Source organism: Desulfobulbaceae bacterium (genome assembly GCA_015231515.1).
GTDB lineage: Bacteria > Desulfobacterota > Desulfobulbia > Desulfobulbales > VMSU01 > JADGBM01.
The window spans coordinates 1-53,611 of sequence record JADGBM010000010.1; the positions used below are offsets into that span (position 1 = coordinate 1).

At 44.1% G+C, this 53,611-nt stretch carries 45 protein-coding genes and 1 pseudogene; 20 read left to right on the forward strand and 26 right to left on the reverse strand.

Annotation, left to right across the window (positions count from 1 at the left end):
- Positions 1–107: 107 nt before the first annotated feature.
- Together HQK80_03085 and HQK80_03090 are read left to right on the forward strand one after the other, a co-directional pair.
- Entirely contained in the window at positions 108–1,667 is a 1,560-nt protein-coding gene (locus HQK80_03085; GenBank protein ID MBF0221206.1) for an NAD(P)H-hydrate dehydratase, read from the forward strand.
- Positions 1,668–1,757: 90 nt separating this feature from the next.
- Positions 1,758–2,213, forward strand: a complete 456-nt coding sequence (locus HQK80_03090) for a CBS domain-containing protein (GenBank protein ID MBF0221207.1) — start codon at positions 1,758–1,760, stop codon at positions 2,211–2,213.
- 98 nt (positions 2,214–2,311) lie between these two features.
- Here HQK80_03090 and HQK80_03095 read toward each other — a convergent pair.
- Positions 2,312–2,656, reverse strand: a pseudogene (locus tag HQK80_03095) (aminotransferase class IV).
- 6 nt (positions 2,657–2,662) lie between these two features.
- Complete coding sequence (gene pabB, locus HQK80_03100; protein ID MBF0221208.1) at positions 2,663–4,213, reverse strand: aminodeoxychorismate synthase component I; 1,551 nt, start codon at positions 4,211–4,213, stop codon at positions 2,663–2,665.
- Positions 4,214–4,418: 205 nt separating this feature from the next.
- On the opposite strand from pabB, the gene HQK80_03105 reads away from it, so the two are divergent.
- Positions 4,419–5,099: a CBS domain-containing protein gene (locus HQK80_03105; GenBank protein MBF0221209.1), complete on the forward strand. Its 681-nt coding sequence runs from the start codon at positions 4,419–4,421 to the stop codon at positions 5,097–5,099.
- 72 nt (positions 5,100–5,171) lie between these two features.
- Here the strand turns inward: HQK80_03105 and HQK80_03110 are convergent, their stop codons facing one another.
- The 14 genes from HQK80_03110 to HQK80_03175 all read right to left on the reverse strand — a co-directional run bounded on the left by HQK80_03110 (position 5,172) and on the right by HQK80_03175 (position 20,068).
- Entirely contained in the window at positions 5,172–7,193 is a 2,022-nt protein-coding gene (locus HQK80_03110) for a penicillin-binding protein 1A (protein ID MBF0221210.1), read from the reverse strand.
- 117 nt (positions 7,194–7,310) lie between these two features.
- Entirely contained in the window at positions 7,311–7,721 is a 411-nt protein-coding gene (locus tag HQK80_03115; protein MBF0221211.1) for a cytochrome c3 family protein, read from the reverse strand.
- Between the two features lie 138 nt (positions 7,722–7,859).
- A complete protein-coding gene (locus tag HQK80_03120) occupies positions 7,860–11,657 on the reverse strand; it encodes a hypothetical protein (protein ID MBF0221212.1) in 3,798 nt (1,265 codons plus the stop codon).
- Between the two features lie 252 nt (positions 11,658–11,909).
- On the reverse strand, positions 11,910–12,323 hold the full coding sequence (locus tag HQK80_03125) for a hypothetical protein (GenBank protein ID MBF0221213.1): 414 nt from the start codon (positions 12,321–12,323) through the stop codon (positions 11,910–11,912).
- Positions 12,320–12,874, reverse strand: a complete 555-nt coding sequence (locus HQK80_03130; GenBank protein ID MBF0221214.1) for a methyl-accepting chemotaxis protein — start codon at positions 12,872–12,874, stop codon at positions 12,320–12,322. Before HQK80_03130 ends, HQK80_03125 begins: the two co-directional genes overlap by 4 nt.
- Before the next feature lie 14 nt (positions 12,875–12,888).
- Positions 12,889–13,665 (reverse strand): hypothetical protein, encoded by a 777-nt coding sequence (locus tag HQK80_03135; GenBank protein MBF0221215.1) that lies wholly within the window; start codon positions 13,663–13,665, stop codon positions 12,889–12,891.
- 165 nt (positions 13,666–13,830) lie between these two features.
- A complete protein-coding gene (locus tag HQK80_03140) occupies positions 13,831–14,385 on the reverse strand; it encodes a HAMP domain-containing protein (GenBank protein ID MBF0221216.1) in 555 nt (184 codons plus the stop codon).
- A 56-nt stretch (positions 14,386–14,441) separates the two neighbouring features.
- Complete coding sequence (locus HQK80_03145) at positions 14,442–14,738, reverse strand: hypothetical protein (GenBank protein MBF0221217.1); 297 nt, start codon at positions 14,736–14,738, stop codon at positions 14,442–14,444.
- 29 nt (positions 14,739–14,767) lie between these two features.
- Positions 14,768–15,040 carry a PilZ domain-containing protein gene (locus HQK80_03150; GenBank protein ID MBF0221218.1) on the reverse strand — a complete coding sequence of 91 codons (273 nt, stop codon included), beginning with the start codon at positions 15,038–15,040 and terminating at the stop codon, positions 14,768–14,770.
- Between the two features lie 8 nt (positions 15,041–15,048).
- Positions 15,049–15,939, reverse strand: coding sequence for a hypothetical protein (locus HQK80_03155; GenBank protein ID MBF0221219.1), 891 nt, complete (start codon positions 15,937–15,939; stop codon positions 15,049–15,051).
- Between the two features lie 62 nt (positions 15,940–16,001).
- Positions 16,002–16,637, reverse strand: a complete 636-nt coding sequence (locus HQK80_03160) for a cytochrome C (protein ID MBF0221220.1) — start codon at positions 16,635–16,637, stop codon at positions 16,002–16,004.
- A gap of 89 nt (positions 16,638–16,726) precedes the next feature.
- The gene (locus HQK80_03165; GenBank protein ID MBF0221221.1) at positions 16,727–19,090 is read right to left on the reverse strand and encodes an SPOR domain-containing protein; all 2,364 of its coding nucleotides are present in this window, start codon (positions 19,088–19,090) and stop codon (positions 16,727–16,729) included.
- A gap of 320 nt (positions 19,091–19,410) precedes the next feature.
- Positions 19,411–19,827: a putative toxin-antitoxin system toxin component, PIN family gene (locus HQK80_03170; protein MBF0221222.1), complete on the reverse strand. Its 417-nt coding sequence runs from the start codon at positions 19,825–19,827 to the stop codon at positions 19,411–19,413.
- Positions 19,820–20,068 carry a ribbon-helix-helix protein, CopG family gene (locus HQK80_03175; GenBank protein ID MBF0221223.1) on the reverse strand — a complete coding sequence of 83 codons (249 nt, stop codon included), beginning with the start codon at positions 20,066–20,068 and terminating at the stop codon, positions 19,820–19,822. Before HQK80_03175 ends, HQK80_03170 begins: the two co-directional genes overlap by 8 nt.
- Positions 20,069–20,501: 433 nt before the next feature.
- Here HQK80_03175 and HQK80_03180 point away from each other — a divergent pair, with 433 nt between their 5' ends.
- Positions 20,502–22,700 carry a tetratricopeptide repeat protein gene (locus HQK80_03180; protein MBF0221224.1) on the forward strand — a complete coding sequence of 733 codons (2,199 nt, stop codon included), beginning with the start codon at positions 20,502–20,504 and terminating at the stop codon, positions 22,698–22,700.
- 3 nt (positions 22,701–22,703) lie between these two features.
- On the opposite strand, the gene HQK80_03185 is transcribed toward HQK80_03180, so the two are convergent.
- Both HQK80_03185 and HQK80_03190 read right to left on the reverse strand, forming a co-directional pair.
- On the reverse strand, positions 22,704–24,836 hold the full coding sequence (locus tag HQK80_03185; GenBank protein MBF0221225.1) for a tetratricopeptide repeat protein: 2,133 nt from the start codon (positions 24,834–24,836) through the stop codon (positions 22,704–22,706).
- 26 nt (positions 24,837–24,862) lie between these two features.
- Positions 24,863–25,720, reverse strand: coding sequence for a cytochrome C (locus tag HQK80_03190; protein ID MBF0221226.1), 858 nt, complete (start codon positions 25,718–25,720; stop codon positions 24,863–24,865).
- A 324-nt stretch (positions 25,721–26,044) separates the two neighbouring features.
- On the opposite strand from HQK80_03190, the gene HQK80_03195 reads away from it, so the two are divergent.
- On the forward strand, positions 26,045–27,019 hold the full coding sequence (locus HQK80_03195; protein MBF0221227.1) for a hypothetical protein: 975 nt from the start codon (positions 26,045–26,047) through the stop codon (positions 27,017–27,019).
- A 105-nt stretch (positions 27,020–27,124) separates the two neighbouring features.
- Here HQK80_03195 and HQK80_03200 read toward each other — a convergent pair whose 3' ends face one another.
- On the reverse strand, positions 27,125–27,943 hold the full coding sequence (locus tag HQK80_03200) for a hypothetical protein (GenBank protein ID MBF0221228.1): 819 nt from the start codon (positions 27,941–27,943) through the stop codon (positions 27,125–27,127).
- A gap of 209 nt (positions 27,944–28,152) precedes the next feature.
- Between HQK80_03200 and HQK80_03205 the strand changes: the two genes are divergently transcribed.
- The 6 genes from HQK80_03205 to HQK80_03230 all read left to right on the forward strand — a co-directional run bounded on the left by HQK80_03205 (position 28,153) and on the right by HQK80_03230 (position 36,271).
- On the forward strand, positions 28,153–28,359 hold the full coding sequence (locus tag HQK80_03205) for a hypothetical protein (protein ID MBF0221229.1): 207 nt from the start codon (positions 28,153–28,155) through the stop codon (positions 28,357–28,359).
- Between the two features lie 445 nt (positions 28,360–28,804).
- Positions 28,805–29,977, forward strand: a complete 1,173-nt coding sequence (locus tag HQK80_03210) for an SMP-30/gluconolactonase/LRE family protein (protein ID MBF0221230.1) — start codon at positions 28,805–28,807, stop codon at positions 29,975–29,977.
- A gap of 39 nt (positions 29,978–30,016) precedes the next feature.
- Positions 30,017–32,350, forward strand: a complete 2,334-nt coding sequence (locus HQK80_03215; GenBank protein ID MBF0221231.1) for a hypothetical protein — start codon at positions 30,017–30,019, stop codon at positions 32,348–32,350.
- Positions 32,351–32,387: 37 nt separating this feature from the next.
- Entirely contained in the window at positions 32,388–33,410 is a 1,023-nt protein-coding gene (locus HQK80_03220) for a SurA N-terminal domain-containing protein (protein ID MBF0221232.1), read from the forward strand.
- A 30-nt stretch (positions 33,411–33,440) separates the two neighbouring features.
- Positions 33,441–34,478: a 6-bladed beta-propeller gene (locus HQK80_03225; GenBank protein ID MBF0221233.1), complete on the forward strand. Its 1,038-nt coding sequence runs from the start codon at positions 33,441–33,443 to the stop codon at positions 34,476–34,478.
- Complete coding sequence (locus HQK80_03230) at positions 34,478–36,271, forward strand: hypothetical protein (GenBank protein MBF0221234.1); 1,794 nt, start codon at positions 34,478–34,480, stop codon at positions 36,269–36,271. Before HQK80_03225 ends, HQK80_03230 begins: the two co-directional genes overlap by 1 nt.
- Before the next feature lie 19 nt (positions 36,272–36,290).
- On the opposite strand, the gene HQK80_03235 is transcribed toward HQK80_03230, so the two are convergent.
- The 3 genes from HQK80_03235 to HQK80_03245 are packed head-to-tail and all read right to left on the reverse strand — an operon-like array spanning position 36,291 to position 39,715.
- Positions 36,291–38,702: a tetratricopeptide repeat protein gene (locus HQK80_03235; protein MBF0221235.1), complete on the reverse strand. Its 2,412-nt coding sequence runs from the start codon at positions 38,700–38,702 to the stop codon at positions 36,291–36,293.
- Entirely contained in the window at positions 38,699–39,085 is a 387-nt protein-coding gene (locus HQK80_03240) for a GtrA family protein (protein MBF0221236.1), read from the reverse strand. Before HQK80_03240 ends, HQK80_03235 begins: the two co-directional genes overlap by 4 nt.
- Before the next feature lie 3 nt (positions 39,086–39,088).
- Complete coding sequence (locus HQK80_03245) at positions 39,089–39,715, reverse strand: methyltransferase domain-containing protein (protein ID MBF0221237.1); 627 nt, start codon at positions 39,713–39,715, stop codon at positions 39,089–39,091.
- Positions 39,716–40,064: 349 nt separating this feature from the next.
- Here HQK80_03245 and HQK80_03250 point away from each other — a divergent pair, with 349 nt between their 5' ends.
- Both HQK80_03250 and HQK80_03255 read left to right on the forward strand, forming a co-directional pair.
- Entirely contained in the window at positions 40,065–41,003 is a 939-nt protein-coding gene (locus HQK80_03250; GenBank protein ID MBF0221238.1) for a glycosyltransferase, read from the forward strand.
- 83 nt (positions 41,004–41,086) lie between these two features.
- Positions 41,087–42,133, forward strand: coding sequence for a glycosyltransferase family 2 protein (locus tag HQK80_03255; GenBank protein MBF0221239.1), 1,047 nt, complete (start codon positions 41,087–41,089; stop codon positions 42,131–42,133).
- 22 nt (positions 42,134–42,155) lie between these two features.
- Here HQK80_03255 and HQK80_03260 read toward each other — a convergent pair whose 3' ends face one another.
- The 3 genes from HQK80_03260 to HQK80_03270 are packed head-to-tail and all read right to left on the reverse strand — an operon-like array spanning position 42,156 to position 45,149.
- Positions 42,156–42,941, reverse strand: a complete 786-nt coding sequence (locus HQK80_03260) for a glycosyltransferase (GenBank protein MBF0221240.1) — start codon at positions 42,939–42,941, stop codon at positions 42,156–42,158.
- Positions 42,923–43,675: a class I SAM-dependent methyltransferase gene (locus HQK80_03265; protein ID MBF0221241.1), complete on the reverse strand. Its 753-nt coding sequence runs from the start codon at positions 43,673–43,675 to the stop codon at positions 42,923–42,925. Before HQK80_03265 ends, HQK80_03260 begins: the two co-directional genes overlap by 19 nt.
- A gap of 40 nt (positions 43,676–43,715) precedes the next feature.
- Positions 43,716–45,149 carry a sigma-54-dependent Fis family transcriptional regulator gene (locus HQK80_03270; protein ID MBF0221242.1) on the reverse strand — a complete coding sequence of 478 codons (1,434 nt, stop codon included), beginning with the start codon at positions 45,147–45,149 and terminating at the stop codon, positions 43,716–43,718.
- 485 nt (positions 45,150–45,634) lie between these two features.
- Between HQK80_03270 and ispG the strand changes: the two genes are divergently transcribed.
- From ispG to HQK80_03295, 5 genes are all read left to right on the forward strand, one after another.
- Positions 45,635–46,705: a flavodoxin-dependent (E)-4-hydroxy-3-methylbut-2-enyl-diphosphate synthase gene (ispG, locus tag HQK80_03275; protein ID MBF0221243.1), complete on the forward strand. Its 1,071-nt coding sequence runs from the start codon at positions 45,635–45,637 to the stop codon at positions 46,703–46,705.
- A 61-nt stretch (positions 46,706–46,766) separates the two neighbouring features.
- A complete protein-coding gene (locus HQK80_03280) occupies positions 46,767–46,961 on the forward strand; it encodes a GxxExxY protein (protein ID MBF0221244.1) in 195 nt (64 codons plus the stop codon).
- Positions 46,962–47,105: 144 nt separating this feature from the next.
- Entirely contained in the window at positions 47,106–48,818 is a 1,713-nt protein-coding gene (locus HQK80_03285; GenBank protein ID MBF0221245.1) for a proline--tRNA ligase, read from the forward strand.
- Entirely contained in the window at positions 48,766–49,029 is a 264-nt protein-coding gene (locus tag HQK80_03290) for a GxxExxY protein (protein ID MBF0221246.1), read from the forward strand. The genes HQK80_03285 and HQK80_03290 overlap by 53 nt, the downstream gene beginning before the upstream one ends.
- Before the next feature lie 228 nt (positions 49,030–49,257).
- A complete protein-coding gene (locus HQK80_03295; GenBank protein ID MBF0221247.1) occupies positions 49,258–51,444 on the forward strand; it encodes a bifunctional (p)ppGpp synthetase/guanosine-3',5'-bis(diphosphate) 3'-pyrophosphohydrolase in 2,187 nt (728 codons plus the stop codon).
- A gap of 89 nt (positions 51,445–51,533) precedes the next feature.
- Here HQK80_03295 and HQK80_03300 read toward each other — a convergent pair whose 3' ends face one another.
- The gene (locus HQK80_03300; protein MBF0221248.1) at positions 51,534–51,740 is read right to left on the reverse strand and encodes a 50S ribosomal protein L28; all 207 of its coding nucleotides are present in this window, start codon (positions 51,738–51,740) and stop codon (positions 51,534–51,536) included.
- 474 nt (positions 51,741–52,214) lie between these two features.
- Between HQK80_03300 and HQK80_03305 the strand changes: the two genes are divergently transcribed.
- Together HQK80_03305 and HQK80_03310 are read left to right on the forward strand one after the other, a co-directional pair.
- Positions 52,215–52,760, forward strand: a complete 546-nt coding sequence (locus HQK80_03305) for a transposase (protein MBF0221249.1) — start codon at positions 52,215–52,217, stop codon at positions 52,758–52,760.
- 267 nt (positions 52,761–53,027) lie between these two features.
- Positions 53,028–53,611: hypothetical protein (locus HQK80_03310; protein MBF0221250.1), on the forward strand; the 584-nt coding region annotated here is incomplete at its 3' end.

The following is a 53,611-nucleotide window of genomic DNA, read 5'->3' on the forward strand; positions in this document are numbered from 1 at the left end:
ATCTTGCTAATCAAATTATATCTCTTTTCACTTGCTGTTCGAACGAATCCGGTTGATCCTGGTACTTTTCCTGAGATCAGATCCTAAATTCAGAGGACTTAACGATAATGAAACTTGCAGAAGCTTCAGTTATGCAGGGCCTTGACAGGCGCACAATGGAGTTGGGGGTGCCAGGTGTCGTTTTGATGGAAAATGCCGGCAAGGGTACAGTCGATCTCCTAACCGAACATTTTGGGGATTTGGCGGGGCAAACTGTTGCCATTGTAGCCGGCCCTGGCAATAATGGTGGTGACGGGTTTGTGATAGCCCGTCATCTTTTGCAATTAAGGGCAAAGCCTGCTGTTTACTGTCTGGTTGACCCTGCGAAAATAAAGGGCGATGCTCGAATCAATCATGATAGTGTCTTAAACCTTAAGATTTCGGTTTACTACATTACCAAGGAGAGTGGACTGACCGTGTGCCGGGCTGCGCTGGTTCACTCTACTATTATAATGGATGCACTCTTTGGCACAGGTTTAAAGCGAAGGGTTGAGGGGCTGTTTGCCATGGTGATTGAATGCCTGAATCAGGCTGGGCGTCCAATAGTGTCCGTCGATATTCCATCAGGACTTGACAGTGACACCGGAGAGCCTCTTGGGGCCTGTGTCTATGCGACATTAACTGCAACATATGGTCTTGCCAAGCCTGGTCATGTTACCTATCCAGGGGTCGAGTATACCGGGATTCTCAAAGTGGTTGATATTGGGATTCCCCCTCAGGTTGTTAATGAGGCTGCAATAAAAATCGATCTTTTGCAGAAAAAGGAGATGGTCGGCCTGATACCAAACCGCTCGTTGACAAGTCATAAGGGTAGTTTTGGACACGTGATGCTGCTGGCTGGATCACAGGGTAAAACTGGAGCCGCAATACTTGCTGCCCGGGCTGCATTGCGATCTGGTGTCGGATTGGTCAGTCTTGGGGTACCACAGAAATTAAATGATATATTCGAAAAAAGTCTGATTGAGGCGATGACAATACCATTGGCCTCGGAGTATTTTATTGGCATTGACGATATGCATGCTATTAAAAGTGCTTTGCATGGTATGGATTCTTTGGTAGTTGGGCCAGGAATTGGAACTGATCCTGAGACATCAGCACTTGTTGCAAAACTCTATGCTGATGTCGATTTGCCCATGGTTATTGATGCTGATGCTATAACTGCTTTGGCCCGGGAAGAGGTGGCCTTAAGTCATCATGCGCCGCGTATTTTTACACCGCATCCTGGAGAAATGGCACGATTGACGGGGAAAACCGTCAAGGAGATTCAAGGAAACAGACGTCTCATATCAAGTGATTTCGCGGTCCAAAACGGTGTTGTTGTGGTACTTAAAGGAGCGGCAACTGTGATCGCCGCCCCAGATGGCAGGGTGGCTATAAACCCAACAGGGAATGCAGCGATGGCGGTCGGAGGGATGGGTGATGTGCTTTCCGGTTTGATAGGGGCCTTGATTGCTCAGGGGCTAAATGCCTGGGATGCATCTTGTCTGGGCGTTTATGTGCACGGTCTTGCGGCTGACCAGATAGTTGCAGCCCATGATTTGCCATTTGGGATATTGGCTTCAGAAGTTGCTGACGAAATTCCTTTGGCATTTAGGGAAATTATTAAAGGAACGAAACTGATTAGGTAAGTAAACGGTAGAGGTGTTCGGGCTGTTAGAAAATGCCCAATAGCCCTACCTCTGAAGATTTTTTAGCCCCAACAAAACAAAGGAGAACAAATGCTCACTGCTAAAGATATAATGACAACTAAGGTAATTACAGCCCCTAGCGAACTTTCAGTTGAAAACCTGGCCCTACTGCTTTGGGAAAATAAAATAGGCGGGGCACCAGTGCTGGATTCGGATGGCAACTTGATAGGTGTAGTAACCGAGAGTGATTTGATTGATCAGGCTAAAAATCTTCATATCCCGACGGTGGTATCTATTCTTGACTCATTTGTCTTCCTGGAAAGCACTGAAAAGATGGACAAAGAGATTGAAAAAATGACCGGCAGGGTGGTCGGAGATATTTGTGCAAAAGAGTTGGTGACTGTTACTGAAGATACTACTTTTAACGAGATAGCTACTATCATGTCGGAGAAAAAGATACACACCTTACCAGTAACTGCTAACGGTAAAATGGTCGGAGTGATAGGTAAAAGCGACTTGATTCGGGCTATCAGCCAGGGGGAGTGATATAATTGAATAGTTACCTTTCGGTGGTTTCCGCTATTTTGGGGCACCACCTGAATAGTTACATTGAAAGCTTTATTTCAGCCACGGACCTACAGCTGTCAGCTGAGTTGGACCTGGGTTACGCCACGAACTGAGTTTGCTATGAAAATTGCGTCAGCACTCCGGAGATCTTCTTCCAATAGAGTTTTTTCGTGGATTTGATGCGGAAATTTTTCGAGCAGCGTTTCTCGCATGACACCAGGGAGAAGGCCACAGGCGATGGGGGGTGTGAAATAGGAGTTTTGCTTTGCAATAAAAAGTGTGCTGATACTTCCTTCAGTAAGCTCGCCACGTTCATTTTTGCAGAGTACCTCAAAAAATCCTTTCTCTAGAGCGTTGTGCCGTTCTGCGGTGTAGCACTGTCGATTTGTGGTCTTGTGATATTGAAAAACAGACTGTGAATCAACCGGTCAGGTACTGATACGTATCTTGGGCAGCTTTTTTTTGTCTGTGGCAGGTTGATCTTGGAATTTCAGCCTATCTGGGGGGGCGCAAGGGTTACTGCTGATTTCTAGTGTGCCATCGCGGTGCAGGAGTAGCCGGACTTTAGCGGGATTTTTATTATTGATGTTTTTGGTTGCCTTGTGGGCGGACAGGGTTTTTGTGATACGTTGCCCGTCAAAGGGGAAATCAAAGTACTCCGCTGACTTTTTTAGTCGGCTGAGATGTCTGTCTAAAAGGTAAAAGCCCGCCGCCTCTGTCCACAGAACTGTTTCAATGAGTTGAAAGTCCGGGCAGGGTGAGGTGAGGAATTTTGCCTTTAAGAGGCATTCTCGCCACTCATCTTCGTTGTTTGAATCGTGCACAATTCCAGAACCTATGCCCATTTCAGACTGACCCTGATTAAGAACGAGCGTTCGGATGGGGACGTTAAATGTTACGCTCTCTGGGCCGATAAAGCCGATTCCTCCAGTATAGATGCCCCGAGGCAATTTTTCGAGCTCATGGATAATTTCCATTGTCCGTATTTTAGGGGCGCCGGTAACAGAACCACAGGGGAAAAAAGCTTTAAAAATTTGAGTCAGGTTGATCTCTGGTTTTAACCTGCCGGTTACTGTGGAGGTCATCTGGTGCAAGGTTGCGTAAGTTTCCACATCAAACATAGATGACATGCTCACGCTGCCTTTTTCACTTAAACGGCCAAGGTCATTACGCAACAGGTCGACGATCATGATATTTTCGCTGCGATTTTTTATGTCGTTTTGCAGGGTGTGGATATTTTTTTGATCCTCAGCCCAGGTCAATCCTCTGGCGATCGTGCCTTTCATTGGTCTCACCAGACAAGTATCAGCAGTTTTGGTGAAAAAAAGTTCAGGTGAAAAGGAGAGGGTTGTCCGGCCAGCCAGTTTAAGGAAAGCTCCATAACTGACAGGTTGATTGAAGCGTAGCATTTTGTACAGTGCTGTAGGGCTGCCGGCAAAGTCAAAAAGCAGCTTCATGGTGTAGTTGACCTGATAGGTATCGCCAGCCTCGATATACTCTTTAATAACGTCAAGGTTCTTGAGGTATTCTTCCATGCTCATGCTGGGGCGCACATTGTTAATGGAAAATGAGCCTGGGGTGTCAGGGCAAGGAAGTGTATGCTTAAAAGGTTTTGAGAAGGAGGCGTTGCGGTGGTCGAATATGATTGGTTCTTTAAAGACACCAAGCTTTAACAAGGGTCGATTGTCAAGGTCGCCTAGGTGTTTTTGTAAAACTGGTTCCAAGGCGTAGCCAAACTCATAGGAAACCCAGCCAGCCAGGTATAAGCCTTGGTCAATGCAGTTTTGGACCTGTTTGAAGAACTCTTCCAGGGGCTGATCTTTATGAAAAGAGAGTATTTCGACGGGGTCGTAAAAAATGTAGGAACAAAAGTTCTCGTCATTTGTTTTACTCGTTTCTAAGAAAATACAATCGCTCTTGGAGTCAACAAAGGAAAGGATCTGATGGAGAGTTTGCTCGTTCAGGGCAGGGGGTTTCATGATGTGATCTTCATACCGTTACCCTTGACGAAATGCAATATTTTTCTAAGGAGTGCAATCCAGCCTTGCCAGAAATAGGTCAATATTCTAAAATAGGTGAGGAACAACGGTGAGACTGTTACTGATGGTGTATCTAATAACCTGACAGGGTATCATGCAAATTTACGGCACAGCCGGGTAGGGAACATACAATAGGGAGAAATCGATGCTAATTAAGGATTGGATGGCAAAAGAAGTACTGACCGTAGATGAGAATACATCACTTATGCGTGCAACACGAGTAATGAAGGAGAATAATATTCGAAAAATTCCTGTAGTTTCCCATGGCAAACTGCTGGGGATTATCACAGATAGGGACGTTAAAGATGCCTCACCTTCGAAGACAACTTCATTGGATATTCACGAACTGTATTATCTTTTATCAGAAATGAAGGTAAAGGATGTGATGACGAAGGATCCGATTACCATGACTGGAACCGATTCTTTAGAGAAAGCAGCGTTAATTATGCTGGAAAATAAGATTTCCGGTATCCCTGTTTTAGATGAGTCTGGCCGTATGCAGGGCTTGTTGAGTGAAACAGACGTTATGCTTGGCTTTATTCATGCGACAGGCATTAAAGACGGGGCTATTCAGTACGTGTTTGATCTGAGTGATTCGCCTGGATCTGTAACCGAAGTTGTGCAGGTGATACGTGACAATAATGCACGTGTTATCAGTATTCTGACCTCCTATGAAGATGCTGGCGAAGGGAAGAAGCAGGTGGCTATCCGCGTCACTCTTTCTCCATCAACAAGCCATGAAGCGCTAACAGAGGTTTTGTCAAAGAGGTTTAAGGTAGTCTTTCATGCCAAGGACGATCTGGAAAACCTTCCTCGAAAAAAATAAAAAAGTAAGGGAGAAGGGTGCAGGCTCCTTCTCCCTTAACGTGTCTATCCTACGTTCTACTCCCCGTTGCAGTTATTCTTGAGATCTTTCACTCCAGCGTTTCATGTTTCCTTTTGCAAAGGCCTCCCACAGCGAATCGTCGGTGTTTAGGTATTCAAAGTCGCCGGATTCCTTATTTATTGGGATAAAGGTTATGCTGTTCGGAATTTTGAAGTCGTGGCTTTGGTACGTTTTAATTGCCTCTGCCATGAACTTCCGCCAAATGGGCGCAGCGGCACGGCCGCCGGTTTCGTTGGGGCCTAAAGAGATATGCTGGTCATGGCCAACCCAGACGCCGGTGGCAATTGACGGGTTATAACCGATGAACCAGGCGTCCATATTCCGATCTGTGGTTCCCGTTTTTCCGGCAGAAAAAGGGATGCCTCTGGCATTTTTACCGGTTCCTTCTTCGATAGCAGATTTAAGTAAGTAAGTGGTTTGGAAAGCTGATTCTTCCGTCATCACTTGAGTATGATGAGCTGTGTTTTCCTCAAGTACTGTGCCGTTACGATCAATTATTTTTTTGATAAATAGAGGTGGTGAATACCTGCCGTTATTGGCAAAAACTGTATAGGCACTGGTCAGCTCAAGGAGTGAGAGTTCCGATGAGCCGAGCGCTAAGGAAAGATTGGGCTTTAAAGGGGAGTCTATCCCCATGGCCTTTGCCATGGTGACGGTTTCACTGACACCAATTTCCCGGAGAAGCTTAATTGCTGGGATATTGCGTGAATGCACCAGGGCATTACGAAGAGTAGTTGGCCCATAAAACGAACCGCTGAAATTTCGTGGTTCCCATGTTTGATTATTAGTGGTGAACGTAATGGGTTCATCGATGATGATTGAGTTTGGCAGAAAGCCTTTGTTGAATGCTGTGGCATACACTAAGGGCTTGAATGCTGAACCCGGTTGGCGCTTGGCTTGAGTTGCACGGTCAAACTGGCTGTTGGCAAAATTTACGCCGCCTACAAGTGCCAGTACATGACCAGTCTGCACATCAATGCAAACAAGCGATGCCTCCGGAGAACCTGTTTTGTTGTCAGGGTGTCTTGCACCCCAGAGGGTGACACCCTGTCTTACTTGGGATGTTGCCGCTCTTTGCAGTTGCAGGTCAACGGTGGTGAAAATTTTCAAGCCACCTTGCTGCAGTTTTTTATAACCATATTTAGTTGTTAAATAATTTTTAACATACTGGACAAAGTAACTCGCCTCTTCTGGCAGCCCCCCCTGGGGGGCAAGAAGCAGAGCCTCTTTATAGGCTCTGCGTGCAGCAGTCGGACTGATGTAGCCGTCCTCGGCCATTCGGTTAAGTACGTAAGCCTGGCGGCGTTTAGCCTTATTGTAATGCTTGAAGGGTGAGTATCTGCTTGGTGCCTGAGGGAGCCCGGCGAGAACGGCAATTTCAGCGAGATCAAGCTGATTGACATCTTTGCCGAAATAGGTTTTTGCTGCGGCGCCAATTCCATAAGCACCTTCACCTAAATAAATCTGATTCATATAGATATGAAGAATTTCATTTTTAGATAATTTTTTATCTATACGATAGGCAAGAATTGCTTCTTTGACCTTGCGGATATATGTTTTTTCAGGGCTAAGCAGTAGAGATCTCGCAACTTGCTGGGTTATTGTGCTGCCGCCCTGTCCACGACTTCCGGATGTTATATTTCTGATCAGCGCGCGCAAAATCGACCAACCGTCTACGCCAGGATGTTCAAAAAAACGTGCGTCTTCTGCTGCCACAAAGGCTTTAGCAACTAATTTGGGAACCTGTTTAAGATCCACCAGCTGGCGATTTTCGGAGTATGAGCGGCCGATAAGTATGTCTGCATTGGAATAAATGAGTGTTGTAGCCGGGGGTTGGTAGCTGGCAATTGATTTGATGCTGGGAATGTTGAGACTGATTAAAGCATAGAGGATGATACTGATAAGTAAAGTTAGTAGTGAACAGACTGATAAAAAAAAGAAAATAAGATGGATGTGTGACCAGCGCCACAATGGTTTGTTATCCCGCGCTTTAAGGGGTTTGCTTTTTGGTAATGATTTTTTTTGAAAAAGCATAGTTGCTGTAAAAAAAAAGGCTGCTCATGGTGAGCAGCCTTTCGGTACTATTGTTTAGATTCCTGCGCTACGTGCAAGAATTTAACACGTTCGTAGGAGGGGGGCGAAATGATACTGCTATTCTAATCCTTTAATATGACACCCAGTACATTTAGTTGGGGCCGCCTTGCCATCTTTCTCGGCGACTTTATGGCACTCTTTACATAAAACATGAGCTGCTTTTTTAAAGTCGTTTAATTTTTCATTAGCCATATCGCTATTGTGGCAAGTTGCGCATTTTTTCTCTTCACCGGCAACGTATGGTCCTTTTTTTCCTGTAGCGTCTGATGTGTGGTGGCAGGTTTCACACTTGTTGGCCTCTTGGTGTGTTGTGTGATTAAATGCCGAAGGCTTTTTACCACTGGCTGTTTTTAGAACCATCTCACCAGGGCCTTTGTGACTGTCAGCGGCAACAGTATTGGCAGTTACCATGGCAAAACAAAGAGTGATTGCAGCAGCAACAGCAAGAGTCATCAGATTTTTAAACATTGTTCTCTCTCCTTCGTAATTTAGTGGTGTCGTTTTTGGCGACGATTGAATGGTTATTAATTAACTAAAGTTAGATTTTTATTCCTTCAAAATGCTTTTGTCAAGAGTAAGATCTGTCATAGCTAAAGATAATTTTTCCTAAGGGCATAATATGTCTGGAGTATTGTCCGGGTCTCCCTGGTAAAGATCCATCGCTCCAAAATATACAATGCCATGACCGTGACAGGTTAGGCACGAGCTAAACCCACTGTTGATATCATGTGCGCCTGATGACGTAGCTGTCAGCCACTTTGAGTGGCATTTGCTGCAGAAGCCAGTCCAGCCGTTAAATGTAGCAGAGTCTAAGCTTCCATCATCGTTTTTCTTGAAATTAGGCTTGTCAATAATGACCTCCCCACTGGTTCCAAATTGGCAGTCTGGTGATGGAAGAGCAGCGTCAGTGCAAGAAAGTTGGTCGCCCACGCCGTGGATATTTCCATCATCGACATACCCACTGCCATCGATAAAATCTCTGATCATGTATGGATTGCCAAATGTATTGTTAGCTGAGTATGACCCATGATATTCATGGCAATCTAAACAATCTAACTCATATGTGGGTATTTGCGGGTTTTGCTCGTAACCTGCCCATCGGCGTTTTGTTCCTTGGCCATGGGCAGACAGACTCCAAGGAGACCTGTCCCCAATTGGGGTCCATGGCTGGTTGGAGTAGCCATCACACTGTTCAAGGCCTTTTAGGAGTGAAACCCCGTTTTCAAGTGGAGAAGATCCGCAATCGCCATCATCGTAGTTGAAAGTGCTGCAGGTCAGATCAAGACCATAAAACCCGGCGTCACAATAGGTATCTCCACGCCATGCGGTAATAGTTGATGATAGATCACAGGTGTCGCTGCAGTCCCAGACTTCAACGGTAAGAGGGTTCGAATCAGTATCGCAAGGAGACCCTGGGGTATTGAGGGGAGTTGTTGGGTTGAAGAGAGGTCCGTTAACGCCAGTTGGGAATTTCGGGTCGCCAGGACTCATGCCACCATCGTGACATTTCAGACAGAATGGATTGGTTTTGCCATCCGGGCCAGGGCTCCAAGGATTACTTCTATTGTCAGGATCCACAAGTTTGTTAGCTTTTGAGGCTGAATGGACACCATGGCAGTTAGTACACTCTATTTTTGTGCCGCCAGTAGCGTCTTGGTCAGCCTTACTTAATGGGTGATGACTTAACACAGCTCTGCCGGTACCGAAGGATACTCCTAGGATGGTGTTCTGATAATCGCCGGAAGCATTTCGAGATCCTTTGAAAGCTGTAGCCGCATCCGGTGGTGCGTTGCCATTGCCAAACGGATCAAATGGGTACGGGGAGCTGTTCATGCCGTCAGCGTCGTGGCAACTCATACAGAAATCTGAGATATCTTCATACTTTTGAGCCTCAATGTTTTTTATGTTGTCGACGTTGTCACCAATATAGACTATTGAGGTGTTTTCCAATTCACCTTGCAGATTTATCTGTACTTCTTTATCTCCGCCCCAGAGTCGTATCTTGCCATCCACCCTGTGGTATATCTGGTAATGACATACTCTGCAGTCATCGGAGTCCAAATCTCCTCCGAAATGGGCATGGGCACTCCCGGCAGTCTCTGTGGTTTGAGGGAACTCAATATCAATTTGTCGCCGAAATGTCCCTGGCGCACTGGCAATCTCTTGAGGTTGGTTATGACAGTCAAGGCATTCGCCCACACTAAAAGCTGTATCTACATGACCTCCGGTGTGATTATGGCAATTTGTACATACCTGCCCAGCGTCATGTGCAATGTTGCCGGAGCTGCTGGTGTAGTATTGGGTGTTTAAGTGGCAGACATTGCAGATTCCGTTAAAGGGCGCTGTTGATTTTGCATAGTCAGCACCCGTGCTGTTATCCGAGAACTCTACAAGCTGTGACTGTAAAGTAGGCACTCCGGTAATTTTGTCAGAACGCAGCGAAACGTTGTCATGAATCATAAATATGTTGGAATCACCATGGGGATCATGACAATCCCAACAAAATTTTCCACCTAAACCTTCGTTGTAACCGTGGTAACTATCAACTTTCAAGATACTGGTTATAGCGGGCATAGTGGGGTAAGGCGGGTTGTAACCGGAAGAAGTGCTCTTGTGGCAGGCCCAGCAGACACCGTTCATGCCATTGGTGGAATCGTCAATATTAACCAGTCGGTAGGGTGTTACCGCTGAACCATGTGCAATGGTAGTATCATGGCAGTAATAACAGGTGAGTCCTGCTCCGTTGAAACCTGATCCGACATATGTTGTGTTGCTAGGACGACCATGCCCACTAGAGAACCACTGAGACATATTGATTTGTGCAACCGCATTGGGATCAATTACACCTTCAATATCAATATCGTTTGCCGGATTCTGGTGGCAATTGAGGCAGGTGAACTCTTGGCCCCAATCAGCACCGTTACCAAGATGACATGATATGTTGGAGCATGATCCTTCTGAGTATGTCAATGAAACCCCAGGGGCGGCAACTACATCATAAAAATTGTTAGTATGTGTTCCTTCACCTAGTAGTGAGAGACCATCCTCTGTGGTTGAGTAGTGGCAATTTTCACAAGTGATTCCGTCGTTGGCGTGTGCGATATGGCTATTGGCTTTAGGGGTGCCGGTGTAAGACGGCGGCAGTCCGTGGCAGCCAGCACATGTGAAGCTGTACCCGGGCGTTAGCCAACCAGTTTTGTAATCTAACGTGTTTGGTGGGTTGTTGCCGTTGATTGGGTCAAGGTCGGTGCCGTCATGGTGGCAGTTACTGCAAACAGTCGTTGTGGCAAGATCAAGAATAATATCCCCGGACGCATTGCTCATGTTGGCAAGATCGTGACATTTAGAGCAGACTATTTCGATGTTAAGATGCGCTTCGTGTTTAGAGATCGTAAAGATGCTGTCGTTATCAAAGTCTGACGCATCATTGTGACAGCCAGCACAGCTGGAACCACCGTCAGCACCGTGGCCAAAGGCAAAATCATGGGCATGGCAGGTTGTGCATTGTAACGTCGCCGCATTGGAGACTCCTTGAACATCAAGATGAGGGTGCGGCGGGTCATCATTGAACTGAAAGTGTAAGGTCTGGCTATGACAGACCTGGCAGATGCCATCTTTCTCATCCCTTACAAAACCGCCTTTGCCATCAAAAAACTTGACATCTGTCAAATTAAAGTTGCCGTCTCGGTTTTGATCGACAGGTATCTCTTTTCTAATATACTGGCCATAAATCAGGCCAAAATTTTCCCCATCGAAATCAGCAGAGCTGATAACACCATTTACTGTGATGAAACCACTTTCAGATCCTGGGGTGTCTTCGGTTGCAGAGGTTATTTTGTAGGTGTTTTCAATCTGAGCATTGCTGACAGCGACTAAAAGCCCCCGGTTCGCGGATGTTTTTTTAGTCCAGTTTTCCGGCAGTCCCCAGGCCGGTTTAGTCGTTCCAGCGGTAAGGGTGTAGTTAAAGGTGCTAGTACCGTCAAGGTTGTCGATAATCGTCCCGATGGTTCCTTGGGTCAGGTAGAGTTCGGTGTCTTGTACAGACGCATCTCCCAGCCAGTCTTGGAGTTGGAGTTGGAAATGGGGGTTGTGGCAATCAAGGCAGGAGCGTGTCCAGTCACCATAAGCGGTATTGTGCATGCCTGGCAACATAGCACCACTTGAATGTGTAACGGCAAAAGGTGCTGAACCGTTGCCATCGTGACAGGAGTTACAGAGCGTTTCAATGATGACGGTGTCGCGGTTTGCAACATAGTCTGTCGGTGAAAACTCCCACCACAATGAGTAGGCGTGGCAGCTGCTGCATGAGACCCCATTGTCAGCAGTATGAGGTGCGTCAATAACAGCAGCAGAGGCTAATGAAATATGTGCAAGTGCAAAAAGTGTAAAGAGAATTGTTTTCATAAGTCCATTTCCCCATATTAAATCTGATTTTCATTTTATATCGTGCAGAGAAGCTGAGAGAAGCTGAGTTTTCTGTCAAAATAAGCACGATATATGCCAGCAAACAATGATACTGTAAGGATCAACTTGCGGTTATGTGACAAAGTGAGCTGCAAAACAGCATCATTTGTGAAGTGCCTAATCTGGTTAGCAGTATCCTGCAATGTTTCTTGTTGGAGAATTGGGTAATATCTTTTTTTTGTGAAAAATAAACTAAAGCTTCTTATGGCATGTGTAGCACAATGTCGGCCCTTTGGAACGGCGTAAAAGAGACTCAGTGTTGTATTCTGAGTCCCAAAATTCGGCGTGGTAGGAGTGGCAGGTTATGCAGGATAACCGACCTTTTTCATCAAGCGGCATATCAATGGGTATACTCATGGTTGGTTGAACATCAATTGGGTGAGAAAAACCTTCATCAGACGAATCAGTGCTGCAAGGGAATTGTTCGTGGCATTTGCGGCAAATGGCGCCAACCGTTTCGGTATACGAAAGCTTATTACGGTCAAATGGAAGTGTGACATGGCAATCAAGGCATTTTGTCTTGCTGGTGTCGTCATGCACTGCCATGACAGGAGATGACCATATGAAACTGAGTGTCAGTACAGTTACGATTAGATTTCGTTTCATCGTTTGAAAGATCCTATTGATTTTTCCAGGTCGTCGATTGCCTGTTTAAGCTCATTCTCATGGGTATTGCTGTTTTCAGCAACAGAGATGATGGTGTCGGTTTTTTTGCTGATATCTTTAAATCGTTTGTTGAGTTCAAGTGACATGGTTGTTAATTCCTGCGCAAACTCTTTAAACTCATCTTTTTCACGTAGTGAGACCTCAAATTTCAAATCACCACTTTCCATACGATGTATGTCACTGGTTAATTTTTTTAAAGGACCATGGATTTTGATGAAGAGACTTCGGGCAGTGATGACAAAGACAATCAGCACGAAAATAATAACAAATAGATTCGTGTAAAACATCTCATTCCACAGCAGGCCGCCAGGAGAAATATTGGGCAAGCGCATTGAGTATAAAACAGAATCAATTTTTTTGTAGGAAAGGATGTTAAATGTCGTAAGTGCGGCTATCCCGCCAAGCAGTGAAATGATAACAAAGCGGAAGATGAAATTACTTTGGGCGCTGTTTTTTAAGTAATACGTTTTTCTTTGATAAGTTCTGGGCATTGCCGATTTTCTCCCTAAAAATTATGGCAGCTCAAACAGAGTTTCTCTCCGTTGACTGTGATAACGAGTTTGTATTTTTCGCTTGAAAAAGGGTCATGGCAGGTACCACAACCCATTATGCCACCATCAAAAAAATGTAATCTTCTATCAACTTCAGCAATTGGCCTTAAACGGTTCTTTGTGTTTTGAAGTCGTACTTTTTCGTAATGCATACCTATTGGATGTTTAAATCCTTTGTCGAATTTTAGATATTCATTGGAGTGTTGCCAGTTTGCAGCCTTTATATTTATCGGAACGGATGAGGCAAATATCCCGTCATGGCAGGAGATACACTCTTTGGATAACGCATCGATTTGAACCTCTGAATCTGGATCCAAGGGTTTTGAATCATAGTGAGCTACATTGAACAGGGATTGGTGTCCGGTTGCAGTTGCCAGCGAATTTATATGGCAAGCGTCGCAAAATGCCTTGCCGGTCTCTATACGGCGTAAGAAGCTCGATGGTTCCCCGAATGGAGTTTCATAATCAGCATGGGGGTCGTGGCAGGTATTGCATGTTAACGCCCCGTCTTGCGATAAAGGAAAGTCTAAAGGAATCCTGACTTTTTTAGGTTTTATATCGACTGGGTGCATATATCCTTCTTCAAAAAGTGCAGTGTGACAGGTAAGACACATGTCAGTTACAGAAGAGCTTTTTTGCTTCCCTTTTTGTTTTAGTGGTGACCTTGAATCAGGGACTATGTGGCAAATCGTGCATTCGTCGTTACTGAATTCATGGGGTTGTTTTGCCATACTGTAAACAAGTACCGATGTAAGTAAAAACAGGCAAACCAGTATCAGAGATTTTCGTATCATTCAATATACACTACATGCGTAAACTATAAAAAGGCAGCTTTTATACATATCGGAAAATCTCAAAACCATCTGCATGAGGGTAGTCGTTTGCAATAGCCTGAATTACAGTTTTAGTGGGAACAGAATCCCCTTAATTCCCTTAGCCTTTTCGGCTATAGCGCTACGTTTGTCAGTGTTTTGCGAATCGCTTAAAATTTTATACATGGCCTCACACTGTTTGGACGCAAGGTTGATTTTTTCGCTGTGGGCTTCTCGCATGGCGTTAAGAGCTTCAGCCATGGGTTGGATTGCATCTTTTTCTCGTAATTTTGCTGGTTGCGCCAGATTGCCGGAAGCAATTTCCTTGACAGTCCGACTTAGTCCTACCAGCGGCCCAACAACGCGGTGGGAGTATAGTACAGTAATGAAAATTACGCCGGTCAGAATTAGAACTGTTAATGTGAAGTAGGTGGTGATTGATTTTATTAACATCTCTTGCTTGAGTTGGGCTAAACGTGCAAAGCTTTCTTGGTATGATGGGCCTAACGGTTGGTGGGCAGAAAAATATAAAATGATTCCCGTAAGTACGAGTCCTCCTGCGAAAAATAACCCACATTTGATTATTAGACCGCTGAGATATGATTTAGAAATAACTTGTATGGAGCCTGGGTCTTTCATCGCTTCCTCCGCTGTTCAAATCGAATAGGACGTGACGTTTATGGGTTTAGTGTAAATTACGAGAACTTGATGCCAGCTCTGAAGCCGTCATTAGCCTGAAATGTCCACATGACAATGCCACTTTCGGGAAGATCCCATTCCGTTTGGTTATCTGAAAAAGAAATTTGTTGCCCAACCTTGAGCATAACCTCGCATGTAACCCCCATTCCGGAGTCATTGATGTCAAGAATGTGGGTTTGGTGTTGCGTTTTTCCGTCAGATTCATTTTTGATTTCAATAAATATTGTCGGGTATTCATTGTGGGCTTCATTTACACCAGTCAAGTCTGTACGTGATTTTCTTTGTATAAGCATCTGGAAACCCTTTAACGGTCTAAAAGAAATTAACAGTTAGGTGCAATAAACTCAAGGCCAGCTTTGCTCCCTGATTTATTAGTGAAACTCCAAACGACGAGGGCTTTCTCTGGTAACTCCCAGTGTGGCTGATCTTTCACGAAATTTATCATTTGTCCTTTATGCAATTTTGTGTCTGTGGATATACCCATCCCTGTTGCACTTAAATCGAGTATGTGAGCACTGATGATGGAACTTTCGTTCAAGGTGAATTCTATCTGGAGGTCGCAAAGAGTTCTTGCGGCACCGCGTTGCTCTGTCATTTTAACCATTATTTATCTGCCTTCGGTAAAAAGAAAGTTGACTTGGCTGCGCTTTCTTTATTGCGAATGTTGCGCTGGTAAGACTTAGGCGCATGACATCCTGGAGCACATTGTCCACCATTCTCGTTAATTATAAAGTTGATCGGCATATTCCATTCCCCGAATGGCACGGTATCTGCCATTAATTTGGGAAGAGTTCCTGAGTGAATTTCATGGCAAAACTTGCACGACCTTCCTTTTAGGGTCTTATTAACATGAACGTAATGCAGATTGTCTTTCCCGTCCCTGAAGTTTGTATTATATGAAGTTTGTGGGTGGAGAAGCAAGTCTATTTTATGACATTTGAAACAGAACTCATAATGGTCACTGTTGTAATCATTAAAGTATGAAGTGGAGTACTTGGCTTTAAGGAGTTGTGAGTAGTCCGAGCCGTGAGCTGCATGGCACGCCTGGCATTTTCCCTGATTGATTTCGCCATGAAATACGGTGTCGCTTTTTGAGATGACTTCGGGGTGACATGTGTAACAAATCAAGGTCTCAGTTTCTTGGAGATACGAGTTGTTTTTATTTTTGTGCGGCGTGTGACAGGCGCTGCATTCACCAGCTGCAACAGGGGCATGGAGCAATTTATACTCCATAACTTTAGGGTGGCATTTTTGACACGCACTGTTTGAACTTATAAATGTTTGTCTGTTTTCCTGGGGGTGAGGTTCCAGAATTTTTTGGTGGCAGGAGGAGCATTGCGTGTTACCGGTTGGGTTTAAATGCTGGTCGTCGCCCATATCGAGATGGCAAGCGGAGGTGCAGTTTGATTCCTCGGCAGTGCTGGGTTTTTCGAGAAAACCAAGAAGTGCAATCGAAATACAGATAAGAAACAGTATGTTAGAAGACGAGGTCATTATTGTTTAAGCCTGGCATTGGCGAGGTAGAGTTAACAGCTTTAGCCATCTGGGCAATGAGATTATTTTAAAAAGTAACGAACCTTTTGACTGTGTGGGTCATGGCAGTCAACACAAAGCATACCGCTGGCAATAATCTTTTCATGCATCGCTTTAGCCAGCCGCTCTTCAAGGTGGCATTTAAAGCAGATCTTTTCAAGACTTTCGCGTAAAAGGGATAAGTTCTCTGATGAGTGCGGATCATGACAAGCCAGGCAGGAGCCGACGGAGACCGGGCCATGGATAAATTCTCCCTGGATAAAGTTTTTATGACAGAGGTAACAAATTTCAGTATTTGACGAAAGGAGTTTGTTTTCCGCCTTAAAGTCGTGGCAACCCCGGCAGTTTTTCTCTTTCCACGGTCGGTGTGCTGAGCCTCCTGTCTCGGTAGTGATTTTGCCGGTATCCCAGTCGCCCGAGGAAGCTTCATTTATCTTTTGCTCATAATACCTGTTGAAGAGATCATCCATATTTTCTTCACAGAGTTCGTCAATAGAAGGGATGTCTGGGACTCCATCAAATATAGTGGTTAAAAATTTATGCTTTACAAGGGGATCGACCTTGATGCATCCGCCTATAATTAATAGGAAAAAAAGGAGGAGACAGGTGCTGGGGTAAAAATGCTTTAATTTTTTGATAGGAACAGATAGCTTTTGCACTTTAATATGAACCACCTCGGGTTGGCCTGTTGCTGTAGTTGTTTAGTGCCTTAGTGCTGCGTTTCGCCGTGAATTGCAACGCGAAACTACTATTGGCTTACATTTTCATAGTTAATGTATGATTTGCCGTAGTCTTTTTCTTCCATACTGTTATTTACAGGGCTGCTACGGTCATAGTCCATCTCTCTGTGACATCCAGGAATACATTTCCCACCCGACTGGCCAAGTGTAAAATTGATACTCATAGTCCATGACCCAAAGCTTGCTCCTGTACGGTTTATAAGTCTAGGTCCATCGCTGGCATGTGGTGTATGACAGGCTTGGCAAGTCCTGCCTTTTCTGGCTATCCCAACATGTGCCAAATGAAGGTTCTGGTCACCATTCCTAAATAATGTTGATGTCGACTTTTCAGTAAGAAGATCCTGGTCGTGACATCCAAAACAGAGTTCGTACTGGCCCTTTGTGTATGGTGCGTAAAACGCTGTAGGATACTGTCCAACCAGAATAGCATCGTAATCTGAGCCATGGGCAGCATGACATCCTGTACAGTTCCCCTTTGCAACAGGGGCGTGGATGTACTCTTTATTGTTAAGTTCCTGCTCGATATTTCTGGGGGAGTACGATTCCAAAGATGAATTGTCGCCGTGGCAGCTTAGGCAAAGCCTCAGGGGATCCATTGGCAGCAGCGCTTTGTATTCAGAAAAATGGGCGAGGTGGCAGGTTGCGCACTGTTTGTTCTCAAGATATAGACCATCATGTTTGACCCTGGCCCTTCGTTCTGTTTTCATGATCTCTGTGTGGCAGGTATAACAGAAATCCATGCCGACATCGGGCAGTAGGTTTGGGTGGTCACTACCGTGGACAGCGTGGCAAGATTGACAGCCCTGCTCCACAACCACGGGGTGGACATAGGTCGCCTGCTCAAGGCCTCGGGCAATTTCAGAATGGCAACTGTAGCATAGGTCTTGTGGAGTCTGCCGGAGTAGAGATTCAATCTCAGAAAAATGGGGGCTGTGGCAAAATGTGCACACGCCAAGTCCAACAGGGCCATGCAGCATTTTTTTGTTTATGAGTGCTTTGTCGTGGCACTCAAAGCAGAGGTCCTGCTGATTTGTTGATGCGACCTTTGCCAGGGATGGAAATTGAGAACTGTGGGGATTATGGCAGCTTAGGCAATTACCTTCTTCAAAGGGGCTGTGAACGATAGTTCCGATCTTCTCAAACTGGTGGCACTGGCCGCAAAGCTCTTGACCTTCGGTGACTAGCTTAAAAGAACTGCCATTTTCAGCCGGGTGCAATTGCTGTATTTGCTGATGGCACGCCAGGCACTTGGCTGACTGGGCCGGCATATGGGCGTATTTTTCTTCAATTATGGTGTCGTGGCAATTTGAGGTCAGGCATTCTGGTGAGGCTGTGAATTTTGACAAATGCTGCTGTGGCATAGTGCCCAGGTTGGAGCCTTTGGGTTGTTTTGTGCCTAGGAATCTGGCCATGACTAATTCGAGATACTCTTTACTGCCTGGGGCAGGGTCGATTTTTTTTGGTGCTGGCAGTAGTTGAGCGGGTTTTTCTGTCTGCCCGAGTTGTTGCGGGAGTGACACCTTCTCCGGTTCTTTGTTGTCGATGTTCAGTTCAGGGCTGGTTGTTTCAGGTTGAATCTTTTCGCTTGCTGGCTGTTGATTTCTTGTTTCGTCATAGGCCTTCGTTGTTGGCTTTCTGGTGGTTTCTTTTGAGTTAATATCTTGAAGATGTATAATACGTTCTTCTTTATAGTAAGCCTTCATGAGCATAGGTTTGTCGATATAAGGTGTCAGGGTATCAAGAAGTGTTTGAATGGACTGCCTGTTGCGCCCTTTCCCTGCCCTTACGGTATAAACTGAAGAGATTTTTTCAATGCGGAGATATTCACGGTCTTTGGTTGGTAACTGATTTGAGATGAGTCCATAAAAAGATTTAGCATCTTTAATATTATGAAAACTGCCCAATTGAATTACATGCCAGAGCGTGTTGTCATCTATCGGGAGGTCATCATTTTGGCTTGTATTGCTTTCGGCTCTTGGTCTTGTTTGTTCAAGCTGGGCTGGTTCATTGTCAGTCAATAAAGAACTCTGCTGTGGGGTGAGGGTGTTTGCAAGAGTAGCAGCCTGGTCGGAGTTCAATAATTGAATGATTCGATCTTCTTTATAGTACGCATGTATGACAGAAGGAGATATCCGGAGTTGAACCAACGACGCGACAACGGAATCTGTTTGTGTCTTTTGAGGGAACTTGCCGATACGGACAGTGAAATAAGGAGGGATATGTTCTATTCGAAGATCTGGAGTGCTGCTGGCTGGTAACTCTTTAGAAAGTTTTGTGTATGAGGTCTCAGCGTCTTTTTCGGAAGCAAAACTGCCGACTTGCACCGTGTACCAAAGTTTAAGTGCAGAATTCTCGTTAATCCCAGGAGTCAAAACAGTCTCCGCATGTGCAGGATTGGATATGGTCAGGAATAGAATGATAAATATTCTGATTATATTTTTATACATGTATTTTGAGAAATGTATCTGTTGTCACGTTGGTTAAAAGCACATAGGTTAGCTCTTAATAAATATTAAGTAACGGCCCAACTTGCAAGTAAATATTCGGTTTGCCCTGAAAGGGCCAGAACATACCAGCCCAGGGCAACGCCCTGGAGACTGGAATAGTACAGATAGCCCTGAAAGGGCGTGACATCTAAGCTGACCCTGCCGGTTTTAAGTTTATGGCAATGAAGTTGATTCTATGAGTTTTTTTATCTGTTATATAAATCAATAAATTCTCTTGGGGACATAATTTCGATATCAATATACTTTTTAATTTCTTTTAAGTGTTTGTCCCCTGAGATTATAATTTTACTGTCAAGCGCTACAGCGCATTCCAAGAACTTATTATCATCTGGATCATCTACTACAACTTCGATTTTTGGGGTTTTAGCTGTAAATAAAGAATTGTATCCCTCGGCAAACAACTTTGTAAGTTTCTGTATTTCTATTTTTTCTTTCATCCCTAGACGATTAAGCACCTCAATATATTCTTCAATTATACCCTGAGATAGGCACAACGTAATTTTACCATTTTTCCAAAGATCGATTATGTCCTTAGGGGTGCCACCGAAAAATGAAGAAATAAAAATGTTTGTATCTATTACTACTCTGAAAGTCTTAGGCATTCTTTGATCTTACTTGTTTGATCACTTTCTCAATGTCTGAGTCTTTAATATTATTTTTTGACAAATTCCGGCCTATTTGAACCCAGAGACTATCAATATATGCGCCCATATCACGTTCTTTTGTATATTTTTCCAAAAGTTCTCTGACTAGTTCGCTTAAATTTTTTCCTTCAGCTTTTGCCAACCGACTTACTTTATTTTTTAAATTTGATTCGACTCTTATGATCATTTGCGTAGCCATCCTCCCCCCCTTATATGCCAATTATTTTTTTTCATGTGATTCATGCCAGAACATTTTCCTTACAAAATACACATCTTGTACATACATGCTATACATATTTAGGTGCGATGTCAATTGCGAAAGGCAAGGGTGCAAGTGTAAGAAGGCAAGGGGATTATGTGTGAAATTCGAGTGCTAACTTGCACGAATATGAGGCCATGCCAGGTAAGCCAGGAACGAGACTCCGAACATTTAAGGATTTGGTGATTATTGTTACTTTTTGAGATCAAGCCGAATATTTACACTTGCAACCACTATTAACCAATAATTCTTAATAGTTGTTTGATTTGCCATTTTACGATAAATTGCCAAGGTTTGCCAGCGCTTTGCGTTATTATCATATCATATCCTAACTCATTCAGACGCATGATTAAAACTTTTTAAAGATTATTATATGGGAAAATTAAGGTTCTTCTTTGGCCAAAAAAATAGAGATATTGTTTCATTTAGCGCAGCTCTGCTGGTCGCCGCGTTTGCCTTTATCCTCTCTTTACGGAAAGTAGAAAACTTTGATATCTGGTGGCATATAAAGGTAGGTGAGGGAATTATCCAGGATTTACGAATCCCCCTGCAGGAGTCATTCTCCCATACTATGGCTGGAACGTCATGGACTCCTCATGAGTGGCTTGCCGAGGTTATGTTTTACCTGGTTCATCTGCTCGGTGGTGTCAACGGCTTAAGCCTATTTACTTCCCTTGTCGTTGCTTTGACTGCGTGGGTATGTTGGTTAAGGGGCCGGAATCTGGGTAGCGGAATATGGAGCCTGGCGGTTCTGATTGTCTGGGCTTTGCTGGCTGCTCGCTTCCGTTTTATGGCTCGACCGCATATCTTTTTCTTTCTGTTGGCAAACCTGTTGCTCTTCTGCCTGGAGTATCTAAAGGGCAAAAGAATCGAAAGCAAAAACGTCGCCTTCCTTCTGGCAATCCCGTTGATTTTGTTGTTTTGGGTCAATATCCACGGCAGTTTTCCTTTAGCGTACGGGTTTTTAGCCGTTTGGGCTTTGAGCGAGTCTGTATCACGGAAAATTAGCTGGCCTGTAGGTGGATTGGTTGTAGCTCTTCTCATAATTCTAGCGAACCCCGGCGGACTCGATACCCTTGTCAACATGAAGGACCTTTTTATTAAGGCATCGTTAACTAACGAGATACTGAATGAGGAGTTTTTGCCGCCGAGTATAAAGGGGTATCCCTATTTCTGGTCTTTTTTAGCGGCCACAGTTCTTTTGACGGTATCGACGGTTTCCAAAAGACGTTTCGGGGGGCTGGAGTTTTTTACAATAGTAGTAACGGCTGTCCTGGCCGTTAAGAGTGTACGATTTATTGCTATTTTTGTTTTGGCCAGTGTTCCATATGTTGCAGTGCGTCTCAATATCTTGTTGGAGTCGAGCAGCATTTCGAGGCTTTTCCTGTTTAGGGCAATGACTCGGTATAGCATTGCCGGTGGGGTAGTTTGTGTTCTTATTATGATTCTTGGTTTTAGTGAGGCCTACGGCCCGGAGAAGACATACGAGTGGGGGGCGGGGCTTGATAAAAAAACGGTGCCGGTTAATGCCGTTGCTTTTCTGGATCAGTCTGGCTTGGAGGAGATTCGGCTGTACAATAATTTTGAATATGGTGGTTACCTGACCTATACCCTTTTTCCTCGATTTAAGGTAGCTCGTGATGGCAGGGCTGAAATTTTTGCTCCTTTGAACAACGCGTTTATGGTGAGATCTGTTCAGGAGTATCAACACATGATGACCCGTTTTGCTTTTCAAGTGGCTGTCGTGCCTATTGAGCCGTCTAATGGATTTGAAAAAAACATGCGGGAAGATCCTCTTTGGAAGCTTGTTTATTGGGATGACCAGGCGCTTGTTTATGCTCGAGGGGATGCAGTGCCACAGGAATTTCTGGATCGCTGGCAATATCGGTATTTTTCACCCTTTTCTCTTGATTACTCATACCTCCAAGTTCCTGTGCAAGAGGGAAATGGTGATGCTGTTCTTGAAGAATTAAATCGCGCAGCCTCAACAAATCCGCAAGCGTTTAAGCCGTGGGTTTATCTAGGCTATGTTAACGCACTTTTGTCAAGAAATGTTAAGGCTATAGATGCCTATGAGCAAGCTATTAATGTGAATTCCACCCTCGGAGTTGGTCATTACGGGTTGGCTGGGAGTTTGGGTGATCTTTATCTCAAACTTGGTCAGAGGGAGAGGGCGCTGGACTATTTCAGGCAGCACCTGGCTGTTCACCAGCCTCGTGATCAGGACATTCATCGATATGCACTTATTTTATACGAGTTGAAAGATTATAAAAATGCGGAAAAATATTTTGCAGACTATCTGAAGATTGCACCGGAAGATCCGATGGGGCTGGCGAATTATGGTTTTCTTCTGGTTGATCTTGGAAAAAATGGGCAGGCCCGTGAAATGTTTAAAAAATCTTTTGAACAGCGTGAGGATGGTCCCGGTGAGTATGGGTTGGCACTTACGTATCAAAAGGAGGGAGACTGTGCCAAGGCTATTCCCCTTTGGCAGGACTTTATCAGGCGGCATGACAACACGAGTCAAGTTGTTGAGCAGGCCAGGCAGTTTATGGCTGAATGTGGAAATTAGAAGTCAGGGTTTAGTCTCGTTGTGATGTTTCCATATTTTCAGTAGGGCAAGTTCAAACTCTCTGGTAAATTGTTTGGCGTCACAGATGGGGGAGCTAAGCATCCGATTCCTCATGGTACTGCGCAGCTTTTTAAGCTCTTCTATGTTTGCAGCTAGTGCTCGTGCCTTTTCAATATAGTCATCCTTGCTTTCCGCTATATAGTTTTCTAGGTCGATCCTGGTCATGAGGCTTGCTCCCATTCGTGTGGCGTAACGATCTCCTTTTAGAGTTATAACCGGCACTCCCATCCACAAGCTGTGACACGTTATTGTATGACCATTATGGGGAAAGGGATCAAGGGCAATATCAACTCTATTATGCGTGGCGAGGTACTCTTTCATTGGCAGGTTGCTCACCATTTCAATGCGGCTGGCAGGAACGCCATGAGAGTTAAAGATATTCAGGAAGTGAGCTTGGATGTGCCTATCAGTAAAGGCCTTGCTGACCCATAAAAGTTTTGAGTTTGGGACGGCAATAACTATTTTTGCCCAAACCTCAAGTACCTCCTCTGTTATTTTTATAATATTATTAAACGACCCAAAGGTTATTTGTCCAGAAGCGAGGGCGGGCAGGGGGGCAACGTCAGGGCACTCTGCCGGAGGAAGATAGCAGAAGAAACCGTGAGGCAGGTATACCAGAGACTCTGAATAATAAAGTTCTGAGCCTCCGGGGTTGGCTATCTGGTCGGTGAGGCGATAATCGATCACCGGCAGCCCGGTTGTGTTTACATAACCCAGCCAACTGGCCTGGAGCGGGGCGGGCTTTCTTGCCATGACCGGCAGGCGGTTATTGGCCGAGTGGCCAGCCAGGTCAATGAGGATATCAATTTTGTCTGAGCTTATTTTTTCGGCAACTTTTTCGTCGTCGACTCCCCGGGTGGAGTACCAGCTGTCAGAAAGTTGCATTATCTCGAGAGTAATTGCATCATGGTTTGAGCTGCCCATTTCTGCGTAACAGAATATTTTGAAACCTGATTCTGAGATATTTTGCAGTAATGGAAGTATGAAAAGGCCAACCGGATGTTGCCTGAAGTCAGGTGACATAAAGCCGATGTTTAAGACCTCACCAGCTTTTTTTGGGCCTGTTTGAAGGTTGGTTTTTAGGTTTTTACCTTCTGCCGATTTTGTAAAACGCACCCACCACTCTTTGGCAGCCTCAAAAAGATCGTTGTTATTCAGTGAAGGGTCGTAGTTACAATTAAAAAGAAGATCGCTATAGGCATAGTGCGAATCCGTTTTACGAGCGCATAGATTTTGAAGGCATCGGATTGATTCTTTGTACAGACCATGCTGACCGTAAGTCCAGGCAAGGTTGACATTTGCCTCCTCGTAGTCAGGCTGAGAGGTGACAGCTTGTTGGTACCAGTTGATGGCCTCGTGGAATTTGCCCTGTCGCACAAGGACATTGCCAATATTGTTTTGTAGCTCCGGACGTTCGGGATGGTACTCAAGCGCTTTTTTGTACTGATCAATGGCTTCATCGAGCCTGCCAAGCTCTTGCAGGGAATAGCCGACGTTGTTGCGGGCCTGGAGGTTGCCTGGTTCTGATTTCAGTACATGGTTGAAGCAGTTGATCGCTTCCTCGTGATCTGCTAACTGATTATATGTGCGTCCTAGTCTGTTTCGAGCTTCATGCATGTTGGGTTTCAACTGTAGAGTTTTTTTGAAATAACCCTCTGCCTCAACATAATCATGGTTTTCAAATAAGGTGTTCGCCAGGTTAAAGAGCGCTTCAATAAAGTCTGGTTTAATCTGTAGGGCTTTTTTGTAGGCGGTAATGGCTTGACTGTATTTCTTTTGGCCTTTATAGGCGGAACCGAGGTTTGTAAGAAATGCAGGATCTGTTTTGATGGCAAGAGCCTTCTGGGCCAGCCTTTCAGCTTTATGAAAGTCGCCATTTTGTTGGGCGATAAGGCCTAAAAGATTCAAAGAGTCGGTATGGTTCGGTTTAGCCTGGAGGATCGTATTGTAAACAGTTGAGGCGTCTTCAAAGTTTCCGGCTTGATGGTGGGCCAGACCGTCGTGAAATAGTTCAGAAATATTGAATGGCTGCTTTTTGAAGGGCTTCGATCTATTTTTTTTTAGTTTTCGAGACATGGTGGGGTAGGTGGTGGTAAAAAAGCCTAGGGCCTGCGTTGTTGCTTAATGGACAGGTCGATCTTATTAAGTTTTAAAGAATGAGCTATTCCATGACATGTTCCACAAGTTGGAAAGCCCTTAAGCATAGCTTCTGGGTGCGGCTGGGGGTGGCATTTTCTGCACGTTGGAACTCTTTTGTGCTCCTTCTCGTGGCATTCAGCGCAGGGCACTTGTCGATGTTTGGCCCGACTCTCGGCTAATTGCTGGTAGACTTCAGTGTGGCACGAGCCGCAAAACTCAGAGGAGGTATTGTTCTCATAGTTGACAATCAGCGGCATGTGGGCTTGATGGCAACTCAAACAGTCTTCGTTGGTCATTGTGTCAAGATGGGATGCATGACAGGCAAAACATTCCGGAATATATCCATGTCGGATATGGCAGGCCGTGCAGTCCAATGTTGTGTGGATGCTCGGATTTTTCTGTAGTTGTTCTATTTGATCGGTATGACACGTGGTACACTGAAAGGTTATGTCACGAGTGAGTCTGATGTCAAGCGGAGTATGCGGATTGACATGGCATTGTGAGCAGTTTGTCAGGTCAAAATGTGGTGAGTCGGTGTGGCATTTGCTGCAGCGGGGTATTATCTCTCTGTTCATGGGTGGATGACCATCGTGACAGTCAATGCAACTGATTTTTGTACTGTGGGCTGCGCCATTTCGTAAGTTTAATGATACTATGTGCGGGTGGCATTTTTTGCAATCGTCATGTAAAAGCTGTGAGCTAGGGACAGCAGGTTTGGTTGGGATATTAATGACAGTCTGATCAGCAACAGTGCTTCCGCTGGCAACAGGGGGAATTAAGGCTGTGAGACTGAGCAGAAAAATTAGTGCGTATATGTACATGATACAAATATCATTGATTGTTTAATTGAACGATTTGTTTTGATTTCTTTGAAATCACAGTAATTCATTGCAATAGTTCTTTCCTTTGATTTCGGGCTGCTGCGGGTAGCATTCTAAGAAATCAGATTGACAGATAAACATCTTAATGTCAAGAATGTGTAGTTTGTGAAAAATACAGATTGGATTATAAGCACTCAGTCAGACTTTATTATAGCTCTCCGCTGAAAACAGTGAGTAGTAAATTAAAACTCAAGATAATTTTTTGTAATTTACACATAACATAGATTGAGTTCAGTATTAACAAGGAAAACGAAGTTTACTAAAATGAAAATGATTATGTTAGTAGCCGTCTGTTTAACGGTTTGTTTATCAAGTTGTGCTGGCCCGAAACAACCCACTTTTATTCCCTTACCCGACCATATTGAACTGAGTCAAGGCGAATGCACAAAGGGGAGTTGTGTTGATGGTCATGGAACAATTACATTTAGCGATGGGTCTTATTACGAAGGGGCCTTTTCTCGGGGCGTGCGAAATGGCCAAGGGACATTGGTTTTGGCTGCTGGAGGTTCATTTTCTGGATCTTTCCGGAGGGGAGTGTACAGTGGTGGTGGAGAGGTTACTCTTGGTGATGGGACAGTTGGTGTATGCAAAATAAATTCTAATTGTTTTGATGGGCAAGGTGAGTTTATTGCTGAAAATGGCCAAGTGTTTTCAGGAAGTTATAGGAACGGGATGCTTAATGGCCGTGGAAATACAACGCTGCCAGATGGCCGTGAGTTCAAAGGTGTTTTTATCAATAATCTTCTTGAGGGTAGGGGGCGAATGACTACCGAAAGCGGCGCTTCCTACTTGGGTGATTTCAGGAAAGGAAAGCTTGATGGTCAAGTGACAATTCTTTTTTCAACCGGAAGTCGATTTGAGGGGATTTTTGAGGAAGGGGAGTATGTTAAGAATGGTGTGTTAACGTTTCCGAATCGAGTAACTGGAAAATGTATTAGAGGTAATTGTATTGAGGGTACAGGGTCACTTGCACTTGATGATGGCTCTTCCTATGAGGGGCAGTTTCTTAACGGTCTCCGCCATGGAAAAGGTGTATCTATAACTTCAGGTGGAGCAGTTTATACAGGCAATTATTTGAACGGTAAAAGGCATGGGGTTGGAACATATGTTTTTCCGTCCGGCATTATTTATATTGGTCAGTATAAAAATGGTAAACGGCATGGGCCTGGTGTGTACAAATTTGCTAACGGGAAAAGTCATCGAGTTTATTATGAAGATGGTGAATTGAAAAAAGAGTGAACCTAAAGGTTGTAACGGATAATTACGTTAAGTTGCTGCTATATGAAAAAAAAGGGGTGCCATTTGTGGCTCCCCTTTTTTATTTTTATGTGTTCGGATTACATATTACTTAACATGGCAAGAAAGACAGAATACTGATCCTGCGTTTGTAATCCAGATGAAACTCTCATTCGCAGCTGATTGAGTGTTGTGAACGTCATGACAAGCGTTACATTCCATTGTGTCACCACCGGTCAAAACTGATTCGATGGAGATTCCACCAACAACGCCACCAAAAGTATTAGTTTTTTCAGCAATTTCTGGATCACCTTGCCTAACTTGATCCCAACTCATACCAACTGGATGATGGTTGCTAAGATCAACTATGCCACCGGAACCAAAACCAGTAGCTAAACCGGCGAGAGTGTCACCTTGACCGCTAGCGCCGTAGACACCGGCCTGGCTAGGAGACTTTCCTGTACCTGCTGTATTAACGGTGAAGTCTGGGTTGAATTCTGAATAGGCACCCATAGCGGTGCTCCCATCATGACAGCTGAGACATAGAAGAGTAACACCACCAATAGCAACATCACCATTCATCAGATGCCGGCTTGAAGAGTCATTGTTAAGCTGACCTTCAGTGCCCATGTTTGTACCATTGTTATAGGCAATGAATTGAGTGTTGTCATCAGCGATACCACGGTTCCATAATGGGCTATAAGAAAGAGTGTTGCCTTGTACGCCTTCAGCAGTTGAACCAGCTCTTACGGTGTTATGTGGATGGTGACAGAAAATACAAATACGTGAGTCGCCGTTACCAAGACCTGCACTTGCTCCTGTTGCTGAAAGATCATGTTTTGAATTAACAATTGTTCCAGCAAAAGCAGCAGAGGCGGTAAGGGATACAACACCAAGGGCCAATCCGATTAACATTGTTTTTTTCATTTTTTTTCTCCTGTGATTTAGTTTGTTGTTGAAAAAAATAATTGCGATTTGTTTTTTTATAAAAATTGTTGAAATAAACATTTGCCATGTGCCTTGTTTCTGATGCATCGCTCATGCCAATAAAAATTTATTACCTTAAATATTTTATTGTTTTTTGTGATTAGGATGTTTTTTGTCGATTTCATTGTAGTTATTTAAATTATTTTTTTATGACTTTTGTTGAGGGATCTTTTTTTAAAATGGCTTTTGGCGCAAAAATTCCCCAGTTATTTGATTTATACACCCTTATGTGGGGATTTCACCCACTTTTTTGGGTATGTCGTAAAAATAAGCTTTTTGCAACTGTCTCTTGGTTTCTTGATTATTTGCAAAAGCCAAATAGCTGGGGTATTATAACCGTAATTGTTACTATATAATATGGTGTGTTGTTTTGCCATTGTTTGGGGTTTCATGTTTAATGGACAAGGTTTTTTGCTGAAAAACTTCGAAGAGGTCAAACATCTTGACTTTGTAGGGGGCAGATTAAACAATAATGCTTGAGCCTCTTGCAAAGTGAGATAATGTTACCATATTGTATCTACACACGGGATTATTTTCGCGGGCAGTCAACAGCGAAGCAGTGTCTGGGAATTCGAGCGCTTTCTGGAGCGGAGTTGGAGTTTATTCCCCTGTTGTTGAGGATGCTAGCTTCCCGATAAAAACGCTCGGGAGTGACGGTCTTTTTGCAAGAAGCTCGTTGATTGCAGTTTTATTGTTCAGATCTAAGATCTAGGCTTTTTTCTGTTGCCTTTTTTGTTTGTCAACTGCGCAATAACTAATTTTAAATTTTTGTTTTGGAGTTAAACGATGATATCAAACAGTATGGTTAAGTTTGTCCGTGATAAAAGGTTGATCTATTTAATGGTAAGTTTTTTTGCGGTGATTTTCTTCGGTGGTTGTGTAACAACAGAAAACGCTGCAGTTGGAACAGGTGAACCTGTCTTTTTTCCTCCTCCGCCTGATGTTCCTCGATTTCAATTTTTGACATCGTTTAGCGGGACGGGTGATTTTACTGAAAAAAAATCTGGCCTCGATGAGTTCCTTGGAGGTTCGCAGACTACATATAAATTTAAGAGACCCTACGGTATCACTGTAAGTAAAGGCTCGATGTACGTTACGGATACCTTGACATCTGTCTGGAGGTTTAATTTTAAAAATAAAAAAATTCATAAGTTGCAGGGAGATAAAGGGCTTGGCAAGATTGTGCGGGCTCAGAACGTCGCCGCAGATGATAATGGTAATTTATTTGTTGCTGATCCTGACCGTAAAATGGTGCTTCAATACGATAAAAATGATCTTTACGTCAGGGGATTTACTGATCCTGCTGGTTGGAAGCCCGTTGATTTGGCAACCTTTGACGGTCAGCTTTTTGTTTGTGACGCTACTCACGCTAAAGGGGGGATAAAAGTTTTTGATATTGAGAGTGGCGAAATGATTCAGACGATTGGTGATAGTGGACCTCCTAAAGATCGTCTTGGTATTGCTACTGGGATAGCCATGGATAAAGATGGTTATTTATATGTTACAGATGCAGGTAACTTTCAGATAAAAAAATATGACCGTGATGGGCATTTTAGAGGTTTTTTAGGGAAACCGGGTAATAGCCCTGGCCATATTGGTCGTCCTAAAGGAATAGCAGTTGATCGGGAAGGCAAAATTTTTGAAGTAGATGCTGCTTTTGATACCGTACAGGTGTTTTCGCCTAATGGCTTCGTTCTCGGTTTACTTGGGGGGCCTGGCAGCGCGCCTGGCACCTTAACACTGCCGGCAGGCGTCCATATCGACTACGATAACATTGATTACTTCAAAAAGTACGCGGCGCCGGGGTTTACTCTTGAATATCTTGTTTTTGTGACCAGCCAGTTTCATAACACCAATGGTATCAGTGTTTATGGTTATGGGAAAATGGAAGGTGAACAATACCTTGATTTTGAAGAGTTGAAAAAGGAGAAAGAGGATCTTTTGAAAAAAGCGGCAGAAGAGGCAAATAAATAGTTACAGTTAGGAATAACTGAGAAATATTAGCCGCCTCTTATGAAGATGAAACTCCTGTTTTTTGCCTTTCTTTTCTGTACGGCTCCTTGGATCGTTTATGGTGCTGCAGTTGATTTTGTGCCGCGCCTGGTCAGAACGACAGCTCAACTGACGGTTAACAGTCAATACAGATCAGTGACAAACAGATTTGAACGTGATGGTGGGGAGCCTCCCGCCCGAACGACAGAGACTATCCAGATGAGTGAGTCCCTTGGCTTTGGCACCAACGGCTATGTGTATCATCCGAATCTCTTTGTCTTCGGGGGGGCACTGTCAGGAATAAACGGTTCGTCGAGAAGTCGTGTGAGTACCGAAGACGGAGACCACCTTCCCCCCGCGAAAAACAGGTCTCGAACAGAGGCCTATAACTTTAATGGCGAACTGCTGAGGAGAAAGCCTCTCAATGCTGAGATGCGTTTTTCTCGAGATGTGCCTTTTGGAAGCGGTGTAACCCATACTGAAATAAGCCGTAATATTATAGCGCTTCACTATACTAAAAGGCCGCTTGTGAGTGGGCTTGAGTTTGTCCAGAATGAGCGGGCCAGTAGCAACTTTAGTACGCTAGATGACCAGTATCGAGGCAGTGTGGCATATAGTATACGAAATTTTAGTGTTCAGGGGGGTGGGTTTTATGCTAAAACTAAGTCAAAACAGGAAAATAGTCTGTTTGCGGAAATTTTAAATGAGTCAAACGGGCTTTCTTTTGATAATCGATGGATCTATAAAACCTGGAACTTCAAGACCACTGCAGATTGGAAAGAAACAAAAACGGATAACGGCAAACAGATAAATACCCATGACGATGATACTGTAGAGAAAAAGGCAGAAAGTAATCTGGTTGAAACTGTGGAGGCTGGTTTACCCTGGAACACTAATATGTTACTCAACCTCAGAAGGTCGGAGAGGACAAATCACACTTTTGATGGAGGGCAAACCGTGATGTCACGAACTGTTGGTGAATCTGCTGCGGTAAACCTGACTCAAAAGGTTTTTGACAGCCTCTCGTCACGGTTTAGTTCGACGTACTCAAACTCGCAATCGGGCTCAGGTTCGAACCAATCAAAAAACTTTTATCTCGGTACAAATTATATCAAGCGGCTGCGAACCGGCGGGGTTTCAGCTGGGGTTTCCCAGGAGTTGACCTATATGGACAGAGCGGGATCGGTGGAGAGTAACTACACAAGCACTCCCACGGTTGCTGGTGGCAGCTTTATCCTGACACAACAAGACATTGACTCATCTTTTGGCGCAATAAATATTACCATTGATATAGCCGGCATAGAGTTCTCCTTAACCGAAGGTGTGCATTGGACAAAGGGAGCTGTGAGTAATAACAGTGTGGAGGTTGAACTCGCAGGAGGAACAGTAGACTTGGTCTCCTATATCGATGACCGGGATGGGGGTGGGGATGGTACAGGACCACATATCTATAAAGCAATCTTCAGATCCAGAGACTTGGATTATGTTCTGGAAACCAGCCAGCAGACCGTGTATACCGGTCTCACCATTTTGAATGGCCTGGTAACGAGTCAGTACACCCACAAGCAGACCGCCCAGGAGATAAGTGACGGTGATCCGGGCTTCAATTCGGGGTTGGCGCCGATTATCTCCGATGATAAAATTGCTGCTCGGTTGAATTATGGTCCTTTTTCATTGTCTGCTGACTACCAGTTGGTAAAGTCAAAATATGATGCAGAGAAATGGGAAAAAGCAAAGTCGGGAAACCCGATCTTGTTGAATGAAGTTTGGGAGTATGGTGCTGCTTTCTATAAACAGACCGTTATTATCCCCAAGGTCAGTACGGCAGTCAGGTTGAACTACAGTACAGCTTTTTATACCACTGAGCAGTGGGATAACTCCACCGATGCAAGTGTCGAGCTTTCGGGCGATAAATATTCATTTTCTGCATCGGCCCATTCTGCCATGAGTTTGCCGACCTATAGAGCAACTCTGAGCCATGGCCTGAGGTATGATATCAGGCGTGGTGACTATGCTAAACTGGTTACAGGTGTCGGTAGTAATCCTGTCAATAGCCAGGACAAGGATGTCTATCAAACTAATTTAAATGTCAGCTGGGCGGTGCCCTGGACAAAGATCAGTGTAACAGGCTTTGCCGATTATTTGAATGAACGGATTATCGGTGGCAATGAGGAGATCTCCCTGGAATACGGGGCCAGGTCTGGATATCAGTGGCAGTTCGGCGCAACGCGGGTAAATCTGTCAGGAGACTACAAATTTAACGAGGATGAGATTAATGATGAGACTGGATATACCAGCGCCACTTCCACAGAGGAATGGTCGGTTAATCTTAATATGACCAGAAGATTATTCTGATTTTTTTTAACAAAAAACGGCACTTTTCGAGGTAACTATGCGTATATTTGAAAAAAGGTTTTTAGCTTCATCCTTCATTGTTTGCTTGGTGGCAGGGTTGTGTTTTTCTGGGAATCCCAGGGGCGGTACGGCCTTTGCCTCCGAAGATGACGTTGATTATTCCATGGGGCACGACGGGGCTGATCAGGTTACTGTTGCTCGAGTCAATGGTGTTGAGATAAAAATGAGCGCCCTTCTGAAAAGAATGAGGAATCTGGCCACCAAAAGGGCGGGAAGCCAAGAGATTACTCCACTTGTGGCCCAGAAACTTCAAAAGGAAGCTCTAGACACATTGATAACTGAAGAGCTGGCCTACCTGAAGGCCTTCAGCGTAATTGGTGTAATGCCGCCTTCGGTGATCGACACTGCAGTGGAGAGCCTGAGAGAGAATTATGGCGGCGCCAAAGCCTTTGAAGACTATCTTGCCCGAGAAGGGGTGAGCCTTGAGGAGTATCGTGTTCAGGTTGAACGGAACCTGGTGGTTCGCAATTTTATCAGGGTAGAGTTCGGTGATACCGTGACGGTCAGTCAGGAGGAAATTGATGCCGCCTATCCTGCCTATCCGGGCGAAGAGAACCAGTATCTGGCCCAACTGGAAAAAATACAGGTTTCAGAGCTCAGGCTGTTCCTTGACCCTGAGAGCGAAGCCTCATTAAATACAGCAAAAGAGTTTCGAGAAAAGATCGTTAACAGTTATGAAGGTGACCTTACCAAAATTCCCAATGATGGAACCTTTTTCATTAAAGAAAATGTGGCGCTTAATAAGAGTGTGGATAAGGCGCTTTATGATGCAGGTAAAAAACTTGCTGATGCTAAAAAAACAAATGGATTGTCTGAACCCGTGGTCTCTGGTGGAGTAGTGAAAATTATTCAGCTGACTGGGTATATGGCTGAAGTGATAAAAAGTGCGGATGCTGTGCGCTATGAGATTAAGAAGTCGAAACAGCAAAAATTAGTCAATAAATGGGTTGCTGGGCTTAAAGATGGAGCCGACATCGAAATATTTGATTTGACACAATGATGTTGGCTGCACGTAAATGAAAGGATGTTTATGAACCTCGCTCGTTTTAATCTGTTCGTATCTCTTTTGTCATTATTGGCATTATGTTCCTGTGCCCCTACCCAGTGGGACATGCAGATTAACCGCCATAATGGTATGGTCTGGCCGCCGCCGCCCAATCCGGTAAAGGCTGAATATCTTGGTGAGTTGACATCGTTTGTTCCGGTGGGAAAATCAGTGGCATCAATTCTTTTTGGAGCTGAAGAGCAAGGACGTATTCAAAAGCCGGTTGCGGTTGCGGTTGGGGCTGATGGCCGGATTGCTATTGCGGATGGGCAGCTTCAGGGTGTGCATTTTTTTATACCGCATAAGAAAAAATATCTCCTGTTGAATCTGGCATCAAAAACTTCACTTGTCTCACCGGTCGGGGTGGCTTTTGATGATGATTTAACTCTCTATGTTACTGACTCTGTTCTTGCAAAGATTTTTGTCTTTGACCTGGACGGGAAATATGTCGACGAAATTGCTGTTGCAGGTAACGACGCTTTGCAGCGGCCAACGGGAATCACTTTCCATGAACCCAGAAAACTCCTTTATGTGGCGGATACCCTTGCCAATAAAATTTATTTTTTTGGTGAGAAACGTGAATTTTTAGGAAGTTTTGGCAAACGTGGAGAGAAGAATGCCGAGTTTAATTTCCCAACTCATTTGTCCACTGATACTGAAGGGCGCATATTAGTAAACGATACTATGAATTTTAGGCTACAGGTTTTTTCTGTTCCAGATAGGTTTGTTACTCTGTTTGGTCATCATGGCGACGGGTCGGGAGATTTTGCAATGCCGAAAGGCGTTGCCGCCGACAGATGGGGTGTATTTTATGTTGCCGAGCCTCTTTTTGACTGTCTTCAGGTATTTAATATTCATGGGGACTATTTGATGAGCATTGGCAATAAAGGCACGGGGCTGGGTGAGTTCTGGATGCCGTCAGGGATATTTATTGATCGTCAGGATAAACTCTATGTCTGTGATACTTACAATAAAAGAGTGCAGATATTTCAATTATATGACCTATCTTCAGGAGGCCTTTAATGGCGCGAGTAAGCTTTTGGCTGATACGTTTTATGATTATTCTGCTGGCCTTGTCAGGTGGAGACTCTGAGGCCAGCGTCGTTGATACAAAGCATAATCTCTCCTCCTCCGGGCCGGGAGAAATTAGAGCAATTTTAGAGGATCAGGTCTGTATATTTTGTCATACACCTCACAATGCAGCACCAAAAACCCCTTTGTGGAACAGGGCTATTGATGAAGGGGTCAATTACGTCATTTACGACAGCACTACCTTCAACGCCAAAATCTCACAGCCATCAGGCCCCTCAAGGCTCTGTTTGAGTTGCCATGATGGAACGGTGGGGTTAGGAGCCCTTTTGAGCAGACCAGAGGGCGTCACCATGACCATGGGGTTGATGGGGCGGCCATCCATGCTAGGTACCGATTTAAGTAATGATCATCCTTTTTCGTTTTCATATAGTGAAGCATTACCGTTTAACGTCGAGCTGCATGGAACGTTGCCGTCAGAGTTGTTATTCTATAACACTGACGTTGTTCATTGCTCGACCTGTCATAATCCCCACGACGATACCTATGGTATGTTTCTCAGTGTGAGCAATAAAAACGCGGCCTTGTGCATCCTGTGTCATAATGTTAGCGGCTGGCAATCTTCTTCCCACGCAACTTCAGGTAAGACATGGAGCAGGGCAGGGAATAACCCATGGCCCTTGAATGCCAGGTTGACCGCTTCCCAGCAGCGCAATACCGTGGCTGAAAACGGCTGCGAAAATTGTCATACACCCCATAATGCCGGTGGCCCCCAACGATTACTGAATTTCTTAGAAGAAGAGAAAAATTGCACCTTTGCCTGTCATAATGGCAATGTTTCAGACCCAGGAAAAAATATAAGCAGTCAACTTATCCGATCTTCGGCTCATCCGGTCGATATGGCGACGATTGGCAGTGCAGGAACTCCCCATGATCCTACAGAGGACGTAACCTTTCTGCATAATCACGTGGAATGTCAGGACTGCCACGATCCTCATAGCACTTACGATAACCCCGCTGTGGCGCCATTTGTTAGTGGCAGTTTGACGAATGTCAAAGGTATTGATCAAGCCGGCAGTGAACAATACCCGGCAGCGTATGAGTATGAAATTTGCTTTAAATGTCATTCTCATACCAATACGGTGGTCTCCTATGTTAATCGGTATTTGGATGAAAACGATACAAGGCGTGAATTTGCGACCACCAATCCATCCTATCACCCGGTCATCGGGGCAGGAGTGAACCTTGATGTGCCCAGTCTGCCCAGTGTCACCTCTCCTGATCAATCGATGGATGAGTATTCATTAATCTACTGTTCTGATTGTCACTCCGGCGATGATACGGCAAAAATTGGTGGGAATGGTGCTAACGGTCCTCATGGCTCAATATATGCGCCAATTCTTCGGGAACGTTATGAGCGGGCTGATGGAACCAGTGAAAGTTATCAGTCGTATGCATTGTGCTATAGATGCCATGACCGAACTAATTTGTTGGCCGATCAGAGCTTCAAAAGAAGAACTTTGGGAACGACAAGCTCTAAAGGCGGGCATAGTGGGCATACTGCCGTTAACGGTGTGTCATGTTCGGTGTGTCATGATCCTCATGGTGTTGTGGATAACAGCGCCTCGGGAGATCATACGCATCTTATTAATTTTGACAGTACGGTTGTAAGCCCTGCTTCTGGAGAGATCTATCCACTGTTCGATGATACTGGGAACTTTACAGGGTCGTGTGCTCTGATTTGTCATGGTGTGACTCATGGTAGTGCCAGCCATTCGTATCCGTAATTGCGTTCATAACGATTTTCTACGGGTGTTTTTCTTCTGTTAACTGTTTTATAAGCTCTTTAGCCATTCGGTTGTAATGGCCTCGTGGTTCCAGATCGCAGTATTTCTCTAAATGAACAATGGCTTTTTCTGCCTGGCCGTTGTCCTTATAGATCATGCCCAGGCCATAATAGGCATTAGCGTGATCGGGGTCGATCTCAAGCGCCTTTGTGAAGTGGTTAAAGCTGTCATCCAACCGCTGTTGGTCAAAGTAAACAAAGCCAAGATTTGCATGGGTAATCGCAACCAGAGGATTTTCCTGTAGGGATTTGTTGTATTCACTGGCTGCTGTTTTAAGGTCATTGGCAACATGGGCTTTTACGGCATTGGTAAAATATTGTTTTGCCAACTGATCATCGGTAAGCGAACCATATTTCTTTTGGGCTCCCTCAATTTTTTTTGTTTTTTTTAGTTTTTTATATGAAGCGATAAGGTCAGGATACACCTGGCGATAGTTCTCGTTTATATTCAAGGCTTTTTCAAAAAACTGCACAGCTTTTTGATCGACGCCTTTTTGCATATATATGTTGCCGATATTATGCAAGATGCTCGGAGATCTCTTGTATCCGGATGTCTGAAAATAGTTTTCCAGACTTTTGTCAAGCTGACCTGTCTTGAAGTATAGATCCCCTAAGATTCCAAGGGCACTTTCCTTAAATTTATCAGAGCCGCGTTTTGCAACAATTTCTATATCTGCTATTGCCTCACCATATTGCCCGGAGGCGAGATGGAGCAGACCTGAAAGAAGCTGTGCCGTGTTGCTGTTGCACTCTTTAAGATTACGTTTAATCTCCATCATTTTATTCTGTCTGTCTTTATAGCCGCCAAGGGTAGCAAGAAAAACCTGTGGCGCCATATCCGGATTAATAAAACGATATTCATTTTCTGTGATGATATGCGAGAAGGGCCCGCCTCTTCGTAGATATAGCATGGATTTGTCGTCCCAGTAGACCAGTGCCCAGTCCGGATGAGAAAATGATGCATCAATATCTCTAAAAATCTCATCGGGTAGGCCGGTTGTAAACTTTTTAGTTGGTATGAGAATCGTTTCAAATTTGTATTTTTGATATAATTCACTAATTATTGCCGGACGTTCCCGAAAAAGTGTGAGTTTCTCAAGCAGGTTAATGGGCACTGCCCCTCGGGCATCGACAAAAACAGTCCTTAGAGGGTGTCCCGTCCAAATTATATATTGGCCAAAGGCGAAGCTGTTGAATGTCCTGCCGATTATTTTATGGTTATCCATGAAATCAACCGCTTCTTTAGGCATATGGACGTAGTTAAAGCCAGAACCGAAATTCTTAATGGAGTTATAGGATATTTCTTGCCAGTGCGTTTTTACTGATAAAACCAAGCACCCAAGTAAGAAAGCCAGTGTGCCCCATAAAAACTTGAAGCTGCCGGCTGAGCGAGGGGCGATCACCGCCGAGATATTTTTGATAAGAATTGGTGCGCCAACAATAAATGGCAGATAGAAAAATCGCCGAGCTAGAAATGGCATAATAAGGAAAGGCAAGATAATAAGAAAGTCGGTCAACGACGCCTTTTTTCTGTTGATGATAAAGGAGGCAAGTAAGGTTGTTTCAAAGAAAATAATGATAAATTTTAATTCACCGGAGGGAGGTAAAAGCTCGGAGAGTTCTTGCTTGAAGAAATCAGTACCAAGAACCTGAGCTCCTTCAAGGTATTGGCCAATACCGTTAGGGTTGATAAGTGAAAGCAGTATAGAAAAAGCAAGTATTGAAAGAAAAATATTCAGTTGGCGGGTGGTCAAATAGCCTGCTTCCAGGCCGAATTTTTTGTTGAGGATTGGTTGGCAAAGGCTTCCAACTAAATACGCGCCGGTAATTGCAAAAATCAGGTTTACACTGGAATGCGTGTTTGCCCACAAACAGAGCAGTAAGGGAAAGCCATAGACATATTTTTTGTTTTCGTAGAGATAGGCATTAAAGATATAGAAAGTAGAGGCCAAAAAAAACATCAGCATGATATCCGGCCTGAGGACAAACCTTGATTGTGAGACGATTGCGGCAATAAAGAGGATAGGCAAGGCAATGTAGATTTTACCCTGCCTTAAGGAATCTTTTAATAAAAATAAGAATACAGTAGTGATAATTGAGGCCTTTATGAATACTAGTCCAAAGGCTCCCGTAAATTGATGGAGGAGGTAAAAGAGAACTGCAAAAAGCCAACTGGTATATCGGAAAGGTGTATCAAAGTTTGTATAGACAAACTGCTCCTGGACTGGGAATCCTTTGGTTGTCCAGATTAGTTTGCCAAGACTCAGGTGCAGCCAGGCATCCGTGTCGTGGATTTTATTGAAGGCCAGAAGAAAAATTCCAGACAGAAAAAAAAATATTAGGATGCGATTCTGGGTGAAAAATTTGCTCATTTAAAAGTCCATCGTTTATGGATGAAAAAATTATAAACAGTAATTACCGTGGTAATAAGAATATTTGCCAGAAGGTACCATACATGCAAGATATCGACTAACAAATACATGAAACTGATCACCAGCAGCAGGCTTGTCAGCAACACGGCATTATATCTCCAAAGGCCATGCCAGTAGGAGTTGTTAGCCCCAGTAAATGTATAGTGCCGATTGCACGAGTAGCCTGCAAAATTGGCGGCGACAAAAGCAAGAAGTGTGGAGATAAGGTAGTGGAGATTGCAGATATCAGTAAAGAAATAGAGCAGGAGAATGCTGAGACCATAGCATCCCCCTCCAATAATCATAAAAGAGATGAGTTCTCTTTGTGTTTGTAATCGTGTCATTGTCTAAAAATTGTTGATAGCAGTCGGTGGGTGTTTCTGGTCACGCAACGAACCAATGCTGATAAACTCGTTATATTTAAATATGTTCCCGATAAACCGAGGGAACGGGAAGGAATAATGCCTTATTTCTTGGAACCCACTGGCCACTGCTACCTCTTGGAGTTTTGTGAAATTCATAAACTCGATATGGGTTTCATCACTGAAATATCCAGCTTCCTGCGGAGTAATGAGAATCAATTGGCCATTGTCTTTGATTAGAGATTTGTATTGTAAGATGAGCCCGACGGAAGCATCTGTTCCGAGGTGTTCAACGACATGCGAAAGCAGCATTGAATCAAACAGTTTATTCTTGTTGTGTCGGCTTAATGCAAACTCATCTGGAGTATACGCGGTTAAACCTTTGTCATGAGCAATACGGATGGACTCTTTGTTGTGATCAATACCAACTCCATGGCCATCCAAATGGGAGAGCATTCTGCCGAGACCACAGCCGATCTCAAGTGTGAAACCTGGTTTAAGTCGGCGAATGTTCCATCGGTAAGGAGCTTGAACATTGAAAAGCTTTTTCCACCAGCAGGTCTCATGGGTGAGCAGCTTTTTAGTATATGTTTTTGAGGATGTAGATGGCATTCTTTTAGAAGTCTGGAAATGTTGGGTTTCGTTTCTCAATTTAGACTACCAAGCTTCGGTCACAATGACGATATTTATTTCCGTTACTGCGAGGAGTGCAGCGACGCGGCAGTCCAGAGGGTTTAACCCAGGGCTTACTCTTTCGGGATTGTCGTGCTCTCTAGGTCGCATATCGATATTTTTAATGGTGACAATGTTACTGACCCTTGATATGCTTTTTTAAAGTTGATGGTGTCTTTTCTGTCAGGGGAAGCCTGAAAGTGCTATTGGGGTGAAAATGTATTTTAATGGCTATGGCGCCCCCATGATTTTTTAAAGCAGTATTTCTACGAAGGTTGCAAATCGCACAATGCTGAAAACTGAATTTCTTGAATTCCGTATAGCAGTTTTGATACCCTGCCACAATGAGGGCGTAACAATTGCTAATGTTGTTAAAAGTTTTAGGGAAGAACTTCCTTCAGCTACAATCTATGTCTATGATAATAACTCCACTGATGGAACCGTATTGGCTGCAGAAGAAGCTGGCGCGATTGTACAGAAGGAGAACCGCCAGGGGAAAGGTTTTGTAATTCAGTCGATGTTTCGGGAAATTGTTGCAGATGTCTATGTCATGGTTGATGGTGATAATACCTATTCAGCCAAAGATGTAAATAAGGTGATAGCCCCAATTCTTGATGGGCAAGCCGATATGGTGATTGGTTCACGATTACATGAAACGTCAGAAAGCGCATTCCGGAAGAGGAATCGGTGGGGGAATATAGTTTTTAGAAAGGTTTTAAACTCGCTTTTTCGGGTAAACATTGAAGACCTTCTTTCTGGCTATCGGGCCTTTAATCGTAGACTTGTCAAGGGAACACCTCTTTTTGAGGGAGGGTTTGCAACCGAAACAGAAATGACCATTAAGGCCCTTGAACAAGGTTTCAGGGTTGTGGAGGTGCCAGTTGATTTGGCGTCACGCCCGGAAGGGAGTTTCTCCAAGATTAGTCATTTTAAAGACGGCATATCGATATTAACTACCATTGTCACTCTCTGGAGGGATTATCGCCCTCTTAGGTTTTTTTCATATTTGGCCTTATTTATCGTTGTGTTAGGCTCAATCCCTGGTGCCTGGGCTATTGCCGATTTTCTTAACTCTGGTGAGTTGAAGCGGGTTGGGGCGGCATTGATGGCGGTTGGTCTGTATATCATGGGTTTGATACTTTGGGTCGCTGCGCTTTTTTTACACTCTGTCAATAGAAGATTTCGAGAGGTTTTGGCAAAACTTCAGAATATGCAAGATGATAAATAGGTGCAGTACAACCCATATTACCCCTGTTTTTTTAGCATACTTTTTGATTCCATCCTTTCCTTAAAAGCCAAGAAAATCCCCTTATGACTTTTGAACCCAAACTATCGTCACAAGTTTCCATTGTAGTAGTCAATTACAATGGAGAACGGAACATAGATAATTGCCTTGAGTCAGTATTGTCAGGCATTGAATGTGACGCAGAACTTCTTGTGGTAGATAATGCCTCGCAGGATTCAAGTTGTCAGAAACTCACAGAAATTGCGGAGAAGAATAAGAGGGTCAGAGTCGTTTTTAGTCCCAAAAACCTGGGCTATGCGGGGGCGATTAACTACGCATTGAAATATGTCAGTGGCAAGTATCTTGCCGTTTTGAATATGGATTTACTTGTAGAGAAAAGCTGGTTGCAACCTCTGGTTAATTTTCTAGATGATAACCCTGATGTTGCAGCTGTTACTCCGCTTGTGGTGCTCATGGATAGAAACCTTGTAAATGCCGCCGGTCAGAATATTCACATAACAGGGCTAGGTTTTAACCGAGGTCTCGGGGAATCGATTGATGCATTCGGTGAAAAACCTTTTGCTGTATCTGGACTTCATGGCTGCGCATTTGTGACCCGCACGCAGCTCCTTAAAGATATTGGCGGTTTTGATGAGGCAGGTTTTCTTTACCATGAAGATGTTAATATGTCATGGTTTCTCCGATTGCTGGGCTTTGAACTTTATTGTGTGCCGGGTTCTGTTGTGTACCACGATTATTTTTTATCGATGTATCCTGCAAAGTTTTACTTGCTGGAGAGAAATAGGATTGCAATGTTGTTTACGTATCTAAAGTATTCAACCTTAATGCTGATTTTGCCATTTGTTATTTTAACTGAAATAATGTCTTGGGGATTTAGTTTTTTGCGAGGTGCGCCGTTTCTAAAGGCGAAAATAAAATCATATCTATGGGTTGTACGCCATAGGTTGTTGATTGGTAGAAGACGATCTTGGGCTCAACAAAAAAGAAAAGTTTCAGATTGGAAGGTATTGTCTTCGCTGAGGCTGCAATATGATTGGTCACAGTTTAAAGTGCTTGGTCGAGAGGGGGGCAAAGCATTGCGTGAACCAAAAGATGGATTGACAGTGAAATAGCTTTAGATTGACAGAGTTTTAGTTATTGCAGGTTTTTTGCAAGCTTGTGGCATCTTTCCTTCCAGCCAGGCGCATGGAGAAATTTACCTATAGTGGCTAACTCTTTTACTGCCTTGAGAAAATCAATAGCGTTTAGCTTTGAGCCGGGAACATCAGACCATTTTTTCAGTGGATGTTCAACTGCGGTGAGCTCAAGTGATGGTAAGTTGTAGTATCTGTTTAACAAAACAATTCTGGCAATAATTTCGACATCAAAAATCCAATTGGTGGTAAACGGTTTACTGAAAACAAGCTGTAACTCTCTGGTATTTCGAAACAGTTTCGCTCCGCATTGGGTGTCATAGATAGTAATTTTCAGGATGAGGCTTGTTACAGTGGCAAACAGGCGCCCCAAATAATGCCTGACAGCTTTCCTTTCGATTGACCTGCTCAATAATCGTATTCTTGACCCGAACACCATGGTTTTTTTCGGTGTGTTGAGGAGGGTAATGAAGTCGTTGATTTCATCCAGTGGTGTGGCCAGGTCTGCATCCCAGTAGCCAATATTAGCGAAATTCATACTAAAGGCTTTCAGGAAACCCTGGCGTACAGCTTCGGCTTTACCGCTGTTGTTCTCTACGTTGACGGGCACAAAATGATCATGCTTGTCGGCAAGCTCGGTGAGCAGAGACCAGGTGCCGTCTGTGCTGCCATCATTAACCATTATGAAATGAATGTTTGCATTGGACGCGGCAAAGTCAGAAAAAGCCCTGGTGTCCAGGCGTTTTTCCTCGTTATAGCATGGAATGACTATTGCGGTTTTCTGCATATCGCCCATACAGACAGTCCTGGAATAGTAATGCCGTAACGATTCAGCCACAGTGTGATTTTGTTTTCTGTTGCCAGAAAACGGGCAATCAAAGAAGTGAAGGACTTTCCGTATCGCCAAGTTGTGACTCCGGAGAACTCTTTATTCCCAGGGCTTAATTTCCCCCAGCCCACAGAGGCTGTGCGGAAAAGAAGCAAGGAACTGAAAATATATCCAGAGCTCATCAGGTTGAGCCCTCCAGAACGGAGAACCTCTTCAAGTTGCTTTTTGTTGTATCGGCGATGATGCCCAAGGAAAGAATCGTGATTGCTATAAAGCCGGTTGAAGGCGGGTGCTGTAAGGATGAAAATAGCACCTGGCGCGGCAAGAGTATACATCTCCTTTAAAAATGCAACATCATCCTTGGTGTGTTCAATGACATCAAAAATTGTGACGATATCATAGAACTCTTTTTTAAGGGAATTTGTAGAGTGGTGGAAGGAGATAGAAGGGTGTCGTGCGGAAAATTCCGCAATAAGCTCTTCTGATAGGCTTGTGTCAACAGCGTCAATTACGGGCTGGTTGGTGTTGAATAACTCGGAAACCGTGTATCCGTCGCCGCAGCCAATATCAAGAATCTTTTTGTGCTCTGTGTTCAGATGTAAAGAGTTAAATAAATGCCTAAGGGTGCTGGTGCGCGAGACTTCCCATGGATGTCTGTTGCCGTCTAAAATTTTTAATTCAGCTAAATCCATTTATGGGGGGGTACCAAAAGCGTCGAGTATTGAGTGGCTATCACTCATCATCATCTTTTGGACTGATGTCCATTTTCTTTAGACGATAGCGCAAGGCATCTCTGGAAATATTCAGCAATTTGGCTGCTTTTCTCTGGTTGCCGCCGGTTTTATCCAGTGCTTTTTTGATGAACAGTTCTTCCATGGCTTCTAATGAAAGATCGTCGGGCAGCTGCATCTGGGGGGCGGCAGCGGAGCTTTGAGTAGTTGCTGGGCCAGTTGTAGACGTGGTCATTGCCGGAGTGTCGGGAGGCGGCAAGACGTCTTCAATGTTATCTAAAATGTCATCAGTGGATATTTCCGCACCGTCTGAAAGGACAACCAGCTTTTCTATAAGGTTTTTAAGTTGTCGGACATTCCCCGGCCAGTTTTGTTTGGAAAGAGTTTTCATGCCCTCGGCCGAAATGCTTTTTTGTTCAGTGCCATATTTTTGGCAAAAGCTATTCAGGAAGTTTTGGGAGAGCAGTTCAATGTCCTCTGGTCTTTCACGCAGTGATGGAAGCTCAATTGTAGCGATATTTAATCGGTAAAAGAGGTCAAGCCTGAACTTTTTCTCTTGAACCAGAGTGTTTAAGTCTTTATTTGTTGCGGCGAGAATTCGTACATCCGCCGGGGTGTCTTGCAGTGCGCCGATTCGCCTGAAACATCGTTCTTCGAGAAGTTTTAGAACCTTCGACTGGAACTGATAGGGCATGTCTCCAAGCTCATCAAGTAATATGGTCCCGTTCTGAGCGGCCTCAATAAGCCCTTTTTTAGATGCCTTGGCATCAGTAAAGGCCCCTTTCTCGTACCCGAAGAGTTCACTTTCAATTAGATGGTCGGGGATGTTTGTGCAGCCGATTTGCACGTAAGGTGCGTCCCGCCTGGTACTCATGTTGTGAATTTTCTGGCACAGATAATTCTTGCCAGTGCCTGATTCGCCAAGAATAAGAATTGTTAAATCGGATTTAACAGCCAGACGTTTTAATATGGCCAGGACTTTTTTCATTTTGTCGCTGGTACATGGTATGTCTTCATCTTCGTGTTCTGCTGAAGAGCCTAGGAGTGGTTCGTCACGAAGGGAGTTTAATATGTCTTTTAAACGCTCGAAGTCGATTGGCTTTTCAAGGTAATCCATGGCTCCAAGCTTCATGGCCTCAACAGCACCATGAATTTCTGTCTGCCCGCTGATCATAATACAAACGATTTCTGGCCGGGATTTTTTGATGATACTTAAAAGCTCTAGGCCATCAATTGAATCTTGGAGTTTAAGATCGAGAAGGGCGATATCTGGTTCTTGGTCTTCAATTATTTCAAGCGCTTTCTTGCCGGAGCCGGCAGTTAAAGCAATAAAGCCTTCTTTCTTGACGAATTTTTCAAGGCCAAAGCGAATAAGCGCCTCATCATCAACAATTAAAACCTTTTTGGTCGAACTTTGTTTTGCAGGTGTTGTCATAAGATGGGGTGTTTTTTTTGTGAAATAATGCTGATTTGAACAAGTTTTTAAAGTTAAAAAATATATTTAAATCATACTATTATCTTTTATTGATAAGTTCAATAATCATATTATAAAAAAATGGAACTATTCTTTAAGGGTGAGAGGTGAAGGGGAAGGGTAAAAGGTGAAAGGTGAAAGGTGATGGGTGAAAGGTAAAAGGTGAAAGGTGATGGGTGAAAGGTGAGGGGGGGGGTGAATTTTGCTAACTGTTATTGCAGCAGCGCCAGTCCTGAGCAATTTTCTGTCTTCGCAAAAGCCCCCTCAATCCAACCAACAAACTCAACAACCGTGTGAAACCGTGTAAAATATAGCGAGATAAATGGCAAACGAGTATAATGGCCAGTTTGTTCAAACTTTTGTCGTATTATTACGATGTTGCGTCAATAGCTCTATGCGAAGTTTTTTGCTATTAGTATTTCAAAATACTTTTTTGTGAGACTGTCATGTTAGAACGGAAAAAAACCAAAAAAATCCATATCGGCACAGTTGCTATCGGCGGCAATGCCAATATTGCCGTGCAGTCCATGACCAATACCGACACACGCAATGTTGCTGCAACTGTGGAGCAGATTCATAGGCTTGAAAATGCAGGGTGTGAGATTATCAGGGTTGCTGTTTTGGATGAGGATGCTGCGCAGAGCATAAGGGCTATTAATGACAAAATCTCAATCCCTTTGATTGCTGATATCCATTTTGATTATCGTCTGGCAATTGCCAGCATGGAAAACGGCGCCCATGGTATTCGGATTAATCCTGGAAATATCGGCAGTTTGGCGCGTTTGAAAAAAGTAATTGATGCAGCAAAAAGTCATCAGGTAGCAATTCGTGTGGGGGTGAACTCCGGTTCGGTTGAAAAGGATATTTTGAAAAAATACGGTAAGCCTTCACCCGAGGCCTTAGTTGAAAGTGCCATGCGCAATATTCGGCTCTTGGAGGAGTTTGGCTTTTACGAGATGAAGATCTCGATAAAATCATCGGATGCCATGGCAACAGTTGAAGCATATCGAATATTATCTCAACAATGTGACTACCCTCTGCACCTCGGAGTTACAGAGGCGGGTGGTTTGATTGCCGGAACTGTCAAGTCCAGCGTGGCCTTGGGGATTTTACTGTATGAAGGCATTGGCGATACCTTGCGGATTTCGTTGACCCGTGACCCTGTTGAGGAGATTCGTGTTGCCTATGAGTTGCTTCGCTCGCTGCATATTAGACATCGTGGGCCGGAACTGATTTCCTGCCCAACCTGCGGTAGGTGCCAGGTTGACCTGTTTAGTCTTGCTGAACGGGTTGAAAAGCATATCCAAACAATGAAAACCAACTTGAAAATTGCAGTAATGGGTTGCGTGGTGAACGGTCCTGGAGAGGCGAAAGAGGCGGATCTTGGACTTGCTGGCGGCAACGGCGTTGGTATAATTTTCAAAAAAGGAAAGCTCTATAAAAAAGTGCCGGAAGCAGAACTCTTCGATGTATTTGTTGCCGAGTTGAATTTGCTAGAAAAAAAAGAGTTGCCATAGACCGCTTTAAGTACAACTATTTTTTGCCACGAAAACACACGAAAACACACGGACTTTTTCTATGGGTGATGTTTATTTAAAAGAGATTTGCTATAAAATTAATGGAGCTGTGTTTGAGGTTTTTAGGGAGTTGGTGGCAGGGTTTCTTGAAAAAGTGTATGAAAAGGCTTTGTTGCTAGAGTTACAGTCTCGTGGGATTGTGGCAAAAAAGAAGGATTTCAAATGCGTTTTTCAAAATTATTACTTCCTACAGTAAAAGAAAGTCCGACTGAGGCTGTAGTTATTATATAAACCATATTAGCCACGAAACCACACAAACACACACGAAAAGGGGCAAGGGTTAGTGAAAAATCTTTCGTGTGTTTTGGTGTGTTTTCGTGGCAAAAAAGAAGGATTTTAAATGCGTTTTTCAAAATTGTTACTTCCTACCTTAAAAGAAAGCCCGACTGAGGCTGTGGTTATCAGTCATAAACTGCTGCTGCGGGCGGGTTTTATTCGCAAACTGACCAGCGGTGTCTATTCGTATTTGCCTATGGGGCTTGCTGCGATACGAAAGGTCGAACAGATTGTGCGTGAGGAGATGAATGCTGCTGGCGCCCAAGAACTCTTGATGCCTATGGTGCAACCTACTGATCTATGGGAAGAGTCCGGGCGCTTAAAGAAATATGGTCCGGAACTGTTGCGTTTTACGGATCGGCATGAGCGGGAATCGTGCTTGGGGCCAACCCATGAAGAGGTTATTACTGACATCGTTCGTAAAAATATTCACTCATATCGTGATGTGCCGATCAACCTCTACCAGATTCAGACTAAGTTCCGAGATGAGATCCGGCCTCGGTTCGGCTTGATGCGCGGCCGTGAATTCATCATGAAGGATGCCTACAGTTTTGATGCAACAGATGAAGCTGCTCAGGAATCGTACGAAAAAATGAAATACGCCTATCACCGGATTTTTACCCGTTGCGGGCTGAAATTCCGGGCAGTGGAGGCCGATACCGGAACCATTGGTGGCAGTTTCTCCCATGAGTTCATGGTGTTGGCTGATACTGGTGAGGATACCATTGTTATCTGTCAAAAATGTTCCTATGCCGCCAATATGGAAAAAGCGGTTTGTAAGCCTTTACCATTTGCAGGCGATACAGCAGAAAAACCTCTTGAGAAAATCGAGACGCCCGGCAAGCGTAAAGTCGAGGCGGTTTGTGAATTTTTGAAAATTGAGTTCAGAAATCTGGTTAAAACCATGGTTTTTATGGCGGATGGTAAGCCGGTCGCGGTTTTATTGCGTGGCGATCATGAAGTCGAGCCTGTAAAGTTGAAAAATTTACTTGGTGCAACCGAGGTGGAGTTGGCCTCTGATCAAGAATGTTTTGACTCGACTGGTGTACCAAGTGGGTACCTGGGGCCAATAGATATAAAAATTCCTGTCGTTGCTGATGAAACAGTTTTGGAAATGAAAAATTTCGCGGTTGGTGCCAATGAAAAAAACTATCACTATTTGAATGCAAACTTGGTCAGAGATTTTGTTGTCGAAAAATCGGCTGACCTCAGGATGGTAACAGATGAAGACCGATGTCCGCTGTGTGGCGCTGAACTGGAACTGACAAGGGGCATTGAGGTTGGTCACATCTTTAAACTTGGAACTGCCTATAGTGAAGCCCTTAAAGCAACTTTTCTGGATAGTGAAGGCGCTGAGAAACCATTTGTGATGGGTTGCTACGGAATAGGTGTCAGCCGGGTAGTTGCTGCAGCCATTGAGCAGAATCACGATAAGGATGGTATCGTTTTTCCGCTGCCCATCGCACCGATGCAGGTCATTATTCTGAACCTCGGCATTAACGATGAGGTTATTGCGAATGCAGCTGAAACACTGTATTCGGATTTGCAGAAAGTCTCGATTGAGGTACTTATTGATGATCGTGATTTGCGTCCCGGCGCCAAGTTTAAAGATGCGGATCTTATTGGTATCCCGATACGTGTTACGGTTGGCAAGCAATTTGTGGAAAATGGCCATGTTGAACTACGACACCGCGCCAACGGAAAAACAGAAGAACTGCCTTTAGGTGAAGTTGTTGCAAAAATCCAAGACCTCATCAAAAAAAGTAAAAACGATTAACCACGGACAAACTGTTAAAAAAAAGAATTTGGCCACGAAAACACACAAACACACACGAAAAAATGCAGGTTTGGAACTTAAAGTAGTGGAGAAAATACAAAAAATTCATACGGCACAACTACTGAATTACCTTAAGGCTACTGACTTTAAGGTTGGTTTGTTAGTCAATTTCAACCACCCCAAAGCAGAGGTGAAGCGCTATGTTTTGTAAAACTCTATGTGTGCTTTTCGGGTCAACAAACGCAGTTAAAAATGTCTGTGTGTTTCCGTGTGGTTTCGTGGCTAATAAAAAGCAGTTATGTTTTTAGAAACCTGCAACTGAACCTATTTAAAACTTTTCTTTATGTTTGATACCCAATCTTCCTTTGCGTACTTTGCGCCTCCGGAGTTCTCCTAAGGTCGCTTGCCTGCGCGAGACAGAATATAGTGACCGTTGATTATGAGTAAATTGCAGGAAATATTAGATAGTGCCGGGAAGTATATGCCGAAGGAGAGTTGTACGCTTATCGAGAAGGCGTATGAGTTTGCTCTGAAGGTTTATGCTGATAATCCTGATCGCCTCTCTGGTGCCCCGTATATCTCACACCCCCTTTCTGTGGCCGCGATTCTCACCTCCCTTGGTCTTGATGTTCACTCGGTTATCTCTGGTCTTTTGCATAAGGCCTTGCGGGGTAAACCGCCCCAAACGACAAAGGATGAACTTTCTAAACTTTTTGGGGCTGAGGTTGGTGAGATTGTTAGTGGTGCCACTAAAATTGATGATATTCAATTTAACAGTCGGCTTGACTACAAGGCGGAAAACGTCAAGAAAATGTTTCTGGCCATGTCGACTGACATCAGGGTTCTACTGGTGAAGCTGGCCGACCACCTGCACGATATGCAGACCCTTGAGTACGTTGACGCGGAAAGACGCGCTGAACTTGCTCAGGATTCCGTGGATCTCTATGCACCGCTGGCCAGTCGGCTTGGGATCGACAGAATAAAACGAGAGCTCGAAGACTTGAGTTTTCAATATCTTCATCCGAAGCAGTTTGCTGAGTTAAACTCTAAAGTTAACATGTCGCTGCATGAGCGCGATGAATTTGTTGAACAGATTAAATCGGTTCTGGACAAAAGCCTGAAGGAAAATGGGCTTGAAAATTTTCTGATTTCTGGCCGTCCCAAACATCTATACAGCATCTATCGAAAACTTATTGCCCAGAATATCTCTATCGACAAGGTTTATGACAAGGTTGCTTTCCGAGTGATAGTAAACACCGTTGGTGAATGTTATGAGGTTATGGGGATTGTGCATGCGCTGTGGCAGCCTATCGCCAGCCGCTTCAAGGATTTTATCAGTGCCCCGAAGTCAAATCTCTACCAGTCCCTTCACACCTCTGTTGTCGGTCCACATGGCGATTTCATGGAGATACAAATCCGCACCTATAAGATGGATGAAATCGCTAATGACGGTATTGCTGCTCATTGGGCCTACAAAGAGGGGGCCGATATATCAAAAAAAGATGCTAAGCTTTTTCATTGGCTCAAGCAGTTGGTGCAGAATCTCAAGGAGGTTGATGACCCCAAGGAATTTCTAGATGCTGTTCGAGTTGAACTTGATCATGCTGAGGTTTATGCCCTAACCCCGAAAGGCGCCGTTAAGGAGCTGCCGATAGGGAGTACTCCGCTCGATTTTGCCTACAGTATTCATACGGAAGTCGGTAATCGTTGTACAGGGGCTAAAATTGACGGAAGGATAGTGCCGCTCAAGTATGAAATTCAAAATGGTGATGTGATTGAAATTATTACGTCGCCAAATCAGCATCCCAACCAAGGCTGGCTGGCTTTAGTTAAAACCAGTAGGGCAAAGAACAGGGTGCGGCATTGGCTTAAGCAGGAGGAGCAGGAGCAGTTCCTTGAAACAGGCCGTGAGATATGTGAGCGCGATCTTCGCAAAGCAAATTTAAGCTTAAAACGTATTGCTAAAGCACCTAATTTTAGTGAAGCCTTGAAGGGCTTTAATTGCAATAATTTAGACGGGCTGCTTCGTCGGGTTGCCAGTGGCAAGGTCAATACCCAGCAACTCATTGAAGCGTTTGAATCTCAAGAGATTAAGGAAGAGCGTCTTAAACTTCAAGCCGAGCGTGATGAGGCTGATCGTCTGGCTCGACAAACCAAAAAGCCCGTTAAACAGCGCAAGAAGGGTAGCCGGAGTATTGTTAAAATTGACGGCATCGATGATGTGCTGGTCAAAATCAGTAACTGCTGTATGCCGATGCCAGGGGACTCAATTGTTGGATTTATCACTGCCGGTCGAGGTGTTTCCGTGCATAAAAACAGCTGCTCTAACCTGCTGGCATCTGATCCAACACGGCGTATTGATGTTGCTTGGACTGAGCAGGAAAAAATAGATGGGTTGAAAGTTAAGATCCAGGTTATTGCCCTGGATAGGAAAGGGCTGCTTGTCTCAGTATGTAACAGTATTACCTCGGAAGAAGGCGATATCTTTGATGTGGAGGCGCATGTATCTAAATCGAGGCAGGCTCGCTTAGATTTTGTGCTTGGCGTGAAAGGCAAAGACCATCTCTTGGCAATACTACAGAGAATCAGTCAGATGGATGGGGTGTTGGAAGCGCAAAGGATGTGAGGTGAAGGTTATAGGTAAAGGGTAAAGGGTAAAGGGGTTGAGATTTAAATAACCCGTGGCCTTTTACCCTTAATCTTTTACCCATCAACCTAGTTGGCTTTTACAACCGGTTTTACGACAGCCCCTGAACGAATACAACGTGTGCAGACGCGCATATGTTTGGCATTTCCTCCAGGCGCCGCTACTCGAACTCGTTGAAGATTAGGCAACCAACGACGTCGGGTTTTATTGTGGGCGTGGCTTACGTTATTTCCTGTTGCGGGTTTTTTGCCGCATATTTCACACATTTTAGACATGATATGCTCCTTAAGTGATTCAAAATTAGAATCAGCCTTTATACTTTCTCACGATATAAATTTCAATGTATTTTTTTATGCCCCAGAATTACACAGAATCCACAAACAAAACATAAGGGATTTCTTGTGAATGATTTTGATAGTTGGTAGGCTGAGTTGAGGGATGAAACCCGATCATTCTGGACAGGGAATGGTATTCGCTGACAATATTGGACATGAATGAGTTTATATTTGCTGGGTTTCGCAGAGCTCAACCCAGCCTACGAAAATTTACAGGATAAAAGTATACATTGTTGGTAATTGGTAGTCTATATTTGCTGGGTTTCGCAGAGCTCAACCCAGCCTACGAAAATTTACGGGATAAAAGTATACATTGTTGGTAATTGGTAGTAGTTGGTAGGTTGGGTAGAGGTACGAAACCCAACATTCCCTGTCTGAAATTCAACTCAACCCAACGAAATTTGACTGGATTTAATCATGCACTATCGACGGGCTTGCATTCAGGGAGGGACGTATTTTTTCACCCTGGTTACCGACAAACGGCGAAAAATTCTTTGTGAACCTGAAAATATTGCATTTTTGCGGGCCGCATTTCAATATGTGCTGGAACGGCATCCGTTTGTTATCGATGCGGCGGTCATCTTGCCGGATCATATCCATGCCATCTGGACCTTACCGGACAACGACCGGGATTTTTCCAAACGTTGGCGTTTGATTAAAAGCTATTTCACACGGCATTGCGACACTCATTACAAAAATACGCCATCCCCGTCACGGCTCAAAAAAAATGAGCAGGCCGTATGGCAACGGCGTTTTTGGGAACATATGATCCGCGATGAAAAGGATCTCTCAACCCATGTCGAGTATATCCATTACAACCCGGTAAAACACGGACTGGTCAAATCGCCGGTGGATTGGCCCCACTCTTCATTCCATCGCTTTGTGGCTAATGGTTTGTTTGGCACGAACTGGGGTGCTGGACAGGGAATGGTATTCGCTGACAATATTGGACATGAATGAGTCTATATTTGCTGGGTTTCGCAGAGCTCAACCCAGCCTACGAAAATTTACAGGATAAAAGTATACATTGTTGGTAATTGGTAGGTTGGGTAGAGGTACGAAACCCAACATTCCCAAACTGATCTCTTTAATAGAAGGTTAATTCGTGCAAAATAGGCTTATTTGGTTCAGTTTTAGTCGCTCAAAAACAAAAAGTAAGAGGACTGTTAAGTGGATATGAGGTCGCTAATAAAGCAGTTAACCGTTTGTGCCCCCGTCAAGCGAGTAATGAACAGAATGTTTCCGTGTGCTCCTGTGGCGAATAAATTTGTTGGTTGTTTGCAGTTCTTAATAATTTTATTTCTCTCCAATGTTGCTTTCGCTCAGGAAAACCTCTCAGTAGATTTTGAAACGGTGATTCAGGAAAACTTCCTGGGTATTAATGCCGTCTACCATGGCTTCACCTATATGCCGGAATCCCTTGAGCAGGGGATGAATGAAGAGCTCAGGGCGATTGAGATGCAGCGTGTTGAGCAGTCTGGGCTGCACATTGCCAGGACTTTTTATCGTCCCGATTGGGCGATGGGTGAGGAGGTCTGGACATCGCCGGATTGGCAGTCAGTTAAAATGAAGGCCCTGTATGCCTGGTTGGCAGATATGCAGAAGCGCAATGTAGATGTCGCCTTGAATATGGGCTGGTGGTTTGCCCGGGATGTAATCTGGAACCGGGATCAGCATCTGCCGACCTATCCGGATGATATGCTTCGTTATGTCGAATGGGTGAGTGAGTCGCTTCATCAAATAATTGAGCTGCGTAAATTCACCAATGTGAAATATGTTTTCATGTTTACTGAGCCAGGTGGGAATTATGG

Coding starts and splice junctions, on each gene's coding strand:
- HQK80_03185 (MBF0221225.1), bottom strand. CDS start 24,836: ATGTCTCGAAAACTAAAAAAAAATAGATCGAAGCCCTTCAAAAAGCAG.
- HQK80_03110 (MBF0221210.1), bottom strand. CDS start 7,193: ATGCTTTTTCAAAAAAAATCATTACCAAAAAGCAAACCCCTTAAAGCG.
- HQK80_03245 (MBF0221237.1), bottom strand. CDS start 39,715: ATGCCATCTACATCCTCAAAAACATATACTAAAAAGCTGCTCACCCAT.
- HQK80_03120 (MBF0221212.1), bottom strand. CDS start 11,657: ATGAAAACAATTCTCTTTACACTTTTTGCACTTGCACATATTTCATTA.
- HQK80_03085 (MBF0221206.1), top strand. CDS start 108: ATGAAACTTGCAGAAGCTTCAGTTATGCAGGGCCTTGACAGGCGCACA.
- HQK80_03135 (MBF0221215.1), bottom strand. CDS start 13,665: ATGGCAAAACAACCCCATGAATTCAGTAACGACGAATGCACGATTTGC.
- HQK80_03260 (MBF0221240.1), bottom strand. CDS start 42,941: ATGCAGAAAACCGCAATAGTCATTCCATGCTATAACGAGGAAAAACGC.
- HQK80_03220 (MBF0221232.1), top strand. CDS start 32,388: ATGCGTATATTTGAAAAAAGGTTTTTAGCTTCATCCTTCATTGTTTGC.
- HQK80_03175 (MBF0221223.1), bottom strand. CDS start 20,068: ATGGCTACGCAAATGATCATAAGAGTCGAATCAAATTTAAAAAATAAA.
- HQK80_03240 (MBF0221236.1), bottom strand. CDS start 39,085: ATGACACGATTACAAACACAAAGAGAACTCATCTCTTTTATGATTATT.
- HQK80_03300 (MBF0221248.1), bottom strand. CDS start 51,740: ATGTCTAAAATGTGTGAAATATGCGGCAAAAAACCCGCAACAGGAAAT.
- HQK80_03265 (MBF0221241.1), bottom strand. CDS start 43,675: ATGGATTTAGCTGAATTAAAAATTTTAGACGGCAACAGACATCCATGG.
- HQK80_03090 (MBF0221207.1), top strand. CDS start 1,758: ATGCTCACTGCTAAAGATATAATGACAACTAAGGTAATTACAGCCCCT.
- HQK80_03285 (MBF0221245.1), top strand. CDS start 47,106: ATGCGTTTTTCAAAATTGTTACTTCCTACCTTAAAAGAAAGCCCGACT.
- HQK80_03270 (MBF0221242.1), bottom strand. CDS start 45,149: ATGACAACACCTGCAAAACAAAGTTCGACCAAAAAGGTTTTAATTGTT.
- HQK80_03200 (MBF0221228.1), bottom strand. CDS start 27,943: ATGAAAAAAACAATGTTAATCGGATTGGCCCTTGGTGTTGTATCCCTT.
- HQK80_03140 (MBF0221216.1), bottom strand. CDS start 14,385: ATGAAAGACCCAGGCTCCATACAAGTTATTTCTAAATCATATCTCAGC.
- HQK80_03190 (MBF0221226.1), bottom strand. CDS start 25,720: ATGTACATATACGCACTAATTTTTCTGCTCAGTCTCACAGCCTTAATT.
- HQK80_03155 (MBF0221219.1), bottom strand. CDS start 15,939: ATGACCTCGTCTTCTAACATACTGTTTCTTATCTGTATTTCGATTGCA.
- HQK80_03180 (MBF0221224.1), top strand. CDS start 20,502: ATGGGAAAATTAAGGTTCTTCTTTGGCCAAAAAAATAGAGATATTGTT.
- pabB (MBF0221208.1), bottom strand. CDS start 4,213: ATGAAACCCCCTGCCCTGAACGAGCAAACTCTCCATCAGATCCTTTCC.
- HQK80_03225 (MBF0221233.1), top strand. CDS start 33,441: ATGAACCTCGCTCGTTTTAATCTGTTCGTATCTCTTTTGTCATTATTG.
- HQK80_03295 (MBF0221247.1), top strand. CDS start 49,258: ATGAGTAAATTGCAGGAAATATTAGATAGTGCCGGGAAGTATATGCCG.
- HQK80_03280 (MBF0221244.1), top strand. CDS start 46,767: ATGGGTGATGTTTATTTAAAAGAGATTTGCTATAAAATTAATGGAGCT.
- HQK80_03255 (MBF0221239.1), top strand. CDS start 41,087: ATGACTTTTGAACCCAAACTATCGTCACAAGTTTCCATTGTAGTAGTC.
- HQK80_03115 (MBF0221211.1), bottom strand. CDS start 7,721: ATGTTTAAAAATCTGATGACTCTTGCTGTTGCTGCTGCAATCACTCTT.
- HQK80_03235 (MBF0221235.1), bottom strand. CDS start 38,702: ATGAGCAAATTTTTCACCCAGAATCGCATCCTAATATTTTTTTTTCTG.
- HQK80_03145 (MBF0221217.1), bottom strand. CDS start 14,738: ATGCTTATACAAAGAAAATCACGTACAGACTTGACTGGTGTAAATGAA.
- HQK80_03250 (MBF0221238.1), top strand. CDS start 40,065: ATGCTGAAAACTGAATTTCTTGAATTCCGTATAGCAGTTTTGATACCC.
- HQK80_03210 (MBF0221230.1), top strand. CDS start 28,805: ATGGTTAAGTTTGTCCGTGATAAAAGGTTGATCTATTTAATGGTAAGT.
- ispG (MBF0221243.1), top strand. CDS start 45,635: ATGTTAGAACGGAAAAAAACCAAAAAAATCCATATCGGCACAGTTGCT.
- HQK80_03215 (MBF0221231.1), top strand. CDS start 30,017: ATGAAGATGAAACTCCTGTTTTTTGCCTTTCTTTTCTGTACGGCTCCT.
- HQK80_03150 (MBF0221218.1), bottom strand. CDS start 15,040: ATGACAGAGCAACGCGGTGCCGCAAGAACTCTTTGCGACCTCCAGATA.
- HQK80_03170 (MBF0221222.1), bottom strand. CDS start 19,827: ATGCCTAAGACTTTCAGAGTAGTAATAGATACAAACATTTTTATTTCT.
- HQK80_03230 (MBF0221234.1), top strand. CDS start 34,478: ATGGCGCGAGTAAGCTTTTGGCTGATACGTTTTATGATTATTCTGCTG.
- HQK80_03125 (MBF0221213.1), bottom strand. CDS start 12,323: ATGAAACGAAATCTAATCGTAACTGTACTGACACTCAGTTTCATATGG.
- HQK80_03205 (MBF0221229.1), top strand. CDS start 28,153: ATGACTTTTGTTGAGGGATCTTTTTTTAAAATGGCTTTTGGCGCAAAA.
- HQK80_03195 (MBF0221227.1), top strand. CDS start 26,045: ATGAAAATGATTATGTTAGTAGCCGTCTGTTTAACGGTTTGTTTATCA.
- HQK80_03105 (MBF0221209.1), top strand. CDS start 4,419: ATGCTAATTAAGGATTGGATGGCAAAAGAAGTACTGACCGTAGATGAG.
- HQK80_03130 (MBF0221214.1), bottom strand. CDS start 12,874: ATGCCCAGAACTTATCAAAGAAAAACGTATTACTTAAAAAACAGCGCC.